Source organism: Alteromonas sp. Cnat3-28, from assembly GCF_022348265.1.
Taxonomy (GTDB): Bacteria; Pseudomonadota; Gammaproteobacteria; order Enterobacterales; family Alteromonadaceae; genus Alteromonas; species Alteromonas macleodii.
In genome coordinates, this window is record NZ_JAKREY010000007.1 from 115,344 (window position 1) to 173,014 (window position 57,671).

The 57,671-nt window shown below is 44.8% G+C and carries 41 protein-coding genes (2 of these 41 cut by a window edge); 12 read left to right on the forward strand and 29 right to left on the reverse strand.

From position 1 onward, the window contains the following. The 3 genes in view from MHM87_RS09340 to MHM87_RS09350 are tightly spaced (at most 22 nt apart) and all read left to right on the forward strand, a layout consistent with a single transcriptional unit that may run on beyond the window. Nucleotides 1-1,180: the 3' portion of a sugar porter family MFS transporter gene (locus MHM87_RS09340; RefSeq protein WP_239258774.1), read on the forward strand. Its footprint begins 131 nt before the window's first position; 1,180 of the gene's 1,311 nt are visible here — the last part of the coding sequence; its start codon lies off the left edge, out of view; its stop codon occupies nucleotides 1,178-1,180. Nucleotides 1,181-1,193: 13 nt separating this feature from the next. Continuing rightward, nucleotides 1,194-3,269, forward strand: coding sequence for a glycoside hydrolase family 32 protein (locus MHM87_RS09345; protein WP_275443413.1), 2,076 nt, complete (start codon nucleotides 1,194-1,196; stop codon nucleotides 3,267-3,269). Between the two features lie 22 nt (nucleotides 3,270-3,291). Next, a complete protein-coding gene (locus MHM87_RS09350; RefSeq protein ID WP_239258777.1) occupies nucleotides 3,292-4,521 on the forward strand; it encodes an oligosaccharide MFS transporter in 1,230 nt (409 codons plus the stop codon). Here the strand turns inward: MHM87_RS09350 and MHM87_RS09355 are convergent. Beyond that, complete coding sequence (locus tag MHM87_RS09355; RefSeq protein WP_239258779.1) at nucleotides 4,502-5,494, reverse strand: LacI family DNA-binding transcriptional regulator; 993 nt, start codon at nucleotides 5,492-5,494, stop codon at nucleotides 4,502-4,504. The two genes, MHM87_RS09350 and MHM87_RS09355, sit on opposite strands and share 20 nt — an antisense overlap. Before the next feature lie 285 nt (nucleotides 5,495-5,779). Between MHM87_RS09355 and MHM87_RS09360 the strand changes: the two genes are divergently transcribed. After that, on the forward strand, nucleotides 5,780-9,220 hold the full coding sequence (locus tag MHM87_RS09360) for a hypothetical protein (protein WP_239258781.1): 3,441 nt from the start codon (nucleotides 5,780-5,782) through the stop codon (nucleotides 9,218-9,220). A gap of 154 nt (nucleotides 9,221-9,374) precedes the next feature. Here the strand turns inward: MHM87_RS09360 and MHM87_RS09365 are convergent, their stop codons facing one another. The 5 genes from MHM87_RS09365 to MHM87_RS09385 all read right to left on the reverse strand — a co-directional run bounded on the left by MHM87_RS09365 (nucleotide 9,375) and on the right by MHM87_RS09385 (nucleotide 14,476). Then, complete coding sequence (locus tag MHM87_RS09365) at nucleotides 9,375-10,280, reverse strand: hypothetical protein (RefSeq protein ID WP_239258783.1); 906 nt, start codon at nucleotides 10,278-10,280, stop codon at nucleotides 9,375-9,377. A 110-nt stretch (nucleotides 10,281-10,390) separates the two neighbouring features. Next, nucleotides 10,391-10,597 carry a hypothetical protein gene (locus MHM87_RS09370; RefSeq protein WP_239258785.1) on the reverse strand — a complete coding sequence of 69 codons (207 nt, stop codon included), beginning with the start codon at nucleotides 10,595-10,597 and terminating at the stop codon, nucleotides 10,391-10,393. Between the two features lie 47 nt (nucleotides 10,598-10,644). Beyond that, the gene (locus MHM87_RS09375; protein WP_014950963.1) at nucleotides 10,645-10,956 is read right to left on the reverse strand and encodes a helix-turn-helix transcriptional regulator; all 312 of its coding nucleotides are present in this window, start codon (nucleotides 10,954-10,956) and stop codon (nucleotides 10,645-10,647) included. Further along, nucleotides 10,953-13,220 carry a peptidase domain-containing ABC transporter gene (locus MHM87_RS09380; RefSeq protein WP_239258787.1) on the reverse strand — a complete coding sequence of 756 codons (2,268 nt, stop codon included), beginning with the start codon at nucleotides 13,218-13,220 and terminating at the stop codon, nucleotides 10,953-10,955. The genes MHM87_RS09375 and MHM87_RS09380 overlap by 4 nt, the downstream gene beginning before the upstream one ends. Nucleotides 13,221-13,222: 2 nt before the next feature. Further along, nucleotides 13,223-14,476 (reverse strand): HlyD family efflux transporter periplasmic adaptor subunit, encoded by a 1,254-nt coding sequence (locus tag MHM87_RS09385; RefSeq protein WP_014977568.1) that lies wholly within the window; start codon nucleotides 14,474-14,476, stop codon nucleotides 13,223-13,225. A gap of 418 nt (nucleotides 14,477-14,894) precedes the next feature. Between MHM87_RS09385 and MHM87_RS09390 the strand changes: the two genes are divergently transcribed. After that, nucleotides 14,895-16,439: a hydroxymethylglutaryl-CoA reductase gene (locus MHM87_RS09390; RefSeq protein ID WP_039226763.1), complete on the forward strand. Its 1,545-nt coding sequence runs from the start codon at nucleotides 14,895-14,897 to the stop codon at nucleotides 16,437-16,439. Nucleotides 16,440-16,477: 38 nt separating this feature from the next. Here the strand turns inward: MHM87_RS09390 and MHM87_RS09395 are convergent, their stop codons facing one another. The 8 genes from MHM87_RS09395 to MHM87_RS09430 all read right to left on the reverse strand — a co-directional run bounded on the left by MHM87_RS09395 (nucleotide 16,478) and on the right by MHM87_RS09430 (nucleotide 28,315). After that, nucleotides 16,478-17,428, reverse strand: a complete 951-nt coding sequence (locus tag MHM87_RS09395) for a VWA domain-containing protein (protein ID WP_239258789.1) — start codon at nucleotides 17,426-17,428, stop codon at nucleotides 16,478-16,480. Next, complete coding sequence (locus MHM87_RS09400) at nucleotides 17,428-18,486, reverse strand: vWA domain-containing protein (protein WP_014977565.1); 1,059 nt, start codon at nucleotides 18,484-18,486, stop codon at nucleotides 17,428-17,430. The genes MHM87_RS09395 and MHM87_RS09400 overlap by 1 nt, the downstream gene beginning before the upstream one ends. A 15-nt stretch (nucleotides 18,487-18,501) precedes the next feature. Continuing rightward, entirely contained in the window at nucleotides 18,502-19,272 is a 771-nt protein-coding gene (locus MHM87_RS09405) for a MotA/TolQ/ExbB proton channel family protein (protein ID WP_014977564.1), read from the reverse strand. A gap of 125 nt (nucleotides 19,273-19,397) precedes the next feature. Continuing rightward, nucleotides 19,398-21,380: an SUMF1/EgtB/PvdO family nonheme iron enzyme gene (locus MHM87_RS09410; RefSeq protein ID WP_239258791.1), complete on the reverse strand. Its 1,983-nt coding sequence runs from the start codon at nucleotides 21,378-21,380 to the stop codon at nucleotides 19,398-19,400. Nucleotides 21,381-21,391: 11 nt separating this feature from the next. Further along, a complete protein-coding gene (locus MHM87_RS09415) occupies nucleotides 21,392-22,840 on the reverse strand; it encodes a hypothetical protein (protein WP_239258794.1) in 1,449 nt (482 codons plus the stop codon). Nucleotides 22,841-22,917: 77 nt separating this feature from the next. Beyond that, nucleotides 22,918-24,174: a hypothetical protein gene (locus MHM87_RS09420; RefSeq protein WP_239258796.1), complete on the reverse strand. Its 1,257-nt coding sequence runs from the start codon at nucleotides 24,172-24,174 to the stop codon at nucleotides 22,918-22,920. A 22-nt stretch (nucleotides 24,175-24,196) separates the two neighbouring features. Next, nucleotides 24,197-24,742, reverse strand: a complete 546-nt coding sequence (locus MHM87_RS09425; RefSeq protein WP_039233996.1) for a hypothetical protein — start codon at nucleotides 24,740-24,742, stop codon at nucleotides 24,197-24,199. Between the two features lie 237 nt (nucleotides 24,743-24,979). Then, entirely contained in the window at nucleotides 24,980-28,315 is a 3,336-nt protein-coding gene (locus tag MHM87_RS09430; protein WP_239258798.1) for an amidohydrolase family protein, read from the reverse strand. A gap of 170 nt (nucleotides 28,316-28,485) precedes the next feature. On the opposite strand from MHM87_RS09430, the gene MHM87_RS09435 reads away from it, so the two are divergent. The 3 genes from MHM87_RS09435 to MHM87_RS09445 all read left to right on the forward strand — a co-directional run bounded on the left by MHM87_RS09435 (nucleotide 28,486) and on the right by MHM87_RS09445 (nucleotide 34,273). Continuing rightward, nucleotides 28,486-29,616, forward strand: a complete 1,131-nt coding sequence (locus tag MHM87_RS09435; RefSeq protein ID WP_239258800.1) for a PepSY-associated TM helix domain-containing protein — start codon at nucleotides 28,486-28,488, stop codon at nucleotides 29,614-29,616. Between the two features lie 177 nt (nucleotides 29,617-29,793). Then, nucleotides 29,794-31,911, forward strand: coding sequence for a TonB-dependent receptor (locus tag MHM87_RS09440; RefSeq protein ID WP_239258802.1), 2,118 nt, complete (start codon nucleotides 29,794-29,796; stop codon nucleotides 31,909-31,911). A 130-nt stretch (nucleotides 31,912-32,041) separates the two neighbouring features. Next, the gene (locus MHM87_RS09445; protein WP_239258804.1) at nucleotides 32,042-34,273 is read left to right on the forward strand and encodes a molybdopterin oxidoreductase family protein; all 2,232 of its coding nucleotides are present in this window, start codon (nucleotides 32,042-32,044) and stop codon (nucleotides 34,271-34,273) included. 310 nt (nucleotides 34,274-34,583) lie between these two features. On the opposite strand, the gene MHM87_RS09450 is transcribed toward MHM87_RS09445, so the two are convergent. The 6 genes from MHM87_RS09450 to MHM87_RS09475 form a co-directional block, all read right to left on the reverse strand. After that, complete coding sequence (locus MHM87_RS09450) at nucleotides 34,584-35,033, reverse strand: hypothetical protein (RefSeq protein WP_239247437.1); 450 nt, start codon at nucleotides 35,031-35,033, stop codon at nucleotides 34,584-34,586. A gap of 128 nt (nucleotides 35,034-35,161) precedes the next feature. Beyond that, nucleotides 35,162-38,269: a CusA/CzcA family heavy metal efflux RND transporter gene (locus MHM87_RS09455; RefSeq protein WP_239247438.1), complete on the reverse strand. Its 3,108-nt coding sequence runs from the start codon at nucleotides 38,267-38,269 to the stop codon at nucleotides 35,162-35,164. A 60-nt stretch (nucleotides 38,270-38,329) separates the two neighbouring features. Further along, nucleotides 38,330-39,265 carry an efflux RND transporter periplasmic adaptor subunit gene (locus tag MHM87_RS09460; RefSeq protein ID WP_061093929.1) on the reverse strand — a complete coding sequence of 312 codons (936 nt, stop codon included), beginning with the start codon at nucleotides 39,263-39,265 and terminating at the stop codon, nucleotides 38,330-38,332. Beyond that, nucleotides 39,265-40,599: a TolC family protein gene (locus MHM87_RS09465; protein ID WP_029937684.1), complete on the reverse strand. Its 1,335-nt coding sequence runs from the start codon at nucleotides 40,597-40,599 to the stop codon at nucleotides 39,265-39,267. Before MHM87_RS09465 ends, MHM87_RS09460 begins: the two co-directional genes overlap by 1 nt. A 72-nt stretch (nucleotides 40,600-40,671) precedes the next feature. Continuing rightward, a complete protein-coding gene (locus MHM87_RS09470) occupies nucleotides 40,672-41,067 on the reverse strand; it encodes a hypothetical protein (RefSeq protein ID WP_004588585.1) in 396 nt (131 codons plus the stop codon). Then, the gene (locus MHM87_RS09475) at nucleotides 41,054-41,671 is read right to left on the reverse strand and encodes a cation transporter (RefSeq protein ID WP_015065928.1); all 618 of its coding nucleotides are present in this window, start codon (nucleotides 41,669-41,671) and stop codon (nucleotides 41,054-41,056) included. Before MHM87_RS09475 ends, MHM87_RS09470 begins: the two co-directional genes overlap by 14 nt. Nucleotides 41,672-41,750: 79 nt before the next feature. On the opposite strand from MHM87_RS09475, the gene cadR reads away from it, so the two are divergent. Both cadR and MHM87_RS09485 read left to right on the forward strand, forming a co-directional pair. Continuing rightward, nucleotides 41,751-42,140 (forward strand): Cd(II)/Pb(II)-responsive transcriptional regulator, encoded by a 390-nt coding sequence (cadR, locus tag MHM87_RS09480; protein ID WP_015065929.1) that lies wholly within the window; start codon nucleotides 41,751-41,753, stop codon nucleotides 42,138-42,140. Nucleotides 42,141-42,268: 128 nt separating this feature from the next. Further along, nucleotides 42,269-43,072 (forward strand): AraC family transcriptional regulator, encoded by an 804-nt coding sequence (locus tag MHM87_RS09485; RefSeq protein ID WP_239247439.1) that lies wholly within the window; start codon nucleotides 42,269-42,271, stop codon nucleotides 43,070-43,072. 343 nt (nucleotides 43,073-43,415) lie between these two features. Here the strand turns inward: MHM87_RS09485 and MHM87_RS09490 are convergent, their stop codons facing one another. The 9 genes from MHM87_RS09490 to MHM87_RS09530 form a co-directional block, all read right to left on the reverse strand. Next, nucleotides 43,416-43,832 carry a hypothetical protein gene (locus MHM87_RS09490; protein ID WP_239258806.1) on the reverse strand — a complete coding sequence of 139 codons (417 nt, stop codon included), beginning with the start codon at nucleotides 43,830-43,832 and terminating at the stop codon, nucleotides 43,416-43,418. Then, entirely contained in the window at nucleotides 43,825-45,906 is a 2,082-nt protein-coding gene (locus MHM87_RS09495) for an integrase (RefSeq protein WP_239258808.1), read from the reverse strand. Before MHM87_RS09495 ends, MHM87_RS09490 begins: the two co-directional genes overlap by 8 nt. Nucleotides 45,907-45,914: 8 nt before the next feature. After that, the gene (locus tag MHM87_RS09500; protein ID WP_239247441.1) at nucleotides 45,915-47,618 is read right to left on the reverse strand and encodes a hypothetical protein; all 1,704 of its coding nucleotides are present in this window, start codon (nucleotides 47,616-47,618) and stop codon (nucleotides 45,915-45,917) included. Beyond that, nucleotides 47,605-48,801, reverse strand: coding sequence for a site-specific integrase (locus MHM87_RS09505; RefSeq protein ID WP_239247443.1), 1,197 nt, complete (start codon nucleotides 48,799-48,801; stop codon nucleotides 47,605-47,607). The genes MHM87_RS09500 and MHM87_RS09505 overlap by 14 nt, the downstream gene beginning before the upstream one ends. Nucleotides 48,802-48,890: 89 nt before the next feature. Further along, on the reverse strand, nucleotides 48,891-50,237 hold the full coding sequence (gene gorA / locus MHM87_RS09510) for a glutathione-disulfide reductase (RefSeq protein WP_239258810.1): 1,347 nt from the start codon (nucleotides 50,235-50,237) through the stop codon (nucleotides 48,891-48,893). A gap of 244 nt (nucleotides 50,238-50,481) precedes the next feature. Continuing rightward, nucleotides 50,482-51,789 (reverse strand): response regulator, encoded by a 1,308-nt coding sequence (locus tag MHM87_RS09515; protein ID WP_014977555.1) that lies wholly within the window; start codon nucleotides 51,787-51,789, stop codon nucleotides 50,482-50,484. 70 nt (nucleotides 51,790-51,859) lie between these two features. Further along, the gene (locus tag MHM87_RS09520) at nucleotides 51,860-53,527 is read right to left on the reverse strand and encodes an ATP-binding protein (protein WP_239258813.1); all 1,668 of its coding nucleotides are present in this window, start codon (nucleotides 53,525-53,527) and stop codon (nucleotides 51,860-51,862) included. 10 nt (nucleotides 53,528-53,537) lie between these two features. Further along, nucleotides 53,538-54,362, reverse strand: coding sequence for a phosphate/phosphite/phosphonate ABC transporter substrate-binding protein (locus MHM87_RS09525; protein ID WP_239258815.1), 825 nt, complete (start codon nucleotides 54,360-54,362; stop codon nucleotides 53,538-53,540). Between the two features lie 23 nt (nucleotides 54,363-54,385). Continuing rightward, nucleotides 54,386-54,946, reverse strand: a complete 561-nt coding sequence (locus MHM87_RS09530; protein WP_239258817.1) for a response regulator — start codon at nucleotides 54,944-54,946, stop codon at nucleotides 54,386-54,388. A 316-nt stretch (nucleotides 54,947-55,262) separates the two neighbouring features. Here MHM87_RS09530 and prlC point away from each other — a divergent pair, with 316 nt between their 5' ends. Both prlC and MHM87_RS09540 read left to right on the forward strand, forming a co-directional pair. Continuing rightward, nucleotides 55,263-57,299 carry an oligopeptidase A gene (gene prlC, locus MHM87_RS09535; RefSeq protein WP_014977551.1) on the forward strand — a complete coding sequence of 679 codons (2,037 nt, stop codon included), beginning with the start codon at nucleotides 55,263-55,265 and terminating at the stop codon, nucleotides 57,297-57,299. 6 nt (nucleotides 57,300-57,305) lie between these two features. Next, on the forward strand, nucleotides 57,306-57,671 hold the 5' portion of the coding sequence (locus MHM87_RS09540) for a DNA-3-methyladenine glycosylase I (RefSeq protein ID WP_239258819.1). It continues 336 nt past the right edge of the window; only the first 366 of its 702 coding nucleotides appear in the window; it begins with the start codon at nucleotides 57,306-57,308; its stop codon lies off the right edge, out of view.

A 57,671-nucleotide genomic window follows, 5' to 3' on the forward strand; every position in this document is an offset into this window, starting at 1 on the left:
GTTGTTCGTCATGTCTTCTGCTCTGTGGGGAACGGTGATTGGCGCGTTGATGGGGAACTGGCCCTGCGATAGGCTTGGGCGCAAAAAGACGTTAGTTCTTATTGGCGTCCTCTATCTACTCTCTGCTATAGGTTCAGCACTCGCTCAGGATCCGTATACCTTTGCTACTCTTCGGTTTATCGGAGGCTTAGGAGTGGGGGTATCTTCAATCGCTGTACCCGCTTACATTTCTGAAATTGCACCAGCCAAAATCAGGGGGCGGCTAGTCGCAACCTATCAGTTTCAAATAGTATTTGGGATCCTCATCGCTTTTCTTTCAAATTATTTGCTCTCGGGCGTTATTGTCGATGACTGGCGAGTAATGCTGGGAGTTGAAGCCGTTCCAGCTTTGATCTACTTCTTGATGGTACTCAAAGCACCAGAAAGTCCTCGCTGGTTGTTGCTGCATCGCGATGACGAAGCCCGTGCTCGGCAAGTATTTTCAGCGCTTCAGAGTGAGGATGTTGAACAAACTATCAGTGCGATAAAAGCTGATAAGGCAGGGCGTAAAAGAGAGTCTTTATTTAAACCTGAATTCCGATTTCCGGTATTACTGGCCTTTTTACTTGCTGCATTTAACCAACTATCAGGCATTAACTTCATTATCTATTATGCACCACGAGTATTTGATATGGCGGGTTTAGACGGCAGCGCTGCTTTGCTTTCTACCGCGGGGGTCGGATTGGTGAACCTGGTATTTACTATGGTGGGTTTAAGCCTGATAGATAGGCTTGGGCGAAAATCATTAATGTACATTGGCTCTATCGGTTACATCCTGTCTTTAGCAACCGTTTCATGGGCTTTCAGTAGCCAGGTTAGCGGCACCATTGTGGTTGGCGCAGTGTTCGTATTCATCGCGTCTCATGCGGTTGGGCAGGGCGCCGTTATCTGGGTTTTTATTGCAGAAATTTTCCCCAATTCCGTGCGCTCTAAAGGACAGTCATTGGGAAGCGGTACACATTGGGTTTTTGCTGCGCTGATCGCGCTTTTAATGCCACAGGTATTAGCCGCCTTTTCTGCCAGCCAGGTCTTCGCGTTCTTCACATTTGCGATGTTCTTACAGCTTATTTTTGTTCGATTCATGATGCCAGAAACGAAAGGGAAAACGCTTGAGGATGTGTCTGCAGCGTTATCAAAATAGAGGCATTTTAACTATGAAAACACTATTAGGTCTTATTATTTCTTCAGCTCTTGTTGGATGTTCCATGAATCAAATTAGTCCACTTCCCGAGGACTCGACTCTTATGGTCGAGGCCGCTCGCAACGAAGCTTTTCGTCCCCAGATCCACTTCTCACCTAAAGAAAAGTGGATGAATGATCCCAACGGTATGTTTTATCTCGATGGCGAGTATCATCTATTCTTTCAGCATAATCCCAATGCCTCCATCTGGGGTCCTATGCATTGGGGGCACGCTGTGAGTAAGGACCTCATGCATTGGGAGGAGTTACCAATAGCCCTTTACCCTGATGAGCTTGGCACCATTTTCTCTGGAAGTGCAGTCGTCGATGTCGAGAACACCAGTGGCTTGGGAAGCAAAGATAATCCCCCTATTGTTGCGTTGTATACCTATCACAATGCGTCAATGGAGAAACAGGGAAGAATTGACTACCAAACCCAAGCACTGGCTTACAGCTTAGATAAAGGCCGGACGTGGGAAAAGTATGTCAATAACCCTGTTATTGACAACCCGGGCATAAAAGATTTTCGCGACCCAAAGGTCATGTGGCATGAACCGTCAGGAAAGTGGGTGATGGTGCTAGCACAAAAAGATCATATTGGTTTTTACAGTTCAGATAACCTGATTGACTGGTCGTTAGAAAGCACATTCGGTGAAGAAATAGGTAGTCATGGCGGTGTGTGGGAGTGTCCGGAACTGCTGCTATTGCCTGTCGAAGGAACTGATGAATCTAGATATGTATTGTTGGTAAGTATATCGCCAGGCGGCCCAAATGGAGGCTCGGCAACCCAATACTTTGTTGGGGATTTCGACGGCAAAGAATTCGTATTAGATGCTAAGTGGCAAAGCGAACTCTCACCTGCAGTGGCTAATTTTCCAAAAGGCACGGTCTTTGATAATTTTGAAGATGGAGCCGACAAGTGGACGCAGCAAGGTAATGCCTTTGTTGATGCTCCCACCGAAGGTGGACATGCCAACCAGCCGCCCCCCACTGGTTACTCTGGTGATTATCTTGTAAACAGTTTTGCAGATGAAGATCGTGCGCAAGGAACGCTGACGTCGGAAACGTTCACCATCTTTGAACCTTATATCAACTTTAAAATTGGTGGCGGCCATCATCCAGACAGGGTTGGCGTTCAACTCGTGGTGGAAGGCAATATAGTAAAATCTGAAACAGGCCTTAATCGAGAAACGCTCCATTATGCGAGCTGGGATGTGAGTCAGTGGCAAGGCAAATCCGCATTTTTGAGGATTATCGATAACGAGTCCGAAAGCTGGGGACACACTTACATTGACGATATTGTGTTTGCGAGCAAGCCTGCAACAAATCGAATTGAGCCCGCTATTTGGCTGGATCACGGTACAGACAATTATGCAGGGGTAACTTTTTTTAAATCGCCAGAAAGTAATGAATCACGTCATATTTTCATGGGATGGATGAGCAATTGGTTATACGCAAATGATGTACCGACAGAAATATGGCGTAGTGCGATGACACTACCTCGCACGCTGCATCTCGTTAAAACTAGCAAAGGACTCCGTGTCCGTAGTCAGTTGGTAGACGAAGTGGATAGATTAGTTGAAGCGTCTACTAAGTCGCCAATCTTGAAGGCAGGACAAGCAATGAGCCTTTCTTCTCTAGATAGCAACGGCAGGGAATCGGCGCTTCGCTACGTTTTCGATGTTCAGGGGAATTCACCTTCACCTATTTCGATTCGACTTGAAAACCAAAGCGGTGAATTTGTTGATATTGAAGTAGATCAACAACGATCCTTGGTATCACTAAACCGAAGTCACTCTGGAGAAACATCATTCAATGAGCATTTTGGAAAAGTCCAGAAGGCAGAGTTAACAAAGACAAGCGACTCATATAACGTCACAATAATTGTCGACCGCTCATCATTGGAATTGTTCATTGACAATGGCACTACCGTTATGACGGCGCTAGTGTTTCCCAAGACTGTTTACGAAACGCTACGCGTAGCGCCTAACAGTCAATCAATACACCAGCTATCAATCGACCGATTGGGCTCTGTGTGGTCTTCTAATTAGGTATTATGCCTAGGGTATTATTATGAAGTGGCAGTCAAACTCAGCATACTGGTCGTCCGCATTAACGTTTTTTGCGTTTTTCCTGACCTGGTCGTTTTGCTATTCGCTCTTTCCGTTATGGCTAAACCAAACCCTAGGGTTAACCGGAAGGGAGACGGGCGTTGTCTTTGCGACCAATGCGATGGCTGCCTTATTCATAATGCCCGTTTATGGTGTTCTTCAGGACAGGTTAGGAACCGGCAAGCAGCTTTTGTTTATGTTAGGTATCCTCATGGCTGGTGTGGGTCCATTCTTTATCTTTGTCTATCAGCCGTTGCTAGAATCTTTCTTCTTTTTCGGCGCAGTAGTGGGCGCGGTGTATAGCGCGTTATCCTTTGGTGCCGCGGTGGGAACGCTTGAAGCGTTTATTGAAAGGCTTGGTCGGCAACATAATGTTGAGTTTGGTAAAGCCCGATTATGGGGGTCGCTAGGCTGGGCAAGCGCGACGTTTATTGCTGGTGGTCTTTTTAATGTTGACCCTAGGCTGAATTTTGCGCTTGCAACCATCAGCGGACTGGCGTTTGTCATCTGTCTATTCTGGTTGCCTAAATCTGCGAGCACGGCGTCGTCTTCAAACAGCAAAGTCAATTTAAGAGATGTTTGGTCGCTCTTTGGGCAGAAGAAGTTTTGGCGTTTAAGTGTGTATGTGATGGGCGTATCGTGCCTATATCAAATATACGATCAGCAATTCCCTATTTACTTTGCATCGTTATTTACCTCGCCAGAGGAAGGAAACAGGTTCTACGGTTATTTGAACTCACTGCAGGTATTCGTTGAAGCAGGGATGATGTTTGTTGCTCCTTATATTGTCAATCGAATAGGTCCAAAACAGGGCTTGCTGTTAAGTGGGGCCATCATGGCCAGTCGAATGTTGGCTTCTGGTCTGGTTGCCGACCCTGTGTCCATTTCATTGGTCAAATTGCTACATGCATTAGAGCTTCCGATCTTATTGGTCGCGATTTTCAAGTACATTGTAGCGAATTTTGACGCAAGGTTATCGGCGACGATTTACCTCGTTAGCTTTCACGTATTTACTCAGGTAGTAACAACACTTCTCTCATCGCCAGTCGGGGAGCTTTACGACACACTGGGATTCGCAGATGCTTACTTACTCCTTGGCTGTGCGGTCACGGTTAACCTTGTTGTTTCTTTTTGGCTTCTGGAAAATGCTAAGCCTGAAACGTTAGTAACAGTTAAAACGACTGACGGCTGACAAGAGAAAAACGCGCGGTTTCGCGCGTCTTGTCTGTTCTTTCTGTAAGTAGATAATTAAACGCCCATTTACCCATTTCGTAATGAGGAAGTGCCATGGTTGTTAGCCCCGGTTGTAAAAGAGAAGGGATGATATCCCAGTCATCGAAGCTGCCTATTCCAATGTCTTTACCCACTTGAAGCCCAAGAGATTGAACAACAAAGTAGACTTCCATGGCCATTGGGTCCTGACCACAGAGAATAGCGTCAGGTTTAAAGTCTTTAATTAATTCTGCTGCGCGTTTGCGGGTAATTGAGCGCTCTTCATTTTCGTCGCCAATAATGACGGACTCGATTACAAGATTGTCAGGGCTTTGTTTGGCGTCAGCAAACGCCTGCTCAACCCCTTTTTTACGAAGCTTGGCGGCAATGATATTTTCATTCAGGTTCAAAAAAGCAATACGTTTATAGCCCTTGCTCAGTATGTTCGCCGTAATCTCCCGTGCGGCTTCTTGTTCGTCGGGGACTATAGAGGGGAATTTACCATCGCTATCGAAGCAATTAGCAAGCACTGTAGGGACTTCTGAAAACTGAGACGGTAGACGAACTTCCCGATGGTACATTGCGGCATAAATGATCCCTTCCACTCGGTGCTCAAAAAGGTGATTTACGGCTCCTTCAACGCTGTACTTATTCACGTTTACGTTGAGTACCATCAACTCTTTATTGTGCTGCCATGCAAGATCTTGCGCCCCCCTAATAAGGTCAAAAGTGTAAGGCACTCTGAGTAGCTCATCTGCAATAAAGCCTACAACGCCAGATTTCTTGCGACGGGTCATTTGTGCTGCGCGATTGGGACGATATCCGAGTTCTTCGATTGCCTTAAGCACCCTCTCCCTATTCTTGGGTTTAACTGTGGGGTCGTTATTTACTACCCTAGAAACAGTTTTGAATGCGACGCCTGCATGTGCAGCTACGTCTTTTATCGTCACCATAGCAGATTATTCCCAAAAATTTTTTCATCAATATCAATGTGCTAACGCTTAACACTTTTATCACACTTTTGAATAAACTGGTAATAGCCGCGACGATTTTTATCAGCCTCATAAAATGTAAAAAAAATGTTGAGTTAATGTACGGCTGACATTAATATCTTAAAGACAACGTTGTTTATTTGTGTGAGAACCCAAAAAAGAATGTCAAAGAACAGCCGTACGATTTTGACATAACCAATTAAAAGTAAACGGACATAGCCTTACAGGGGGCTATGGAGGAAAACCATGAAAATATTAAAACCCACTAACAGAGGGTGGAAATTATCAGGACTCATTTTAGTGGTAAGTGCTTCTCTTTCAGCATGTTCCGATAGTGATACTGATAAAAATGAGGTTGAGGCAGAGTTAATTGTTTTACAAGAAGGGCAGAGCCCCTCTGATGTAATTGGCGGTGGGAATCCTCCCGAAGAGCAACAGCCTGATGAAGATATCGTTATCACAGACAACCCAGAGATTTCTGGTCAACCTCTTTTTAACAACCCCGAAAATAATCAACAGGTGCTCTCGGGCTTTGAATTCTGTTGTGGACAGTATAATACCTACGCTGAACACGGATTTGAAAGCGTGACTGGCGACTTCGACAAATTAGACGGAGGCTGGTGGGGAGCCGATGTTGCCGGCGTTATCGGAGAACGGGTTTTCTCGAGCTTTGGTGATGGATTCGATAGTAGTGACCAAGCACTGGGTTGGATAGGATTTAGTGCAGTTGGCACGATGGAAAGTCCATCATTTGAAATATCCGAACGATTTATAAACTTTCTTGTTGGTGGTGGCGCAAATGGTGTGTCGGAATCCAACACCACGGCGGTAGCGCTGGTTGTTGATGACGAAATAGTGTTGCAGGCTAGCGGTGACGACACAGCTATGAGTATGAGATGGGTCAGCTGGGATTTGGCCGATTATCTTGGTATGACCGCGAAAATTCGTTTTATCGATCACCACCCTGATGACAAATCTGATACTGCTTTACCTTATCTATTGGCTGATGAGTTTCGTATATCAGATGAAGCGGCCGCCCTTCCAGAAGCAAGCAGTCAGTTGTTAACGTCGGTAAATATTTCTGTCGAACCAGAGGTGGAGGGAATCTCTGCATTTAGACGTGTTTCAGATCCTAGCCAGAATATCGCTGGGTTCGAGTTCTGCTGTGGTCAATTTAACACCTACGCAAATCACGATTTCTTGGCTACGGGAGAAATGGTCAAGCTTGATGGTGGCTGGTGGGCTGCTGATATTGTCAACCATCAGGGCGAGCGAATCTTTTCCAGTCGCGGGGATGGTTTTTCAGCAGACGGCACCGGACTTGGCTGGATTGGAGATGAAGCTACTGGCACGTTAAGCACGCCTCCTTTTGAAATTACACACAAATTTTTAAACTTTTTAGTAGGTGGCGGTACCAACGACTTTCGCAGTGACAATGCAACGGCAGTGGTGTTGCGAGTGAATGGCAAAATAGTGCGTCAGGGCGTAGGGAATGGACTAGAGTCGCAGCTTGACTGGTATACGTGGGATGTGAGTGCACTGCAAGGGCAGACCGCTGTACTGGAGATTATTGACCAGCACGAAGGAGGAGATGACGGTAGTCTCGCCTTCATCATGCTAGATGAAGTCAGACTTGCCGATTTTGCGGCAGTAGAGCCAAATAAACTCGATTTGGTGAGCATGCCAGAAGGCCATGACGTGTCTTTACCTTTGGTAATGGCCGACCCAAATCCGTATTTCCGTGATGGTGAATTCTACATTTATTATTTAATAGATACCGCATTTCATGATTGGTATCTCACTAAAACGAGCAACCTTCAGCAGGCTAGCTTTCCCCAGCGGGTGCTTGAAGCTACTGGAGATACCAATACGCAAGACCAGTGGACGGGCTCAGGCAGTGTTGTAGAAGATGCAGAGGGTCAGACGCATATTTTCTTTACGGGCCACAATGCTGACTTCAATCCAGTGGAGGCAACAATGCATGCCGTGGCGACAGACAACACGCTTACAAACTTTACTAAAATCCCAGAGGATGCCTTTACGGGAAGTAATGGATATAGCGATTTTGACTTCCGTGACCCCAAAGTATTCTGGAATGAGGAAACCAATAACTACTGGATGCTTATTACCACACGCTTTGAAGGGCAAGCGGCAATTGGCTTGTATACTTCTGACAATCTTATAACTTGGGCAGCGCAAGACCCCCTGTTTATGATGAATACGCCACTTAACCTTGAAGTGCCGGACTGGATTGATTTTGGTGACAATCAGTTCATGGTGTTTTCAGATCAGAATGACGGCGAAAGGGATATCAAGTATTTGCATCAGACGAGTGCTGGGTGGGAGCTTGGAAACTATGCGTCGCTTGATGGCAAGTTTTATTATGCTGGCCGCACAGCATCTTCAGAAGACGCGACGCTTATGTTCGGCTGGATACCTCATAAAATTACCAGAACTAATGCCGGTGTGGGAACGTTTGGCGGCGACTTGGCGATTCATCAATTGCATCAAACCTCTTCTGGTGAGTTAGCAGTGATGATTCCGCATTCTTACAAAACGGAGTTTGCGGAGCCTATCTCTACCGATATACAGCAACAGGAGGGCTCGGTATCAGGTGTTGCCCCTATCTCATTGATGTCATCCTCTGCTTTTACGTTAGACACAGTGAGCGAAAAAAATCGCCTGTCGATGACGGTAAGAAGTGAAGCATCAGGCGGTAGATTCGGAATTTACTTCCCCACTGAGGGAGAAGGTGAGCAGGTGGCCAGACTTGAATTTGACACCAACAGCAATAAAGCATCATTTTATTTTGGTGACACACCTCCGACGGGTGGTGCGAGCGTAACTCCCACTCCAGCCCTTGAAGGTGAGCCGCTTTTCGTCAGAGCAGAGGCTCCTGAACAAAATATAGCGGGGTTTGAATTTTGCTGCGGACAGCACGGTACGTTGTCAGGGCATGAATTCACAAACGTCACTGGCGATTTCGTAAAGCTTGATGGCGGCTGGTGGGGTGGTGATGTCGCTAACAACGTGGGTGAAAGGGTATTTTCAAGCTTTGGTGACGGTTTTGAGGAAGACGGAACTGCCCTTGGCTGGATTGGCTTCGGGGCAACTGGAAGTGCAGACTCTCCGTCTTTTGAAATTACCAAACCCTACATAAACTTCTTAATTGGCGGTGGTTCCAACCCGTTTGACAGCGCTAATGCAACCGCTGTTGCATTGATGGTAAACGGAGAAGTCGTGCGTAGCCAGTCAGGCGTTAATGCTGAGAAAACGGCGGATGATAAGTTTCGAATGGAATGGGCCACTTGGGATGTCAGTGATCTTATAGGACAAACCGCCGTTATCAGATTGATAGATCAACATTCAGATGACGGTACAGATACAGCGCTACCCTATCTTTTGGCCGACCAGTTTAGAGCCGCTGATTTACCTGCGGTCAGTGACGGTGAAGAAGTGAGTTCCGGAAGTTTAGATGCTCAAGTCGCAGTACCTATGGAACTAACCTCTGACGTTAAACTTGATGTGTGGTTAGACCCAGAAGCAGGGCTAGGAACGGTTTACATCAACGATTTCAGAGCGCTCAGCTTCAGACTATACGACCTTGATCAAAGGCCGATAGGGGTTTATACACGAGAGCACAATATTTCAATAGTGGATCTTCAGAGATTCACAAAGAATCCGTAACTATAAGCCATGAGCAGATCACAGAGATGTGGTCTGCTACTTTGATGAGGAGCTCAGCTAAACGTTGTATCTGACAGAAGTTCTATAAGCCTACTCGTAATATCCAAGCCAGTATCGTTTTCTATTTTCAAAAAATAAGGGCTGGGGTTGGCCTCTAAAAAAAAGTATTTTCCTTCGCACTTTTACGCCAGTCTATCGCACACCAGTGCATACCTAATGCTTTGCATATTTTGACAGCTAGCTGCTGAACATCTCTGGGGACTAGGGTTACTGACACACTGGCGTTGTCGTCATTCCTGTAATCTAATTCACTTGAGTCGATTTGTACGCTGAGTACGTCATTGCCAAGCACATAGCTTCGTACATTCACGCCTGCAATATATTTTTGAAAGGTAACAGGGCGCTCACCTAAAAGCGCATTGAGTAACGGGCGCATGTTTGGTTGTTTATTCACAAACTGCGCAGTTCGACCGCCGCGTACGGGCTTGTAAATAACGTCTCGCATATTGTTACAAAATTGCGAAGCAACCTCGGGTGCATTGCCAACAAAGGTGTAGGGAATATGTGCTCCTAGTTTGCCAGCAATACGCGATTGATAAGGTTTACACTGGTGGCTTCGAACAGCGTCGATAGAGTTCACCCATTTAATGTCGCTATAGCTGAACCAGCAAAGTAGCGTACTTGCTCGCTCTTGCTCAACCCACCCTGCGTTTTCTAGCAAAGTAGATTCACTATCATGAGGTCTATCACCTTGTGTTTGAGCATCTGCACTGGCATCGTTTTTAGCATTATCACTTGGGACTTTTAGCGGTATGCCAGGTAGGTACTCATGCCAATAAGCGGCTTGGGTATTCGAGAACGTAACTCTAGGTTGGTCGCAAAGCGAAGGCGAGTTGAAATGAATTAGCCCGTCATCGAAGTCAGGGTCATAGCTGATCTTCCATGTAGAACCAAAATGTTGTGTATTGGCGAAATAAAAGGGCGTGTTATTTTGGTGAAGTGCTTTGGCTATATGTTGAATTTGTGGGTCTTGCTCACTGCCTAGTAGTGCGACGTGCATTTGCGTTCCTTGCTAGCGTTGTAAGTGTTCAAAGAATCTAGTAGCCCTTAAAGCAACACATGGGATACTGCCTAAACCGTATCCATGTGTTGACTTTGATAGGCGGTAAGTTACGACAAAATATCAGGTAGTTTGCCGCCGCCTTCACCAATTGCCATGGTTATGTAAACGGGCTCTTTAGGTGTTGGATCGACTACCGGCACACTTTCACTTAGGCGAGCTCGTAGTCCGCCGGATACCTCAAATAGCTGAGATTCAGCAACGGTGGTAAGCTTAGAATTTGCTGGTTGGTTCTGAGTTAATGGATGGTTTTTCATAATGTACGCTCCTTGTAGTGGCGTGGTGAGTAATGAAGTGGACACGCTTACAGCGAAGCCACTTCTTGGTAAAGGGTTCTAAAACAGCAGGCAATAAGCACAGAACGGTTGCTAATGTTGAGCTTTTTGTAAATGTTGGCGCAGTGAAATTTGACTGTCCTTTCACTGATGAATAGCTCTGAGGCAATAACCTTATTTGAGCGTCCTTCCATTATTTTGTGTGCAACTTGTAGTTCGCGTTTTGATAAACAGTCAATAGGGATAACGCTGTTCCGAGCGGTAATGCCGTTCGCATCTATTTGCATGCGTTCAGCTGCTGTCATCAATACTGCGGGTTCTCTGATTTCATGTGTTTTCATAGTGTTTCTCCGTGTTTACCTGATGTTGCGCTTCCTGTTACTTCAGTGGGAGGGCATAGATGTAAGTTGCCGTTTTCCAGACGATAAACCTTGTCTGCCATGGCAATTGATTGAGGGCGATGTGCCACAATAATTCGCGTCATATTTAGAGACTTAAGGTGATGATTTATCTGAGCCTCGTTTTCCATATCTAGGTGACTGCTTGCTTCGTCTAAAAATAAAATGTCTGGCTCTTGGTAAAGCGCTCTTGCAAGAAGCAGACGCTGTTTTTGACCACCACTTAAGCTGCTACCCATATCACCGACCAAGGAGTGGTATTGCATAGGCATCTGCATGATGTCTTCATGGATACAGGCAAGCTGAGCGACGTAAACCATTTTCTTGAGGTCGGGAGCTTCTTCAAAACAACAGATATTTTGCGCGATGGTGCCGCTTAAACAGGTATCCTCCTGAAGCACTGACGCGATGACTGGGTTTGTAGAGCTTGGGTGTTCGATATTGCCTTCTGAAACAGGGTACAGTCCCATCAGGCACTTAAGCATTGTGCTTTTTCCACAGCCGCTATCGCCTGTGATTGCGACGATCTCTCCGCTATGTACCGAGAACATTAGATTTTTAAACACCCACGCATTGGTTTCACTGTAGCGATAACTGAGCGCCGTCGCTTTAAGCGCTATAGGGCGAGTTTTGGCATCAAGAAGCGAGGGCGTACTTGCGCCATCAGGCGTTAAAACGTTAGGTGCAAGTGAGTTGGACGTGGATGAGTTGGGAACGTCTGCATTGCTAAAATGAACGCTTTGTTTTTCAAATGTATCGTCCTGAGTTTTTAACGACAGAGGCTTCTGTTGTGATGATGTAAGTAAAATGTCGCTTAAGCGGTTGAAGTGAACACCTAACATACTAAGCTCAATCAGCTTGTTAACTACGCCATCTAATGCGCTGACAAAGCGAGCTTTGTACGCCATAAATGCCAGCAGCATCCCTATCGAAAGGGTTCCTTCCATAACCAGGCTGGCACCAATATACACAACGACCAAATTTTCAGCGCCAAACAATAGCTGATTGGTCAGTGCGCTGCCTATGTTGATCTTTCCAAGAGTGATGTCTTTGTTTAGCGTGGCGACCAGCTTGTTTTGCCACTGCCCGTGGCGCTGTACTTCTTGGCTGTATACGCGAATAGGTAGGATAGCGCGTACGCTTTCCATAAAGTGACTTTGTTCTAATGCTGCAAGCGCAATGCGTTCAGTGGTAAGACGTTTAATAAACGGCAGCAGTCCAAGACGAACGGCGAGGTAGGCAAGCATGATTGCCATTACAACCAGCGTGAGTTTGGGCGAATATAAAATCATTACTGCGAGCGTGATCACTGCCATAAGCCCGTCTAACAGCGCAGTAACCAGGCCAGTGGTTAAGAACTCACGAATACTCGCCAGTGAGCCAAAGCGGGATACCACATCGCCAATATGTCGCTTGTCGAAGTAGTCCAAGGGAAGCGATAATAAGTGCTTAAATACCGACGCCGACATTTGAAGTTGAAGGCGAGACGACACCGACAGAATAACGAACTTTCTTATCCCGCTAGTAAAAGTTTCTATTATTAGTAGTAGGGCAAACCCTAGTGCCAGTGCTTTCAGTAAAGCATCGTTGTTGTAAATCAATACATCATCTACGACTGTTTGCATGTAATAGGGTGAAGCCAGTGCAAATAACTGCAACACAATCGATAACGCAAAGAGGGTTAGAAGATTGCGCTTAAACCCTGTTGTTCTAGTGAAAAATTGACTAAGACCCAAGCGTGGCGCGGACTTCTTTGGACTAAATGTGTCGCTAGGCGTGACTTCAAGTGCAATACCCGTAATGTACTTCGATGCCTCAGAATAAGTGAGCTTTCTTTCTCCAAGGGCAGGATCGTGAATGGTAAGGGTTTTTCCTTTCACTTTAGTTAACACAACAAAGTGATTCATGTTCCAATGTAGAATTGCAGGGCAAGATAATTGCGCCAAGTGCTCCATTTCTATCTTGATGGCGCGGGTTTGGAAACCCAAATCACTGGCAATGTGCATTACGTCTTTTAACGTAGTGCCTCGTAGAGACACAGACATAGTCTGACGTAGAGCATTTAGATCACGTTTATCAGAATAGTACTGCGCAATCATAGTCATACAAGCAAGTCCACACTCAGCTGCTTCGCTTTGTAGTACAACGGGCACACGCTTTTTTGTATAAAGGCTTTGCGTTGAAAGTGGGTGCGTAATGTTCATCATGATTACAGCTTCCCAGTAATGCTATACAGTGGTTCCATTAACCACTCCATCAACGTACGTTGACTTAGATCTACGTCTGCAGAAAATGTCATCCCAGCTTTCAATGAAATATTGTTTCCATAAGCCAATATTTCTTTTGTATTTAGCGTTGCAGTAACAAGATAAGCGGGTTCACTAATAGAAATAGGGATGTCGGTAAGCTCACCAGGTAGCACCAACGAAGGTGAAATGTTCACTATCTCGCCTGACTGCACACCAAATTTTTGATAAGGAAATGCGTCGTATCGAATATGCAGGGCTTGGCCTTTGCGTAAAAATCCAGCAGACCGCACGGGAACTGCAATACGCGCTTGAATGTCAGCATTTTTAGGCAGTAAGGTAAGAAGCGGGCGAGAGCTATCGATGGTATATCCCGCCTTTACTTGAAGGCCGGATATCACGCCATTGTGAGGCGCATAAATCGTTTCTTCTGCGTTACTCTTGTGACTTACTATTTGCTGCGTGAGATCGCTCAAGGTGTTCTCCACGTTTGCCATTTCATTGGCCTGCTGTTGAGGCAAAGTGGCAAGTTCATGGTGGAGAGCAGCGATATTCGCCTTTTCGTCATTTTGGTCTTTTTGGGCCAACGTAAGCTGTTGTTCGGCGGTCAATCTTTGTAGCGTATGGTTTTCATAGTCTGCTTGGCTAATGTGCCCTTGATTAAGTAAGGTTTGCGCTTTCTCCCACTGCTTTAGTGCTAGTGCCCACTGGGTTTGCGACAATTCAACGATGGCGTCTAAAGCCGTTAATGCCCGTTTGGCTTGGCTTAGCTGTTCTTCTAAGCCTTGTCGCTGCGCTCTATGCAACACATCAAGACGTTGAATACTTTGACGTGTTCGATGCTGCTTTGCTTCAAGCTCAGCGAGCAACTGCGTGCTAACTTTATTACCTGATGCATCATCGCTACTGTAGTTGATCTTAATTAGCGGCGCGCCCTTACTCACTAATTGACCTTCACTGACCAATACATCAAGTACTTTGCCGCGCCTTGCATCGGCATAGAGCTTAAAAACGCCATGACTGGGTTCCAGCCATCCACTCACTGATGCCTTTCGTGCGTAGCTTCCCGTATTTAGATAAATAATCACTGCCAAAATCCAGACCACAAGCAGGCCAGCTATTGCAGAATAAACAGGTTTTGGGGTCATTAAAAAACGTCCATCAACAGCATTTGATTGCTCATCAATGACTTCCTTTCTAAACAGTCCTGTTCTCATCTCCATTCCTTTTTTGTTTATGCATTTGCGTTGCAGTGCTTATCTAACTTTGTTTGGGTCACGTTAAAGGTATCTGGCCGCCACTTCCGTTTAGGCTTTTTCTCCTTGGCATCACAGTCCTTGACGCCTCCGTTTTGTTACTACCAGATACCTTGTGGTCAACATTACTGCGGTGACGGTGTTCACTTTAGGTGGGTTGGGAACTTGATGAATTACTGCTAAGGTCTATATTTCAGTAGCACACGGTTTCACTGGTGTTGGCGCATTTTTGAAAGCGGCTGGCTCAAATTTAGAAGTGATTCAGACACAAATAATTGCCAGTAAAATACAAAGAAGTCATAGAGCTGTATAAAGAATGTGCTATAAAAAACAAAGGAATATGAAAATAACACGGTAAAAACACACAGAAGGAAGCCTCATGTTTGTGCCCAGCATACTTTTAAAGCAACTCTATACACGCGCAAGTCTTACGAAGACAGATAAAGGCTTATCTTTTTCTCTGAAAAACAGATTGAAAGACGCAACCATTAAAGAAGTAAAGTGGATATCTCTTGATGGCGAAAAAATTCCAGAGCATAAAATTTCACTCCAGTTAACTCCCGACTCCAGTATTTCCGTAGAAGCATTAAATAAATCAGACGGAGAGCCCTTTGGCTTGCGTCAAACCATTACCGTGCATTTAGATATTGATGAAGCGCCGTGCCCAGAAAAGCGAAAACTGGGTATTTGCTTTTCTGCTTCGCCTTTTGGAAAGCTTAAATTTGAAGTGGAAGACAATATTACTGCGCCAGGACAACGCAGCGCTTTTATTCCTCGTGACGACATGGATGACTACGGCGAAAGTATTATAAAAACACGCCAAGAATATTTCGAAAGCGCCACCGGAAAGAAAATTGATCACGTAGGTAAGTACTCAATCGACCCACAAGCGCTTAAGGGGAATATTGAGCATTTTATTGGCGTGGCGCAGGTTCCTATTGGTATTGCAGGGCCGTTGAAGATAAACGGAGAGCATGCACAAGGGGAGTTTGTCGTGCCGTTAGCGACTACCGAAGGTACGCTGGTGGCATCGTACAACCGAGGCATGAAGCTGCTTAACATGAGCGGTGGCGTAACGGCAACGGTCGTCGACGATGCTATGCAGCGAGCCCCTGTATTTATTTTTGAAAATGCACGAGGTGCCAGAGATTTCGTTAAATGGATTAAAGCAAACTTTGAAAAGATTAAGGAAGAAGCAGAAGCGACCTCAAGTATTGCTAAGCTGACGTATATCGACCATTTCCTATCGAACAAATTTGCGTTTTTGCGTTTTAACTTTAAGACCGGTGACGCAGCGGGTCAAAACATGGTTGGCCGTGCTACCTTCGCAGCATGCGGGTGGATACTTGATCATTATGAGGGGATAGAGAATTTCTACCTTGAGTCTAACTTTGCTACAGACAAAAAGGCCTCTCAAATAAATATTATGCGTACCCGTGGTAAACGGGTGACAGCTGAAGCCACTATTAAACGCGAACATTTATTAGAAGTAATGCGCGTAGACCCCAAACAGATAGATTATCACGGCCGTGTAGCTGGCGTAGGATCTTTCTTGTCTGGTGTGAATAACACGGGTCTGCATTCACCAAACGGTATTACTGCTATGTTTATCGCCACAGGGCAGGATGTTGCAAACGTATCTGAATCGTCGGCGGCAATGATGTATTCAGAATTAACAGACGACGGTGACCTGTACGTGTCTATTACCATTCCATCGCTCATCGTAGCGACGTATGGCGGTGGTACAGGAATAGGTACACAGCGCGAGTGCTTAGAGTTGCTGGATTGCTACGGGCGAGATCGCGTGTATAAATTTGCAGAAATTGTGGCGTCTGTGGTGTTGGCTGGAGAGATATCACTAGCATCAGCCATTAGTTCGTCAGACTGGGTGTCGTCACACGAACAGTATGGCCGAAACAGATAAAACCTTGGCCAACGAGGCGATTCATCGGCCAATAGAGACTAAAAATATTGGCCGATGAAAGCGCCGCGGTTTCGCTTCGCCACCGCCTGCATAAATGCACTGAAGCGCTGTGCGTTTCCATTACTTCGGCTAAAGCCTACGCCGTGTATACGAATAACAGGCTGTCCATTGGCACCCTGGTTAGCTTGGGTAATCTGACTTACAATCTGATCTAAATTCGGCCTTTGATAATCATCACCAAACACGTAAAGACTCACGCGCCCCTTGGTGTTTTTATACAGCTTGATGGCTTTAAGGATCCCCGCTTCAGGCTGACTCGCCCCTCCTTTAAAGCTCTTCATTTGGCTCATTGCGGTATCTCTCATTGTTTGTCTGTCATCTAGCCATTGCCCAGCTCTACTGGAAAACATAAAGCTTCCGTCAGCAGACATAATCTGAAAACCTTTCATTTTAGGATGGTTTTTTAAAATGTCGTTTACGATGGTGATCACGCGATTCCAACCACTGCCAGAGGACATGGAACCCGAGTTATCGATAGCAAAAATAACGTACTCAGCATCGGTGGGAATTCCACCAACATCATCGTCAGGGGTATCTGTCGGATTCGGCGTATTTAACATAGCGGTTGCTTGGCGTATTTCGTTACGCAGCGACGAAGCTTTGTCTTTCAGTTGATTAATGGTTTGTTGTGCGCGTGGTATCGATGAGTCTAAATTGTCTTTCTGTTCCGTGACGGAAGCCGTTTTGCTTTGTGCTGCTTTCAGTTCTTGTTGCTTATCTGACAGTGCGCCTTTGAGCGTTTCCACATCAACTTGAGCCTGTAATACCTGGTCAATAAGAACGCTTACGTTACTAGGGCCGCGCTCGATGTCTTCAGTACCGTTTTTGGCCAGAAGCACCAGCATAACTACGGCGCCGAAAGCACAGGAAATTATGTCGAGAAAGGCAATGTTGAATACCTCAACGGGGGCTCGTTGAATTTTGCGCATTAAGGCCACTCCGGAGCAGGTGATAGGAAAGTGCCGCTTGTTGCGCGGGTCCATTCCCAGTACATAGGTGAAGCAAAAGGATCGCCCTCAATGGGCAGCAAAATCACATTGTAATGCACGCCTTTCTTAGCGCGCTTAACGGTTTCAACAAATAAGGTCTTACGGCAATCTGATGAAATTGACTTTTTACTACTAATGAAGCTTTTGCAGCTCATAGGTAGTCCGTCACCCAAGGTAGGAAGGCCATCGGTGACAATATACACATCGGTGATGTTTGGGTTAGCTTTAAATAAAATGCTTAAACCTTCTTGAAGATTTGTTCCTCCATTGGGGACGACAGCACCGAGGTCTTTAACTATTGCGTTCATCGAACCGCTGACTTTGGCACTATTTACATCACGAAGGCCTAGTGTGGTAGCGGTGTCTGAAAAAGTCACTACGGTGACTCTTGATTCTAAAGGGACTCGCGCGAGCATCCATTGGGCTACCCGTTTGGTGCGTATCCACTTCGGCGTAGAGACCTTCTGGCTATCACTCAACGCTAACTTGCCTAAAATATCCACCAAGTTGTCGCCCATCATTGACGCACTTTTGTCAATTAGCAGACCTATTTCCGGGCCCTCTATTTTCATGCCAGTGATGTAGTTCTGTTCGCCGGTACCTTGCATTTGAATGTTGGCTGACTTTTCTACTTCTTTAGACAATGCGGCTAGCTGGTTTTCAAGATCAGCCACTACTGCCATTTCTGTAGAGATATCTTGCAGTAGTTTTGACTGGTCTTGCGTTGTATCTGCTTGCGCTTGCTGAGCATCGTCTTGCTTCGCTGACTCAAGGGCAATTTTATCGTTTAATTCGTCAATCGACTTTTTGAGTTTTTGTTGTTCTTGCTCTGCGGCGGCGAGTTCCTGCTCTAATTTTTCTTTCTCTTCAGTTGGTGTAGGTGTAAACGCTTTAAAGTCGACCAGAATGAAAATAAGAATAACCGCGCCAAGGCCACAGGCCATAACGTCTAAAAACGCCAGGTTAAATCCGTCTTCGGCTTTACGCACTTTAGGCATTACTGTCTCGCCTAATTAGTTGTGAAGGTGTGACAGAAGGTGGTGTTCACAAGACTCTTGTGTGCGAATTACCATAGTGTCTTGGCGACCATTTAACAGGTGCATTAACAACATTAATATAAGCGATATAAAAAGCGCGACGAGCGTAGAGTTGAACGCAACGCCCAGCGAAGCCGTCATTCCCGCGATATCACCATCTAGGGCTGCGTCTGCTTGCGCAAGGGCTGCGCCAATACCGCGAACAGTGCCAACGAAACCAATCGAAGGAATAGCCCAGATTATGTAGCGAATCACGTTATTACCACTTTCAAGCTGGGCAGCAATATTTTCTACCGAAGCGTGGATTGCATCGGCAGCATGCTGCACGTTCTGTGTGTTTTTAAAGCGTCTAATGCAGTTTATCCACGTGCTGTATGCGGGGGTGTCGCTATAAGATGAAGACGAAAGCTCATCTAACGCTTTATCTACATTTAGTGGCGTATCTTTGTTGTGCTCAGGCAGTAAGTCTCGTGAGTAAATCTCTTCTTCATCCAGCAGCTTCCAAAGTTTGTAAACCATTAGGAAAATGCAAAACAGCATCAGCGAGATACAAACCTGTTGCTCGATATCTTTAAGAATAACCCAGAAAGAGGATAGGGACGCTGTGCCAGCCGTTGCCATGACTTTTTCGGCCGCGGGGCGAATGACACCGGCAAATAGGAAATGTACCAAGGCAAATATAAATAGAAAGACCCCGCCACTTACAAGAAAGCTGGGGTTCATTGACAACGTATTCTCTTTATTCATCATCATTCCTTGATAGTTAAATGTTAGTTGGAAAGTCTTGCGGCGAATCTAACGATACAAAGTACGCACTTGCGGTGCCCGCAATGGCCAACAATACTGCAGCAATGATCAGTTTCTTTTTCATATTAATTCTCGTATCTCGCTATGCGAAAGCCTATATCGTCAGCAGGTTCAGTCTCACCGCTGCGCGCGCTTGCGCGAATATTTTTAAGCCGACCCGTTTGAAACGACGCGCCTTTTACTACGTGTTTACCTTGTCCAACAGGGCCTAGGTAGTCGTCAAAAGTACCAGACTGGTTTGATGGTGAATTCTGGTAAACATCGTGGACCCACTCACGCACATTGCCATCTAAATCGTAGAATCCACCGCGTTCAGCTTTGAACGAACCAACAGGGGCTTTGTCGACAAATCCGTCATCGTAGTCTTTTAAAATGAAGGTCTGTTTCCCACTTAGCGATGCATCAGCGAAGTTACCTTGTTTATCGCGAAGCCTAAACTGATTACCCCAAACAAAGATTGTTGGTGATGCTCGGCGATTCATTTTTGCAACGAATTCCCACTCGGCTTCCGTAGGTAAACGATAGCCTTTCGAGGTTTTATCAATACCCGTTACTCTGCCATTTTGAACAACATAAAACGGTGTTAGTCCTTCCTTCTCGCTTAGCCAATTTGTAAACGCAACCGCATCACTCCACGAAACATTCGTGATCGGTAGCTTGCTGCTAGGCCCTTTCCCTGCGAACGCGGCGAACTGCGCCTGAGTAACCTCGTGATTAGACATCCAGAATTTACGCGAAAAAGATACGTCTCTTTGCGTTTCATTGCGCTGGCGATCCTTTTCGTTTGCAGGAGAGCCCATAGTGAAGGCTTTGGGTGTAACAAGCGAAAGTTGAATACCCAGTGTATTTGCAAAAAGCGGCTTACCTTCACGCCGTCTTGCTTCAAACTCTGTAAGCATATCAGCGTGCACTTTCACCGGCTTGTTTGCGCTAGGTGTAATAGTCTTGGTAACACTGCGATATCCTTCACGTTCGAATGTTACTGTGTGCGGTAAAGCTTGAAGCGTTAAATTAAGCGGCGTTTGACCTTTAGGTGAACCGTCGATGAAAACTTTTGCACTTAACGACGCGCTTATATTCACTTGTCCTCGCTCTTCTTGAAGGTTGAAGGTAAGCGCTTTGTTCTCGCCGGGAGCTAGCGTGATCCGCTGGCTTTGTGAAATGAATCCGGTTTTTTCATACTTGACGATATGTGGCGTATTCGCATCCACACGAGATTTTGTATCAGTCGGTTTATTATTTACTGTAAGTACGCCGCCTTGAGGGTCTGTCGAAACTGTTATCTGTGCTTGAAGGGGTTGAAGGTTATAGTTTCTTGTCGGGTTAGGGCGTTGGCTAGTGACTTCAATGGTGTCTTCCAATGGCTCTAGCCCTGACTTCGTCACGACAATTTCGTACTTACCGCCATTCATATTAATAGAAAGTGGCGTGACACCCATATCTTTACCGTCAAGGGAGACATTGGCACCAGAAGGGCTTGAGTTTATGCTAATTGCGCCCTTAACTGGAGAAAGTGAAATAACTTGTTCAATTTCCTGCGCGATATCTGCATCAAATTGGATCTCACCCGTTTCATAATGCGGATGACTGGCGCTCGCTCTGTAGCTGCCCTTTTTTAATTCCGTTACGTAGGTTCTCGATACCGCTACTTTCTCAGCGTTTAAATGCCAGGTTATTTCACTCAACGAAGGGGAGGTTGATAGGGTGATTTTTGCGGGTAAAGGAACGAGCGTAACATTAATAGTGCTTGGCGAGTTGTTGTTAATAACAACCGTGGCGTCTTGATATTTTGGGGCCGAAACCTGGACTTTGGCATGGCTACCAAATACGTAAAGCTTGTCACTGATGAACATCGCACTACCACTTAAAACAGCAAATTGCGGATTTTGTGCTGCACGTTCTGGGGAAACTGCAAAGGCATAACCTTTGGTTAGAAACAGCCAGCCAAAATAAACAACGAGAACAGCGGCCAGTCCTATTAATGAAGCTATAGCAACGCCCTTTCTTCGCTTCTTTCCTTTGGCAATGGCGTCATCAATACTGCTCACTAGATAGGTCCTTATACTTTTTCAGTACATACAACATGTACTGATAGGTTGGTGTCTGACGGTGAAACAACAATCTCTTGAATGGTTGAGCGATAACCTTCGCGGCTCCCTTCAATGCGATATGTACCAGGTTTCAGCTGAATGGTTTTTGTTTTTACTTCCCCCACGAGGCCTACTCCAAGTACCTTAATATAGGTATCGTTATCCGACGTTATTGTTACGGAACGGGGCTGATTGATATTGTCGATCACTTGCTCAAGTGAAGATATTTGGGCACGAAGTTTTGCGCTTTTTTCTGCATGTGAACCTGCTCGCGCAATGTCTTTAAGGGCTAGATTTCTGACATTGTTATCCGATAAACGCTCTGGCCGCCTTTGGTAAGCGCTCAAGCTTTTTTCTGCATCGAGTATGGCTTCGGCATTTTGCTTTGCCTCAAGTAAAGCAGGGCTGGCTGGAAAGCTAGTGAGGCCTTTATTAGCTAGCAGCTTTACGGTTTGCCATTCATCTGCGCTGACAAACAAGGCGACTTGATTTTCAATTTTCTGCTGCTCTTGTGAAGCAATTAAAGACGCGAGCTTTTTACTAATGGTGGCAAGCTCACTGCTTGAAGCTTTTAGGCTCTTGGCGTCATTTAGGAATTCTGCGGCAGCAGGGAAGTCACCTTGCTCAATAGCTCGATTTGCCTGAGCTAGCAGCGTATCAAATCGGCTGTCTTGCAATTGCCGGTTAATAGCATCAAGTGCTTGCTGTGCGTCCTTACGGGCAGGATCTAACTGTACTATTTTTGCGTACGCTTCGCGCTGTTTGCTGATGTTGTTTTCGACCTTACCAATGCGTGCCTGCTCGTAGGCGTCTTGCACCTCGTCAAATACATCAATGCGTTGCTGCAAAATGTTCGCTTTTTCGAAATCAGGGTTTATCGTTAACGACGTTTTGTTTAGGTTAAACGCGCTTGAAATATTCCCATTATTGAAGGCAAGGAGGGCGTCTTCATAAGGTTGAGTGTAGGCGTTTTCGTAGTCAGTATTTATTGTGTTAACTGAGCTCTTTATATCATCCAGTGCATTCATAACTGCGCCGTAGTTGGATGCGCCATATTCATTAAACGCGGTATTCAACTTGCGCTCAACTTCACTCGCTTTTTCTAGGAACATCTGGGAGTGCGAAACGCGACTAACCAAGTCGTTTACACTTTGTTTTGACTCACTAAGCGCCATTTGAAGGGCTTTTCGTTCTTCTTCATTAACTTCCACAGCGGGTGTAGCTTTTGCGGTTTGGGGGACTGCTGTTGTGTCATCCGTGGCGTCCGTAACGTTCGATGTGACAGTAGGCATATATGAGAAAAGGAGCACGCCTGCAACGCCTATCAACATGACCAGTGAAAAACCGAGCAGTGACTTTTTTATGAGTGCCTTTTTCTTTGCTCTGCTTTGCTCTATTTGTTGCTCAACGCTTGGCATGCATAACCCTTTACTCTCTAACTTAACAATAGAATAGATATCTTATTTAATGGTTTTGATAACACCAACGACTGGGCTTATAGCGCAGTCATTGGTGTGGATTCCATGTCATAGATATCTTTAAGGCGAGCGCGAAGCTGGTAGTATTGTTCGCTTGCTGTGCCTTGAAGCTCAATTCGTTGATTGTCTATTTCAACAATTTGATCGGCTACCTGAATATCAAGGTTTTGCCCCATTTCATCGAATAGATCCCGTTGGGCGTGAAGCTCTTTGTTAGTTTTGATTGCTTCACTCAGTGTGCCAATTGCGGCAATACCAGCACCTGCAGCGGCTACTTGACCAGCCGTTGAGCTAGAGTTAGAGCCTAAAAGCACTGAAGCGACTGCGAATAACCCTGCCGTGACTTGTTGTGTGGTGCGCTCTGATTCGAGTTCTCTGATTTTCTTGGCTTCAGGAAGTGTCTCTTTCTGGTACTTACGGTATGGCTCTTCAGTGGTTACCCAAAAAGAATCATAGGTTTCTTGAAGGCTATCAATAAATTGTTCATCTTTTGCCTGTATGGCGCGCACGCGACGAAGCATTGGATCGCTATCTGAAGGCGCACTTACTAGCTCAATCTCACCTCTTCTGCCTTGAGTAAGGTATTGGCTAAACGACTCAGGGCTATACATTTGTGCGTAGCGCAGGTCTGACACCATTTGCACTTCTTGCTTGTAGGTATCGGATTTCTTTATAAGCAAATCATAAACGAATTTTGCAATTTGCTCGAAAACTGGGCCGTTAGGGTTTTCGCCGCGAGACATGGCATCGCGATACCAGCCTTCACTTACGCGGTATTCAAATTCTTCTTCACCCCATACTGTGTTTTTAGCGTCCATCACTTTCACGCCAATTTCTACAGTTTCAGTATCTGAGTAATTAATTTTGCCCAGCACGTAAACATCGGCAAGTGCAGAAGCATCTGGCGTTACGTTAATGCTGCCGAAAGATTTGGTTTCACCTAGGGCTTCTTTGGTTGCTATTGCAAAGCGGTTAGCTTCTAAGCGACGCACTTGAGGCCAAATCCCTTCCTCTTCTATTTCATCGTAATCGATAGTGCCATCACGTTCTGTTGGAAAACCCGGGTCAAACACAGGTATGGCAACATCCATATAAATTTCGGAGTTGTAGTTGTAGGTATTTTTTTGCGCGCCTAACGCCTGACCGCCCCCTGGGCCTACCATAGATGGTCCTACACTGGTGACATTAGTCTGCGTTGAGCCACATCCGCTCAAGAGTATAAACGATGCTGTTGCGACCACGGTAAACAGGGCCTTGGGTTTAAATGAAGACATATCCTTTCCTTCCTCTGATTTTTTATTTACAACCGTATTGCTCTTTTAATGCTTGGAAATGCGCCTTTTCAGACTCAGTTGTTGCTCCTTGCAATCCGGCAATTACGGCGTCACATACCGCTGAACTTCCACCTTTCGCTTGTCCTCCAACAGACTGTTTTGAAGGATCTGAACTTGAAGTGGTTGTTTGTGTATTCGTCGATGATTCTTGAGACTCAGTGCTGCTTTGTGAGCTAGACTGCCCAGCGCCTGCCCCCGAAGATGATGTGCTCGAGGTATTACCCGCACCAGCGCCTTGCCCTGTACCTTGACCCGCCGCGCTAGCTACGCTTTGTGCGCTCGATTGCGCCGCTGCGTTCATGCATTCTTCGCTTTGGTTTAGCGCGCCAAATAAGGAGTCGTCTAACGCTTGTATTTTCTCCGCTTCTGTCATCGTAGATAGATCTTGTTCGCCAAAATCGAGAACGGCGCAATCTTGATAATAGGTAGGGGCTTCGCTCGTTTGAGCGCCAGCTGAAGCAAAAATGAGTGCGTTAAGCAGTAATGCTAGTGGCAAATAATACTGCATGGCGAATAAGTCCTTTTAATCTGATTTGGGGTGGTTCATATATTACCCTCCATCCTTACTGCAGTTATACCACTCTTTTACTTAAGACTAAACTCAGTTTTAAACATGCACAGGTAAGTTTTCATATTCAGAAAATAAAAAGCCGACGAAACAGGAAGCTTTCGTCGGCTTTAGCGTTGGGTTAATTAAGGCCTACCAGTTTATGTTATTTATTACTACAGGCCTTTGGACGCAGAATTAATGCTCCCAATGATAGTGGTGCGCTTTCGCTTCTACATCATCTGCCGTTTGTTGCGGCATAAAGGTGGCATTGTCTTGCTCAAAGAAAAACGGTTTACGTTTTTTCTTACTGCCCACTTCGTTCATGGTGGCCGACTCATATACGCGTCCATTTAGTACAGTGTATTCTACGAATTCACTCTTTCTAATGTCGCTTAATACGTCGCCATCAATCACCACTAGGTCAGCAAGTTTACCTTTTTCGATACTGCCAAGATCTTTGCCCATACCTAGGTGTTTCGCGCCATCAATAGTACCGCCGCGTAGCGCTTCCCAAGGGGTGAAGCCGCCTTGTTCCATGATCCACAGCTCCCAGTGAGCAGCTAATCCTTCACGCTGTCCGTGAGCGCCAATATGTACACTGACCCCATTATCTCGAAGCTCTTTGGCATAGCTTGCTACGTTTTGGTGGTTGTACTGATTTTCTGGCGCAGTAGGTCTGCGGATCGCACGGCTGTCTAGAATCGTCGACGGGGTATAGCGAAGAAGACGCGGGTTCTTCCACACTTCAGTTTTGTCGTACCAGTACTCTTCACCCATCATGCCGCCGTACGATACAACAAAGGTTGGCGTATAGCCAAACTCTGTGGCTTTCCATAGCTGAGTGACGTCGCTGTAGCCTTTCTCCACAGGAATGCTGTGCTCAAGACCCGTATGGCCATCTACCAACATAGTCAGATTCTGCTGAAGCTTACCGCCTCCTTCAGGCACTACCATCATCTCTTGATTTTTTGCTGCCCACAGCACTTGCTGGCGCTGATCGCGACGGGGCTGGTTGTAGCTTTTCACTGAAATAGCACCGGCTTCTTTCAAGCGCTCTACGTGGAAATAGGCATCTTCATAATTATTGATAATCGCTTTGTAACCTAGTCCTTCTGCACCGTATAAAATCGTGCCGGTGGAGTAGATACGTGGCGCAACAATATCGCCTTTACGCTGTAATTCTGCCGCAGCAAAAATTTCTGTCGTGTCGTTTGAAGGATCATGAATGGTTGTTACGCCGAACGACACATTCGAGTACTGACTCCAGTTTTGCTGAGGGATAATCTCATTGCGGCCCTGCGAGCCGTGAGCGTGCGCATCAACAAGCCCTGGGATAATGGTTTTACCCGTTGTGTCTATTTTCATCGCATCATCAGGAATGGTCACATCGCCACGTTTACCCACTGCTTCAATGCGGTTGTCTTTAATCAGCACAACGCCATCTTCAATCACCTCTTGGGTGTTGTCGGCATCGCGCATGGTTACCACTTTACCGCCAACCAAAGCTTTGTAACCAGATGGCTTGTCAGCTTTAGTGGTAAACGACAAGTCCATACCTTCAGCTACTGGCTCAGGTAAGGTTTCCGCTGCGCCATCAACAAAGGCAAAGGCTTCATCGAGTGAACGGCTAAATAGCGTAGGGCCGTTAAACCAGCTAAGGGTTTTGTTGTCAGGCGACCACGTTAAATACTCACCCGCGCGGCTTGAAAGCTGCGTTACCGGCAGTGAGGTCATGTTCGGGCCTATGGTAATGCGCTTGCCATTTTCAACAAACGGCGCCACGTACGTTTTGAACTGGTAAACAAACGCAACCCATTTCTTATCGTGTGAAAGTTTGTACTCACTTACTTTATCTGCACCGTAAAGGTGAGTTCGCTTGTCGTTACCCTTAAGGTTAACGCTTGAAAGCTGGGTTTCGTAGTAAGCTTCGCCGCCCGCTGATTCGGTGAAATACACTCGGTCGTCGTTACCCGCGAAATGCGCGTTGTAGCCGCCTTCAGAGACTTTTTCTACGGTGTCTTTTTCAAGGTCTGCTACGTAAATTCCTGGCTCAACCGAGTATTTGGGGTCTAGTAAGTAGCCGCCGGTAAACTTGCGGAAAACCACTTTCTCGCCATCGGCAGAGAACGACGGCTCAATGTAGTGACCTGGCTGCTGGGTAATAACCTTTCCTTTACCACCGCGAGCAGAAACCACGCGAACGGTACCTAGGTCTTGGTCATTCCAAGTCGTGTAAACAATCGACTTTCCATCGTTAGAAAAACGCGGATAGTATTCGTCGTGATCGTTTTGTTTAGTTAATCGTTTAATTTTGCCTGACTTCACATCGCGCACATAAAGTTTACCTAGCGCTTGGAAGAGAACGGTTTTACCGTTGGGCGACATTTGAGACCAGCGAATCATACGAACGTCAAATTCATCTGGCGCGACATCAACGTCAAAGCGAAGCGCATCAGCAAATTTCACCGTGCCTTCAACGGTTACGTCCATTGTGCTGGTGGTTTTATCTTTCACGTCGATGGTGTGGAATTTACCACCTGTCCAATATACGATTTTGCTGCTGTCTGGCATCCAGTCGAAGTAGGCAAAGTATCCTTCCGAGCCAAAGCCTTCTTGCATGTCTCGCTCTAGTTCCAACGTCAGTGGTGTTTCTACGCCTGTCTTGATGTCTTTAATGAAAAGCGCGGTTCTATCTTTAACGCGACGCACAAATGCGATGTATTTACCGTCAGGTGAAGGCGTGGGAACCACAGCGCCGCCCGTACCGCTAATATAGCGGCTCTCTTCGCCGGTTTCTCGGTCGTAGCGAGTGATGGCAAAAATGCCCTCTAACGGGTCGCGGTTATATTCAAAGCGGGCGCCCGGAACCGTATTTTCGGTAAAATAGATATACTTGCCATCATGAGAGAATACAGGGTCAGCAATGTTTTGTTGGTCGCGCTTTCCGCTGTTGCGGGCTTTAATTTGTAGGCCGTCACCACCTGATTTGTGGTACATCCAAATCTCGCCAGCCGGAATACTGCGGCTCGACATAATGCCTTTGGTAACCACTAGGTATTCGCCGTCTGGGTTCCATTTAGGAGAGTGGATAAGATTGCTTTTCTCTTTGGTTACCTGACGAAGATTACTGCCGTCAATGTCCATAACCCATACGTTACTTAACCCATCTTTATCCGAGATAAATGCGATGTGTTTACCGTCTGGAGAAATTGAAGGGTGAATATTCCATGCGAAGTCTTGGGTCAGCGGGGTCGCATCGCCACCACTCATGCTCACTTTGTACAAGTCGCCCAGCATGTCAAAAACCATAAACTCGCCGTTTGGTGCAACGTCTAAGCTAGACCACGTGGTTTCGTTTGTTTTGATAGTAACTTCGTTTAATGCATAAGGTGGGTTGCTGACTTCCCACGTTTCAAGCTCGGATTCTGTTTTTTCTTCACTGTCGTTTTGGGCGTATAAAGTAGGTGCGACGCCCAAGCCTAGGGCGCTTACTAGCGTGATGGCCAGTAAACTTTTCTTTGTCGTTATCATAATTGTGTTTCCAACCGCTTGTTATTTATTTTCTGTCTACATCAGAGTACATGACTTAACATGAAGATACGTACTCTTGAATTGTAAAACTAAGGTTAATCTTACTGCAAAGTAGGATAGATTCATTTAGCTTATGCGATTGTAAGCACGATTTTAGCGTTTAACTTTCATTGACCAATTTTCGAGAATCGTTACTATTCGCGTTTATTTCGCAATTTGTGAGCGCTGTTTTGAAACTTTGGGTACGACGACTGCACCTTCTATTAGCGCTGGTATGTGGGTTATTTATTATTTGCCTTAGCATCACCGGTGCATTGCTAATTTATGCAAAGGATATCCAAACCTTTGTCCAACCAGAGAAGTGGACCATAGAATCTCACGAATCGCCCTTACCCCTTTCTTACATAGTGAATGCGCTGGAAGACGAGACGGGTCAGAAAGTCGAGCTTTTAATGCCCGAGTCAGACCCTGAACTCGCTTGGCAAGGGAAGCTCAACAATGGCGAATACGTAAGCGTAAACCCCAACTCTGCCGAAATACTTCATAGATACGATTATTACAGCACGTTTTATGGGTTCACCATGGCTATCCATCGATGGCTGTTGTATCAAGATGGTGACAACGAAAGGCCACTTAGAAATTGGGTGTCTGTTAGTGCCTTAGTTCTACTTCTTGAAGTAATTGTGGGTTTTTACCTTTGGGTAAAGCCAAAAAATAGAATAAAACGCCTTGCGATTAAACGCCGCGCCAAGTTTCGAATTCTCATGTATCAACTTCATACAGTGCTGGGCGTTTATTTGGCTATACCACTAATACTCATCGCTTTTAGTGGCATGGCGTTTAATTGGAAAAGCGCTACGCAGCAGGTGGTGGAAACCGTTACTTTTTCAAAAGTTGAGAAAAGGCCAGTACCTGAACCGTTATCCCACGATGCTAGTAGTGCTTCAGTGGCTATCGATACATCTTATCAAAACGCCATAGCGGTGTTTCCCAATGCGTCACTATTTCGCATTTACTTCCCAAAAAATTCAGGCGAACACTTAGGTTTCAGAATGCAAAACCCCGGCGAGTCTCACGCCTACAGCTGGGTTTGGACAAATCCTCAAAATGGAGAAATAACGGGTTATTACGATGCATCAAAAGCGAACGTAGCGACGCAGGTTTGGAACTTCAAATACAAGTTTCACATTGGTGATTTCGCGGGCCCATTGCTTGAATTTATCTGGTTATTTATCGCATTACTCCCTGCGTTTTTTACAATTACAGGGTTTTATTTTTGGTATAAACGCCATTACAAATGACGCGCTTTTATGGCTGAGCGAAGTGCTTCAAATTCATCTTATCTAGATTTCATTACTTAACACTTATTATTAAAATCACCCAAGATAATGAGAATTGTTTTCATTATCTTTACATTGCTCTTCTACACCTTTAGTATAACGCGCCTTTCGTAACCTTATTTTCTTAAAAGAGTTTTCATGTTTAGACCATCGCTTACGCTCATTGCCTTAGCCGTTAGTGCGCCTTCTTTTGCTAATGATGCCCAAAAGGATATGGAACGTATTATCGTTTCTGGAAGTCGTGTTATTGAAAGTATTGATGAAGTACCAGCGTCAATCACCGTTATTTCAAGAAAGCAGATTGAAGATCACCTAAAGGTAAATCCCGAGTTACAGAGCTTGTTAGCGCAGATGGTGCCGGGCTTAGCTCCAGATACAGGTAGTTCGAGCAATACTGGCCAGTCTTTGCGCGGACGAGCTCCGCTTGTGATGATTGACGGTGTGCCTCAGTCCACGCCGCTTAGAAATGGCTCGTTAGGTGTGAAAACGATTGACCCTAGCGCGCTTGCTAGAATTGAGGTAATTAAGGGCGCTACGTCTGTTTATGGCAATGGAGCGTCAGGCGGTATTATCAACTACATTACCAAACAAGCAACAGCGCAAGACACGCATGAGGGCCAAGTGAGTTTGTCTTCACGTTTTAGCGCAGTGAAGCTTGAAGAGTCAGCCGGTGCGCGTATTTCAGCTGCGATTAACGGCAAGGTGGAGAATTTTGATTACCTTGTTACCGCCAGCTACGAGGAAAACGGCGTTCAGCGCGATGCTGAAGGCGATATTCTAGGTTTGCAGTACGGTTTGTCAGATGCTGAAACACAGAATTACTTTACCAAATTAGGTTACGACTTCGACCAAGAAAAACGTCTTCAGTTCAGCTACAACTACTTCAGCTCTCAACAAAAAACTGACTTGGCGGATGTTCCCGGAGACATCAACGAAGGCGTGAAAACCTACGCTATTCACGTACCTGAAGCGTTGCAAAAACGCGGGAAACCTCAGGGGCCTGACGGAAATGAGAACATCACCCTGAAATACACAGACAGCAATATCTTTGCAAACAGTGAAATGACGCTTGATGTGTACTCGCAAGATATTGAAAACGTATTTTTCTTTTCACCTAATTTAGCTAATCTAGATGAAGGCTACGACGGTGGTCAGTCTATTATTCGTTCTGAAAAGCGCGGCGCTCGCGCGACATTTAATACTGCGGTTGATTTTGATGGTGTTGAAGCTACGTTCATTTATGGTATCGACGCACTGAAAGACACCACCTCACAGCCGCTGGTTGATGGGCGAGTGTGGGTACCTGAGATGGAAATGGACAGCTTAGCTGGCTTTTTACAAACAAAGTGGGTAATTAGCGACGACGTTATCGTAAAGGCTGGTGTGAGAAGGGAAAGCATCGACTTATCGGTTGATGACTACGAAACATTGAAGCTGTGTCGCTCTGAAACTCAATGCTCTGTTCCTCTTCAGGTTACGGGTGACACCATAGATTACGACGCCACTACTTATAATATTGCGATAAAGTACAACTGGAGCGACAGCTTTAGCCCGTTCTTCAATTACTCGCAAGGTTCAGACATCGCTGACATTGGCCGTCTACTGCGCGCTGCAACGGTAGATGATATTGGTCTTATTCAAACGGAGGCTTCTATCATCGATAACTACGAAGTGGGCTTCACCTCTCTTTTCGACCAAGTACGCCTTGAAGTTGCGGCTTACAGAAGTACATCTGAGCTCGGTACGACCAATAGTTTCAACGAGGTGACAGGTGTGTATGAGCCTGTTCGCGCACCGCAGGAAATTTGGGGTTACGAAGGCTTAGTAGACTATCGAATCTCTGAAACGCTCAACGTGGTAGCCACATATAGTTACGTTGAAGGGAAAAATACCGAAGCTGACGTGTACCTTGGCTCTCGCCAAATTAGCCCACCCAAAGCAACAGCAAACGTAAACTGGAAACCATCAGACACTTTATCGTTAACAGTTAGCTATCTGTATGTGGGTGACCGTAAACGCTTCTCGCCAAATGCTGACGGCGACTATGTGGGCGATCAAGGACCTATATCGAGCTACAATATTGTTAACCTAAGTGGACAATACCAGTTCGCTGATAACTGGAATGCGTTTATGGGTGTCGAGAACCTGTTTAACAGCGACTACTATCCTGCGCGCGCTCAGTCGTATACTTACGGTGGCTACAATATTAAAGGGTTAGGCACCACGGCAACCCTTGGTGTGACTTACTCATTCTAACCAATAGCACCTCGTCTAATTGTGGCGAGGTGCCTTCTCTTTATCATCACTTTCAGTGATGCTTGTCTATTACAGCAATAATCGCTAATTTCGTAACAACTCATTAACAATGAATTGTGTAGGAATTACCGTGAGCAACGCTGAACAACAATTGCATTATTCTACTTGTACGCTTTGTGAAGCAATGTGTGGTATTGAGGTAGCGACGAAAGGCCGTCAAATACTGTCAATAAAAGGGGATAAAGAAAACCCATTTAGCCAAGGTCATATCTGCCCGAAAGCGAGTGCGTTAAAAGACTTGTACGACGATCCTGACCGCTTGAAGCGCCCGGTAAAAAGGGTACGAATTGACGGCGAAGACAGCGCCTGGGAAGACAGCGCATGGGAAGAGATAGGGTGGGATGAAGCTTTTGATTTGGTCGCAAGCAAGTTACACAACATCCAGCAGGCCCACGGCAATAATGCGGTAGGTGTGTATTTAGGAAATCCTAATGCGCACAATATGGGCTCAATATTATTCGGGCCGTATTTCTATCGTGCCCTCAAGTCGCACAACCGCTACTCCGCTACCTCCGTTGACCAGTTGCCCCATCATATTGTTAGTCGCCGACTTTTTGGTCATATTTCCCAAATTCCCATTCCTGACATTGATCACACGCAGCACTTTATGATTATCGGCGGGAATCCGCTGGCCTCTAATGGCAGCATTATGACCGTGCCAAACGTGAAAAGGCGTTTAAAGGGCATTCAAAAACGTGGAGGGAAGGTCGTCGTTATCGACCCTAAACGCAGCGAAACTGCCGATATCAGCTGTGAACATCACTTTATTCGTCCAGGCAGTGACGCGCTGTTACTGCTAGCTATGCTGCATGTATTGTTTGAAAAGCAGTTATACAAGGCGGATGAAATTTTATCTTATGCCGAGGGTATAAAAGCGGTCGAAAAATACGTTCGCGATTATTCACCACAAAAGGTGAGCGAGCTTACCGGTATTACAGCTTCACAAATCACTCAGCTTGTTTTGGACTTCTGCAATGCTGAGTCTGCAGTTTGTTATGGAAGGATGGGGGCTAGCGTACAAGCGTTTGGTACGCTCACTCAGTATCTCATCATGCTGTTTAACATGCTTACCGGAAACTTAGATAAGCGAGGTGGCATGATGTTCACGCAGCCAGCCGCTGACGTACTACCTGTATCAGGCAAGGGCAGCATGGGCGGATTTATTTCTCGCGTAAGAGGGCTTCCGGCGTTTGCTGGTGAGTATCCGGTAGCGTGTTTAGCCGAGGAAATCTTAACCCCGGGAGAAGGACAAATTAAGGCCATGGTAATTGGTGCAGGTAATCCCGTGGTCACTACGCCAAATGCAGAACAGCTTGATAAAGCATTTTCTCAACTCGATTTTATGGTTGCGGTGGATTTTTACGTTACCGAAACCTCCCGACATGCAGATGTGATCCTTCCTCCGGTAACCGCGCTAGAACGCGACCACTACGACATTGTTTTTCACAACTTTGCCGTGCGAAATTTCGCGAAGTATTCGGAAGCGGTGGTGGACATTGACGAGTACCAGCTTAGCGACTGGCAAATATACCTTTCGTTAGCAGAAAGGCTCGATGCGCTAAACGGAAAAAACACCGCACACTATGCTGCGCTTTGGGACAAGCAGCCTAAAGGTGTGGTCGATGATTTGTTGCAAGCAGGTCTTTATGGTCGAGCAGCAAGTAAAAGCGAAAAAGTTGAGGCAAAATTAAGCGAAACTGCAACCGCTATTCCGGAAGGCGGGCTGTCGATTGATACGCTTAAAGCATACCCACACGGTATCGACCTGGGGCCGCTACAACCGTCTTTGCCTCATGCCTTGTTCCATGAAGATAAGAAGATTCACTTAGACTTTGATTATTTCATGGCTGACTTAGACAGGGTTAACGCGCATTTCTTTGGAAAAGCGAACCATGGTACGCCGCAAAATCAGCCCGTTGTTTTGATAGGGCGCCGGCATATTAAAACCAATAATTCTTGGCTGCATAACAGCCCTCGTATGGTGAAAGGTAATAACCGCTGTACGCTGCAGCTTCACCCTGATGACGGGGCAAAATACGGCATTGCAGATGGCGATGAGGTAAGTGTGAAATCGCGGGTTGGCCGGCTAACCATAGAGGCTGAAATCACAGATGCAATTATGCCCGGCGTGGTGTCAATTCCCCATGGATGGGGGCACAACAAAAAAGGCATAAAGTTGTCTGTGGCAAGTCAGCACCCTGGGGTAAACACCAATATTCTTACTGACGATTTACAGGTAGACGAATTATCGGGAAATGCGGTGCTAAATGGCGTGCCCGTGGAGCTAGAAAAAGTAAGTTAAGCACATAAAAAAAACGGCATTTGCTAATAAGCTAATGCCGGCTTTTGTGAGAAAGCGCTCAATTGAGCGCGTCACTCTAGGTCATCGTACATCAATTACTATTTAGTTGTTAATATGGAAAATGTCTGGAAATTGTTTATACACTTGCTCTCTAAGCTTTTTCCATACTTTCCAATTTTAAGACACACATGACGTTTCTTATTGAGGAAATCATTATGCATTTTCCAGAGAAAGTATAACAGGGAAGGTATGGATGAATTGACTATTTGTATTCTCTGCTTGGATTAAGGCATTCATAGTGTTTTGGCATTTATGGTGTTTTGCAAAAAAATATTTTCAGTAGTAGCGGTGACAACAAATGGAGAATGTACTTATTGAACGAACGAGACTTTGCGTAAATCCCGTGGGTAATAAGTGCAGTCGTTTCTTGCTGGTCAACGCCAATACGCCATGAATCTCCCATTTGAATTTGAGACAACAAAGTTACAGCAATTCCGCAGGCGCCAATCAAGGAGCCGAGAAGCTGAAATGGAATTGAAGGAACAAATAGTAGGGGCGCACGTCCTAAGTAACCAAAAAGAACTAGACCAAATGCAAAGCAAAACGTAACCACGAATATAGCCCCTGGTACAATTTCTATTAATGGTGCGTTTATAGATGCTGCTCTTATACCAAAATCACCATTTCTCTTATATTGAACAAAGCTTCTACCGAGGACGGCTAGCGCCAAAAAACTACTAATTAAAATAAGCGAAACCATATCTATCCTTATCGTACATGACGTTAAGAATATGATTGTAAAGTCTATACTTAATAAAGAGTCAATAGGTACCTAAAAATCGTTCAGGTAAAACTTGGGCATTTACGAATAAATGCCCAAGAACACTACTAATCCCCTTTACTATGCACGAGTCGATAGAGTACAGGCAGCACTACCAGTGTTAGCAAGGTTGACGATATTATCCCGCCGATGACCACCGTGGCCAAAGGCCGTTGCACCTCTGCACCTATGCCCGTATTGAGCGCCATGGGCACAAATCCAAGGCTTGCCACTAGTGCTGTCATTAATACCGGACGCAAGCGAATAAGTGCCCCTTCAACAATGCTATTCACTAATTCTCCGGTTTCTAGCAAACGTTGCTTGATGAAGGACAGCATTACCAATCCGTTTAATACGGCAATCCCAGACAACGCGATAAATCCTACCGACGCGGATATGGATAAAGGCATATCCCTTAACCAAAGAGACATTACACCGCCTGTTAATGCCAAAGGGATACCTGTGAAGATAATCAACGCATCGCGTATAGAACCAAACGCAATTACCAGCATTGTCAAAATCACAAACAACGTAACCGGTACCACAATAGTCAATCGTTGACTCGCACTCTCGAGCTGCTCAAAGGTTCCACCATAGTCGAGCCAATAACCAGCAGGTAAATCTACTTCATCATTGATTCTCGCCTGAGCTTCTTCAACAAAAGTGCCAATATCTCTGTCACGCACATTTGCTGTGACAACAATACTACGTTTGCCATTTTCCCGGCTTATTTGGCTAGGTACTTCTTTAAATGCCAGTGTGGCTAATTCGCTTATCGGTACATGCTCACCAGAGGGCGTGACGATGGGAACGCTCTCAAGCTGAGTGAGTTCATTTCGAATGTCGTCGCCATATCGCACGACAATCTCAAAGCGTCTGTCGCCTTCAAAAATCATTCCAGCGGTTTCTCCACCTGTCGCAGCATTGAGCCATAACTGCAAGTCGGCTATATCCAAACCAAAGCGTGCCAATTGATCAGGCTTTGGTGTGACGGTGAAGATTGGAATGCCTTCTACCTGCTCAAGCCTCGCGTCATCAGCTCCTTCAATCGTTGAAATAACGGTCAAAATGTCAGAAGCAGATGCAAAGAGCGTATCTAAGTCATCCCCAAATAGCTTTATCCCCAAATCTGCCCTTACGCCACTAATCAATTCGTTAAAACGCATTTGTATAGGTTGCGTAAATTCATAATTATTGCCGGGCAAAGTAAACAAGTCCTCTTCAAACGTTTCCACTAACTCAGCTTTTGTCATTGATGGATCGGGCCATTGCTCCCGAGGCTTTAAAATAACATAAGTATCTGTAATGTTTGGTGGCATAGGGTCGGTGGCGACCTCACCCGTACCCGTGCGACCGAATACCGTCTGTACTTGCTCATACTGCATAAGTTTCGCTTCAAGAGTTTTTTGCATTTCAACTGCTTGTTCTACCCCTGTCCCAGGGATCCGTATTGCCTGTACTAAGATATCACCTTCATTGAGCTGGGGAATAAACTCGGAGCCTAATTTACTGCCCATCCATAAACTGCCGACAACCAAAGCACTCGCTGCTACTACCACTAGCCATCTAAAACGCAGCGCTCCGGTTAAAACAGGACGATAGACTGCCTTTGCACCTTTAATAATTGGGCTTTCTTTTTCGCTAATTTTACCTCTCATGAAAATTGCTATCGCCGCAGGCACTACGGTAAAACAAAATACCATTGCGGCAAGCAAAGCCATTATCACGGTCGCTGCCATGGGGTGGAACATTTTACCTTCGACGCCAGTGAGCGTGAACAAGGGGATATAAACAATGGTAATGATCAATACACCAAACAAACTGGGACGTATGACTTCATTAGTGGCTTCATATACAACATTCAGTCTTTCTTTGAGCGGTAGAGTTGCGCCGTTTTGCTTCTGGGATTCGGATAATCGCCTGATACAGTTTTCAACAATGATAACTGCGCCATCGACAATCAAGCCAAAATCCAGTGCGCCTAAACTCATTAAGTTAGCAGACACATCGGTTTTGACCATACCCGATATCGTGGCAAGCATTGCCAGGGGTATTACAGCGGCTGTAATAAGTGCAGCTCGCACATTCCCAAGCAAAACGAATAGCACAACGATGACAAGTAAAGCGCCCTCGACGAGGTTTTTCTGTACTGTGTCAATGGTTTTGTCAACGAGGCTTGTTCTATCGTAAACCGCTTCAAGGATAACGCCCTCGGGTAAGCTTGTTTTAATGGTTTCGAGCTTACTGTCCACAGCTTTGGCGACCGTACGAGAGTTTTCTCCCACTAACATCATTGTCGTGCCAATCACTGTTTCTTGGCCATTTAACGTGCCGGCTCCAGAGCGCAGCTCTTTACCGAGGTTGATTTGGGCGATGTCTTGAATTTTTACCGGTATGCCATCAATGATCTTAACAACCACTTGGCCGATATCGTCGATGCCCTTCAGTTGGGCTTCCGATCTGATCAGTACTTGTTGCCCATTTTGTTCTACAAAACCAGCGCCTTGATTCGCATTGTTGCGTTCTAGCGCACTGAGAAGGTCACCTGTACTTATCCCAAAGTTTATCATTGCGACTGGATTAGGATTCACATGATATTGCTTTTCAAATCCGCCTACCGCATAAACCTCGGTCACCCCCTCAACAAGCGACAATTGGGGCTTAACTACCCAATCATGGATCTCCCTTAATGCCATAGCATCATAGGGTTGACCGTTGTCCTGTCGCGCCTGAGGCTCAGCACTTAACGAGTACATGTAAATTTCACCCAAGCCTGTGGCGATAGGGCCCATTTCAGGGGTTAACCCTGTTGGCAATTGCGCCGCGATGGCGGTGAGACGCTCGTTGACGAGATTTCGTGCGAAATATAAATCGGTGCCCTCTTTAAACACGACTGTGACTTGCGACAAGCCATAGCGTGATATCGAGCGGGTATACGATAAATTAGGCAAACCGGCCAGCGAGGTTTCAACTATAAACGTTATGCGTTGCTCAGTCTCCAAAGGCGAGTAACCTGGGGTTGCGGTATTTATCTGCACTTGCACGTTGGTGATATCAGGCACAGCATCAATCGGCAGTTGTTTGTAACTGTACATACCAAAAAAGGCGACAAACAAGGCGAACAACATCATGACACCACGGCGCTCAATCGACAGACGGAGTATTCGTGCAATCATGCTCTCACCTCACCGTTTTTATGGACTTGGCTTTGCTTTTGACAATAAATTCGCAGGTAATTAGTCATCATCGCCCGCCTCCATTTTTAATAAATCAGCTTTTAGTAGATAGCTATTTTCTACAACGACTTGCTGGCCTATTTGAACGCCCTTCACAATCTCTACTAAACGGTTGTCCGTGTTCCCAAGTTTTACTTGGCGGGGGTAAAATCGTTCCCCTTCTTTGACAAAAACAATGGTTTGCCCATCTAACTCTTGTATTGAACTTTTGGGGAGTGCCAGATTGACTTCTTGGAAACCAATCTGAATATAACCCTCTACCATAGCGCCTAAAGGCCAATAACCACTGCCATTATCAACGTTCACAAACGCGATAGAATAGGGTTTGTCATCCGGTGAGGACGTAATGTGGCTTATACTTGATTGTTGCTGCAATTCCTCAAGCCTTAAAGTGACTTCCATATCAGCGGCAATATGAGTACGTTGTTTGGGGAAAATAGCCAATTGAGCAATTGCGCGAGAGTAATTAGCAACAGAAAGCAGCACTTGACCGTTGGTGAGCTCACCATCATTGGCGTGTCTAGCTATGATTTTTCCAGACATCGGTGAGGTGATTGAGTATTGATTTAAACTCTCGTTTGACTCAATGATTGCCAGCGTGTCACCTTTTTCTACTTTATCTCCAATATTCACCATGATACGTTTTACAACACCGTCGAAGCGGGCACGAATATGACTCAGTGACGCAGGATCATGAACTATCCGCCCAAACGTTCTGGTTGTGAGCGATAATGATCCTGACGCGGCTGAAGCAGTCACGATATCGTGTTTAAGCATCCGTTCTTGAGATAATACTACGTACTCGGGTCTTTCTTCGGCTTCCTCATCGTCATCATCAGCCAGGGCGACAGTAGCAAACAATAAAGTAAGTAGCATGGCTAACACGCCAAGCAAGTAACGTGCGCTAGTGAGTAATGTAAATTGTGATGTATTCATTATTTTTTCTCTAGTAATTCTGATGATTGAGCAGACGTCGAGGGAGAGTCAGAAAACACGGGAATTCCCGTAAGTGCCTCTAGATCTGCGCTTCGAAGGTGGACTAAGCCTGCGGCTTTTATCAGTGTTCGTTGCATATCTATGAGTTGCTGTTGCGTTGTCACCCACTCTATATAGTTGTAGCGACCACTTTCATAGCCATCCCGCGCCAATTTCAATGCAGATTCCAATGTGGGAACGACATTGTCTTGAAGGGTCGTAACAGTGAGCAAGGCTTGGTCTTTTGCGCTAATGACTTGATTTAATTGGCGAGTGAGTTCACGAATTTTCGCTTGTTTTTGATAGTCGATACTGTCAAGCAATGCGCGCTGTTGTTCGTATTCTCCTAGATTCCGCTGCTTGGTATTTAACGGCACCGAAATACTGGCGACTAACGCTGTGTCATTAATTCCCTGCATTCTTCGGATACCGGCTTCCCACGCAATGTCGAACTGCTGACTGGCCTGAACCACTCTCAATCTGGCCTCTTGTACCCGATAGTTATCAGCATAAAGCAGAACGTGTGGATTGCTTTGAAGCTGTGAAAGCATATGTTCAAGTGATAGTGAATTTGGAAACGATAACAGTGTCCCTTCAACTTCCGCAAACGCAGCGTTAGTGTCACCCCACATGATGGCCAGGTCGCGTTTATACTCATTGAGTTTTTGTTCACTTATCAATAACGACAAACGCGCCTGCGACAACGCTGACTCTGCACGTTTTTTCTCAAGTGGTGAAGAAGCCCCCGCTTCAACCCGTGTAGAGACTGTCTGAAGCATTGTGCGAGCCAGCATTTCAGCTCGTTGCTCAGTCTTGTGCAACGCTTGTTGGACAATGACATTGATATATCGTCGAGTTGTTTCACCCAAGATGTCCAGCGTACGAATGCGCCGTTGTGTAAGCAGTTGTGCTTTTTTTGAACTCACCACATTCATTCGGCCGCTGACTTTATCGCCCAGTTCGATGACCGACGATAAGGTCAGTGTCAATTCGGCATCTTTGATACCAGACACTTCGCCTGTTCCCAACACATTTTCAACTTCAACCCCAACAGACATTTCAGGTCGTAAGCTGGCCATTTTTGATTCACCATCCAAAGCCGAAGATTTAAATTCGAACACAACTAAATCTGGGTTGTTTGATAATGTGCGTTTGAGCGCATTTTCAAGCGTGATTGAAGACTTTTGCGCATTGGCAGATTGAACAGATATGCTCATGGTTACCAGTGCAGCAGATATCAATTTCAGATACGCTGAGCTAGCTTTTTTTATGCCCAATGGGCGTGAAGAACTCATAAAAGAACCTTTTGTTCATAAGATAACGACATACATGGAAAGCACCCATGCAAACATATAGGAGGGAATGGATTAATGTTGAGGTGGGCGCAAAAGGCCTTCGACTAGGCCGTCAGTGACGTTGCGGGAATAACTGTATTGATTGGTATATAACGGTTTAGATACGTCATTTATTGGGTGTTGTGCCAGAAACTTAATCTGTCCACATTGACACAGCACACAATGGAAACACTTAGACTCTTCACTCGACGTATTATCACCAGCATTTACATTTTTTTCGGGAACATCATAAGTGCCTATCGACTTTGATTGTTCAGGGACTGACGATACCTCCGCAGGGTAGTCATCGCATTGAGCGGCGAACGAAAAGCCCGATTGACACATGAGCAAAGTAATAAGTAGCCATGCCAACCTACGCAGTTTTGATGTGCAATTAAAAATTGGCATTTTCTTATCAACTTTGCGCATTAAGCGCTCGCTGTCTTTCATTTCCAGCATCTTCGAGGATCATTTTTGCCCCGCGCAACACAACGCACGAAACTATCACACCGATAACCAGATCAGGCCATCGAGAATCGAGCCAAAACACCAAAACGCCAGCAAAGATAACACCTAAGTTGGCAATCACATCGTTGGCTGAAAATATCCAGCTTGCCCGCATATGCACTTCTTCATTTCTTTGTTTGCGTATGATCACAAGACAAATGACATTAGCAACCAGTGCAACTGCCCCCATAGCCATCATTAGTCCCGATACAGGTTCGCTACCGTAAATTGACCGTCTTACAATATCAATGATAATCAACACACCCAGTGCCATCTGAAAAAAGCCGCTAATTCTAGCCGCATTGGCTTTGTGCAATAGCGATTTACCAATAGCATAAAGGGCAACACCATAGACAACTGCGTCGGCGAGCATATCAAGTGAATCGGCTATTAATGCGGTTGAATCAGCAAGCAACCCGATCCCCATTTCTATAACAAACATTGTCGCGTTTATTCCCAAAAGCCAATACAAAACCTGTCGTTGAGACTGGTCTTTTATTTCAACTTCGCACCCACATCCGCTCATTAGAAACACACTCTTTACTGATGAATAGTATGAGTATAAAGTCTATACTTGGTATAGAGTCAACGGTTAGGAGAAAAAAATGAAAATTGGTGATGTCGCAAAGACGACAGGTTGTAGTATTCAGACCATTCGTTTTTATGAAAAGAAGGGGCTCTTGCCTGAGCTTAAGCGCTCAAGTGGAAATTATCGTGTCTACGACAAGGGGACTATTGAACAACTCCTGTTTATCAAACAGTGTCGTTCATTAGATATGTCTATCATGGAAGTAAAAACGCTAATGGACAGTCGTTCGAGGCCAGATCAGAGCTGTTCAAATATCAATACGTTAATAGCTAAGCATTTATCAGACGTCATTATTCGCATTGAAGAGCTAAACGCATTAAAGTCATCACTCGAAAATATGGCGTCATCGTGTGACCAAGACAAAACCATTAGGGACTGTGGTATTTTAAATTATTTACACACTTAAAATTGTAAGAAGAACACAATTTCACTGTGCGCGCTCACCTTAACTTGTATCTATCGGCTAACATTCTTCATGCGTATAGATTTATAAGGCAAAAATCAATAGCCTGAACTTTTGATACTGAGTCAGCCATGCATATTCATTTGTGGCCCTACAAAGCGATTTACATCGGAATCAGTCCTGATAATGATGTTCATGCACATCATGCTGTCCAAATTTGCATTGGTTTAGACAAAGACATCTCGGTTCAAGATTACAAGGCACAAAGTATTCACACCGGACAATGTATTGTGATTTTCGAAGATGTCCCTCACAAGATTTTGGCACAGGACAATCAGATTGTAGTCATCTATTTAGAGCCTGAAGATAGGCAAAACCAACAATTTCTCAAAGCCTTACGTCAAGCCAAGAGTGATGGAATTAATACTCTGCCGCTTACTAGCAAAGAATTGGGATCCATTTCTCAGCATCTATTTACTGACGTCGATATCGACAAAGTGTGGAAAACAGTAAATAAAGCGGTAGGGCTAGTCTATAGTCCTGCGCTTTCATCGCGCCCTGAGGATAAACGGGTACGAGCGGTCATCGACATTATTGCTTCGCAGAGAGGTTGTGCAATCGATATGGCGTTTTTATCATCGAAGGTTTTCTTGTCCCCAAGTCGTCTAACACATCTTTTTAAGCAAGAAGTGGGTATACCTATTAGTCGTTTTATTGTCTGGTGGCGTGTGCGCGCCGCAATAGAACAACTGAGTAAGTCAGCAACATTGACTGAGGCTGCCCATGCTTCGGGTTTTTCTGACTTACCTCATATGAGTAAAACGTTTAAACAGCTGTTTGGATTTGCACCTTCTCGTTATTCAAACCGCACACCATTAAAATTCACAGTAATTAGCCGTTTGATACAAGCCGAATTAAGTTTGACTAGGGAATAATATACGCATCAATAAAAACGCGAATGTGTAAATACTATGAGAACGTTGGTCCAATGGATGTTCAGCCCATTATTTTTTTAAGCTTTATCTTTGCTGCATCCAGTATCTCCCAAAACACAGGATCTGCAACCAATTAACCTAGTATGCTTTTACAGACAAGTTCTTACGCACTAATGGATGCCAATGAGCTTCAATGAGAGTGCGAGCGCAGTATGTGCAATGAGAAACTGTCAGATTTGCGCAAGCTTTCTAGCAATTTTGTTAAATCAAATGTTGCCTACTCCACACAAGCGTGTGAACACCAAGTGATTTCGATGTGACGATACAAGATAAATTAGACATGCTATTCATTTGTTAACTGGTACTCTAATTCTGCCACTCTCTGTTTGTACTCTTCGATGGTTAATGCAAAAGAATTGTGCTGGCTAGCCATATTGGATAGCCTTTCACGAAGCTCAGCTACTTCGCTCTTGTACTTTCTTTTCAATTTAATTTCTTTTTTGAGTCGTAACCTCAGTTTTGAAAGAGCGTCTGAGGAGTGTTCGGGTATCATACTCACTGAATAGCTTTGTTTTTTTAAAGCCCAAATTTTTTCGGCAATATCTTCGTAATAGTATATTGAACCGCTGCCTAGGCCTGCTTCCTCCTCAACCGCTTTAACCGAGAGCTTTTGGGAGTACGGGACAATTGTTGTGGCTTTATTCAGTATTCTGTCTAGAGCCTCTTCAATCCTCGCTCTCGTAACTTCTGATTTAGTCATCACTTCCCCCGTCTTGTTTGTACTCAGAAAATGGAATGTTAAAGAAGTGCATGACTCGCTCGGCTGCTTTAATTTGTGAAAGGTAATGGCTTTCAATAGAACTAGAAAAAGAATCTATACTCTTAAGGTATTTTATCTGCTGGATACATTGTTGGTGTCTTATTGACCAGCCCTTCGCTTGTTCTTCATCTATTAACTGATTTTCACATTTAAAACAATTTGCTGGTGAGGCGACCTTGCTCATTTGGCATTGATATCCTGCTAAGCAATAGGAGTGTAACGTTCCTACAAAGTCTATTCTGCCAGCTTTAACGTGATTGTGAATTTCTTGCCAACTTTTATGCTCTGTTGGAATTGACCCTCTATCTTTCATTATTTCAAGGCCGCGCTTGCCAAATAATTTATCTTTTCGGTTGTACCACTTAAAAACAGTTTCAGTAATAACTTCATTACGAACATTTTTTATCAATTCTGACAGCTCGCTATCGGTATTAATCCCTCTAAGTACTGCTGCCGCACCGCCTTCTTCGTACCACTCACTGGTTGGTATATCCAAATGTTTAAACTGTTCTTTAACGGCTATCGTGGAACAGAGGTTGTGGCGTCTTACAAATACGGCAAAAGTTCTTCGAAATTGATGAGAAGTAATGGGCCATATATATCCAAGTGCAATTTTTTTATTAGATAAAACAGAGTTTTGGTTTGGGTTGATCAAGTAAAATTCTTCAAGGGCCTCGTCATCTACAATTGCTCCTGCCTCTTTAGCTATCTCATTAAATTTGTTGCGAAAATGCCCTTCATAGATGATCTTTGGAGCTTCACTTTTCTTTGTTTGAGTAAGCCATAAACAACTCGCCTCGTGGTTTTTCATCGGGTCTGGATGATTGAACAGTTGTTCTCGCATATATTGCGTCAATGCCTCAGCGAGTGAGATGGCGTCTCCTACGATAGTTGTTGTTACCCACTCAGATAGTTGTCCTCGTCCTTGTGTCATCTTGTGGTGGTATGATTGTACAGTGTGAATGATTTTACCGTTGTACGTTCTAGTCTTAAAACTATCGGGATGCAAAGAGTACAGTTCGCTGCGTCGCATTCCTGTAAATGCTGCGCAAACGATATAACAAGCGGCCTGGATTTTTGATAACCACGACTCAAATTGTCGCCAGGGTAAAATATGTTTTTCTAATGGCGTCCCTTGAAGATACAACTCAATAATGGATGAGTAGCTCTGAGGCTTAGCTTTATTTACCTCTACCCTATAGTCTGCGGAATTTGGGGTTAACCACTTCCAACTCCCGTCATTTATTTTGCGATCAACAACCTTTTTGCCTACTTCGTAATTTATGCGCAACTCTCGTATCAGTTCACTTAGCAAAACTCTATACGGATAGAGTTTTTCAATATAATCGATTGCTCTCGAATAAATTTTCTCCATGATACTTGTAGGCATAGCGTAAAACTGATTTGGTTTAGTCTTTTCAACCGCGCAGCATTCAATTGCTAAGGCTTTCGTGCTTTGATCGGTAGGGATTACTAGGCCTATGGGAAGAATGTGATCCGCCCTTTGTACTTTATTCAACATGCTGAATATCTGGACGGTGTTGCCATAACTGTATTGCAAAGATGTTAAGTATGTACAAAATTCATAAAACAAAACGGCATGCGACAGTTTGGAAATGCTAGCCCATTTCATTTTTTCCAAAAACTTATAGACTTGTAGCAACTTACTGTGCTGAAAGATAATTGTTGATGGCTTCAGTGGGTAAGAGTTCCCTCTGCCTGCATTAGTGTAAAGCCAAGAAAAACAAATCATTTTCAACTCTGTAGCAAGTTCAAAAGAACTGATCTCTGAAAAAGTGATTTTATCCTTGTTGGTTATCTTTCTATCTATGTAAGCAGATAAAATCCACTCTTCATCGCCAAAGTAGCTAACTGTAGTCCCCGCATGGTCTTTAGTCACTGGCACGTTATCTAGATACTTGAAGTCCAACTTACTATAGGATTCAAGTACTTTTTGAAAACCATCGAGGTTTTCATTCACTACATTTCCAGGAAGACTAAGAAGTATTTGCATCGTGCTCTCTAAAAGTTGTAATTTATACCTTCAGGCCAAATGGGGTGACGACCTTCCTGTTTGAGCTTTTTAGTTGCTTTACGGCGTACCTTCGGGTCAACGCTAAAAATACACAAGTCTATTTTTTCAACCAGTGAAGCAAAGTTTCTAACGAACTGAGAATGACTTTTATGGTCGATAATTGACTCCTCAATTACTTCCCGAAAACTCATTAAGCACCAAATATCCTCAACTTCTTCGATAATTACCTGATTGGGGCAATCGAAGCAATTCAAGATATCGGCACAAGCCAAGTGATCAACATCAAAGTGCATTGGACTTAAATTCATTTTTCGTTTGTAAACACTAGCTTGTTTACCGAAAGGAGAAATACATCCAGAACCAAGAGCTGTCTTTTGAGAGTGCTTATTTAAGTCACCATACTTAGCAAGAAATTGCTCATAGGGAAGTACTTCAACATCCAGTTTCGATTTTGCATAGCTTTTCGCCTGGGCAAGGTCAGAACATCGTGCAACAGCTTCCAATGTATGAGTGGCAGCTTGTAATTGCCTTTTATTTTCTATCGGATTACCCGTAGTATAGTGCTGACGGAGAGTCTTTGGTGTATTGCCTAATAAAATAGAAGCGCCAGCATAGTCGCCTGTTAAATCTAAGTATCGAGCACTGCCAGTCGCCCTGAATCTCTTTGCCATAGGCCTGAGCGGTAGGTTGTCATCCGTAACTAAATTAAAGGTGGATTGGAGCCAAATACTAGTATGTTTTAGATGACTTGGTTCAAGAGGCTTTAACTTGCCCCTACAAGCCATAAAAAACAAATGCTCGTTATTCGGCGCGATAGTGTGACTTAACTTTAAGAGCTTCTTTATGAATCGCAGTGAATGTTTTGGTACATTTTGACGATTGTTTTCTCCAATTGATATTGTTACGTACTTATTCGCTCTGGCTTTTAAAACGCTTTGTGAGTAAATGTGTTCTTCGTTGAAGTTACTTTCCTTAAACTTTTTCATAGATAATAAGGACGTCATGTTTCCCCAGGTAAAATAAGACATGAGGAAATAACCAAGTGAAAAACATTTTGTGATGGCCCCCGCAACTTCTATTCTCCGGGGCCCGAAAGCAATTTCTGCAGTTGCAACTCTTGGCTCTGTGTACAAGTGCAGTTCTGGAGTGCTGAGTATTTGTTCAAAGAGCTTATTAAACGTTGAGTAGATTGGTTTTAAAAGGGACTTGAGTTCAAAGTCTGAATAGCCCTCAGTAGGGTTCAGCTCGCGTCTGAAAAGACCTCTCGGAGAAAACCAATCCTTGCAAGGTAACCCTAGTATAGTAAGCATGCACTTTATAGAACTTGTTCTTTTTCGAGCTGTATTGACGTTCAAGGAGCCAAGCCTCACTTTTTCGACCTGATGCCTTTCCCACGCAACTATGGACTCGCGTGTTTCCAAGTCGAGATTCGATGAATCTACAAATTTTACATATCTTACAAGATCATTGACGTACCCAAATTTCGTCCTGTCTGAGTAGGTTTGATCATCATAAAGAGCTGTAAACCAGCGTCGAACAAGTTCGTCTCTATTTGCATATTTACCACCAGTTAGTTCCTTTTTTTTTGGCACATTGAAGTATCGAAATCTATTGAAGTCGAATTGCTGATACCGAGCTATCCCTACTTTCAAACTAATGATGAGGCTTTTATCTTGCTCAGATTGACTCATATAGCGACTCTTCAAGAATGGTATCTAGAAAGCTTGCTGCTTCTCTAACGTTTTTTTTACGCTCCAAGAAGTCGACGTACTTCCAAGTTGTTGCTTCACTACTGTGTCCCATCCATGCCATCATTTGTGTTACTGCGTCTTTTTGCATCCCTATCTCTAAAAGCGATGCAAGGCGGTACGTACAGTACGTGGCTCTGAGGTCATGAGTGGTATGAGAAAATAGCGAAGACGTTTCACGCTCAACAGCGTTTCTTAATCTTCTAAACGATTGCTGAACGTTGTTAGGACTAAATGGAGCACCTGATTTCGAGACTAGCAAAAATGAACTATTGTTCTTTTTGAGCCTTAGCCTGCGCCTTTTTGATTTTGCATAGCCAACAAGTAGAGCTCTGAGGCTGGGAGAGATTTCGACTTTTCTTTCTTTTCCATACTTTGTAGCTACACCATTCATCGGACCAATTTTCACTTCTGATTTATCGGAAAACTCAAGTTCCCACGCTAAACATAATGGGAAAGTACATGCTTCCTGTAATCTCAAACCTGATTGTACTTGCAAGAGTTGATGGATTATAAACTCTATGTTGAACGTGGAGAGTGCTTTCGCAAAGGGCTCTAGCTCATTTTTTGATAGCGGATTGAGTGATTGCACTCGCTCTTTTAAAGGAACTTTTACGCGAAGGTCCGTGCTACTGACAATGTAATGAGGGTTAAGATGATTCATCATTCTGGTGTTTCTGATTTTCACCATCTCGTAGTCAAATGGTTTACCGGATTCGTTAACGTTAAGAAATTTTTGGTGAATACACCACTCGTAAAACTTTACGACATGCCTCATGTAAAGAGATGCCGTAGAGAACTGGATTTGTCCTAGCCTTGCGTTTGTTAGTAAATTATCGTTTCTAAACCTATAGGTAGGTCTTAAATATTTAGCAGTCGGAAATTTATCCCAAGATAATGAGTTTTCTTCCAAGAAATTAAAGTAGCGCTTTAAAGCACGAACCGTGGAGTTTAAATCTTTCGCCTTCCTGTAGTTGACTAGATGATTTATCCAAAGATTTACAGGTGTAATATATTCGTGGTTTGAATAGTAAAAAGTTGGGATACCTTCCAGCTTAATATGCCCACTATTGGGTACCGAAAGGGGAAGCACAGAGAAGGGATTTGATTGAATCACGTAAGTCATGTACTACCCCGAATGAATCTAAGAATTTCTAAAGGGTAGTACATTTTCCAGAAAGTGCTCAGCTACAGTCTAACATTCCAGAACGCGATCTACATAGTAACAAACTCTTCTGCACTGGTAGGGTGAATAGCTACACACGCATCAAAGTCAGCTTTGGTCGCCCCCATTTTTATGGCAACGGCGAAGCCTTGCAGAATTTCGTCCATGCCGTGCCCAATACCGTGAAGGCCTACCACTTTTTCGTCTTTACCCGTACATACAAGCTTCATCTTTGTCATTTGACGATGGCGGGTTACCGCGGTGTACATAGACGCAAAACTAGAGGTGTACACTTTAACGTTGTCTTCACCGTATTCTTCAATAGCTTCTGGCTCGGTTAGGCCAATAGTGCCAATGGGTGGATGACTAAATACAACGGTTGGAATAAGCGAGTAATCCATGTGAGCGTCTTTTTGGCCGTTGAATAAGCGTTCGCTTAGCAAGCGACCCGCTTTAACTGCCACCGGAGTAAGCTCTGCTTCACCGGTAATATCACCAACCGCGTAGACATTCTTTGCCGTGGTGTTTTGATATTTATCTACCTTAACCGTGCCGTTGTCGTTCAGTTCAACGTCGGTATTTTCAATATCAATTTTGTCGGTAGAGGGTTTGCGGCCAATCGCCCAAATCAAGCAGTCAGCTTTTAACACTTCTCCATTGGTTAAGTGTACTGATAGCTCGCCATCGTCAGCTTTTTCCACTTTCTCTACGCTAGCATGGTCGTGCAATTTGCAACCTTCAGCATGGATCATGTCAACCAAAGTTTCGTGAATAATAGGGTCGAAATTTCTAAGTGGGGCGTGTTTGCGAACTACCAGGTGCGATTCTGTGCCAAGGGCGTGAAGAACGCCTGCCAGTTCAACCCCAATGTAGCCTGCGCCAACCACGACAGCGCGTTTCGGCTGCTCTTTTAAGGCAAAGAAACCATCAGAATCAATACCGTACTCAGCACCTTCAATATCTGGGATGATTGGGCGGCCGCCTACAGCAATCGTAATATGATCAGCCGTGTACTTTTCGCCGTTGACTTCTACCGTGTTGTTATCGATAAACTTCGCGAAACCGCGAATTAAGGTAACGTCATTTGCGGTAAGAGCGCGGTCGTAAGAAGCATGAATACGCTCAATATAAGCCTGGCGGCTGGCAATCAGGCTGTCCCAGCTAAAGTGATTTACCGACAAATCGAACCCGTATTCAGGTGCATAGCGATGTATGGCTTCAGCCACCTGTGCTCCGTACCACATGGCTTTTTTAGGCACGCAGCCAACGTTCACGCAAGTACCGCCAATATCTTTCGCTTCAATAATGGCGGCCTTCTTTCCATGTTTAGCTGCACGGTTTGCAGATGCGATACCACCGCTGCCACCGCCAATACATATATAATCAAAATGTGTCATTCAAAAAGCCTTCTTTGTCGGTTAGGCGAACATAAACGATAAGCACAGATGCCTTCGGTAGGTTCGCACAGCAAATCATTCTCTATCGGTCTTGTCATAAAGAGTGATTAAAAGACCGAGATTTGCTTTAGGGAATTTCATTTAGTTTATCAATGGGGACAGTGCGACCTAATTAAAAGGCTAAGACAAAGCGAAGCATATTCATGCATCGCTCATCCTGTTTTCAGCACGTAATCTTTAAAGCTTATTCACTTATAGTAGCAGAAAGCTCTTCTGGTTCTATTTGAATACTAAACGCTTTTCCACGTTCTTCTTCAAAGTGTACGAGTTTTTGAATGGTGGCATCACTAAACACATGTCCCTCGGGAAGGATAAGGATGTGACTATCGTTATACAAATTTTGGGCTAGTACCATGCCTGCTTTGAGCTGCGAGGCTTTCAATGATGTAGAAAGCAGTTTAGATGTCGTTACATCTTCTGCTTCGAGTAACAGGTCCAAAAATTCACCGTCATAGCGGGTGTTTCTGTGCTTTTTCATTTCTAGTTTGGCATCGCGAGGGCTCATTTCGATACCGCTCATTCTGCCGGTTACTAAGCGCCAGTAATCTCGGGCTATGGCCAAGATACGCGCGCCAGCAGGAATTTCTTTTGCAACTTTGTTATACAAGCCTGAGCCATTATAGTGCTCGAACTGAAATTCAATAATGTCAGAAACTTGATGTAGTTCATGAGCCGGAGCAAGTATTAACGCAGCCTGCTTGGTTTGCGATAGATAGTTTTGCTGCTGTTGATATTTAAGCTTTGAAAATGGCGCCTTAAAATCTTCGCTTTCAAGCCCTAGTAACCCAAGCTCGCAGATAAGGCCAGCATAACGCACCTGTTTGATTTCTTCTTTCTCTAACCGAGCAATACGCGCCAGTTTTGATGCCAACTCGCTAACCTCAATGGCAAACTTACCATTAATGTCAGGGTTAATGCTTATCACGTTGAACAGCACCTGCTCCATTGCAAGGTTGTGTTTTTCGATTTTATTTAGCGCTGCTTTTATCTGGCGCGTGCGCTTTTGAACCACTTGTTCTAGTGAGGCATTTACGTCGCGTAGCTTTTTATTTTGCAGTCGTGTTAGTTTTTGTAGACGAAGGTTTTCCGCCTTTAACTTAACGCGTTCTAAGCCTTCTTCTACAACAGCGATAAGCTCTTGGTTGTCCCATGGCTTTTGCAGGTAACGGTGTATCTTGCCTTGGTTTACAGCTTTAATTGTTGACTCAATGTCGGCATAGCCAGTGAGCACAACTCTAAAAGTCTCGGGATAATTGATAGCGACCTGTTCGAGTAATTCCGCACCTGACATCTGCGGCATTTTCATGTCAGAAATAACTACATGAACATCGTGTTTACTCATTAGATCTAACGCTTTGGCACCACTATCAGCAAGCAGTAAGGTGATGTCCATAGTGAACAGCGCACGCTTAATAGCGCGAAGGATATTCGGCTCGTCGTCGACAAATAGAACCGTGTAGGTCGTGGCTTGTTCTGTAGTAGGCTCTGTCATAAATTATTATCCTTATAAGCGACGTTACAACTATTACACGCAATGCTGCTTGATAACACTATTAGTTGATTCATCCTTCGCTCTCTAATGTTTTATCTGAGTGTAAAACAAGGGGGAGCGCTAATGTAAATATGCTTCCTTCTCCCTCTTTACTGGTGGCTGAGAGCGTGCCGCCATGCTCTTGAGCAATGCCAAACGAAATTGAAAGACCCAGGCCAGTGCCTTGCCCTTCAGGTTTAGTTGTAAAAAATGGGTTGAAGAGTTTGTCTAAATGACTTGATGGAATACCGCAGCCAGTGTCTTCTACACGAAGCTCGACAAACTTGCCCGCAGTACATGTGGTAATAGTTATCTTACCGTTCTTACCCGTGCTCTCTATCGCTTGACCCGCGTTAATGAGTAAGTTGGTAACAACCTGAGAAACCTTGCCTACATTCATGGCAACGTCAGGGACTTTGCCTAAATGCGCTTCGACAGTACAAATATACTTTAATTGGTTGTTCACCATGGCAAGGGTAGTGCGTACACAATCATTAATGTTGTGCTGCTGCATGTGGTCACTGTCTACACGAGAGAATAGCCTTAACCCTTTTACAATTTCAGCAACCCGACTTAAACCGTCTCTCGAATCGCTGAGAAGGTCGGTGATATCTTCATTGATAAACGCCATATTCTGATTAGCTAACATTTTTTCTAGTTCTGCCAAGGCAGAAGCACGCTTACTCTCGTCTTGCTCATTAAGTACCGCGTTAATTTGTGAGAATATCATTTGGTAGGTAGCAACGTACTCGCTTAAGGTGGATATGTTGCTGCTGACAAAACCCACAGGATTGTTAATTTCATGGGCGACCCCCGCTGCTAGCTGGCCAACTGACGCCATTTTCTCAGCTTGAAGTAGTTGTACTTGGGTCTCTTTTAGATCTTTATTGGCCTCTTGGAGTTGATAGTTTTTCTGATGCAGCAATGCGGTTCTATCCTGAACCTTTTCTTCAAGTAGCGTGTTAAGCTCTTTAAGCTCATCTTGCGCGTATTGAAGCTGCGCATGTTCTTCTTTTAAACGCTCAACCAGTTGATTAAATGCCTCTGCCAGTTCGCTTAACTCATCAGTGCCGCGCACGGGAACAAAAACATCTTGATAGCTGTTGTTTTTTACTGCATCACCTAAACGTTTAGCGCCTTCGTGTAATTGATGAAGTTGTGACATCAGGTAAGAACCAAGTAAGTAAGAGCACAATCCGACCAAAATAAATTCTAGAAAAGCCAGTGTAACTGTCCAGTTTCTCACCCTCGATACTGATTCAGTTACTGAAGCAATGTTAAGCCCAATCTCTACATAGCCGTACAAAGTCCTGTTCACCATGATGGGGGCTCGGGTGTCGTAAATACCATCATCAGCGTCTGAAACACTTATGTCGGCAGTAAAAGGGCGGTTTAGTGCGTTGGTGTTACCCTTTTCTACGAAAACTCTGCCTAATTTGTCTTTAACTTTGACGTAAGCAATATTGGGGTTGGTAAGGATTTCTGAGACGTCGGCATCTAGAGCTGCAAGGTCGTAGCTTAAAAAGGCATTTTTTGTCGTCGAAACAAAAAGGGCAACCGTGGTGTCGGCTGACTTCTTTATGTTACTATCGACAAGGTCATTAAGTAGCTGAAACACCGTCACAATGAGCACTAGCAGCAAAAGCGCTGCTATTGATGCGATACCTGTTATTGTTTTTATACGCAACGACAGTTTCATACGAGTCTACTCATAAATGCGGCCTCGATAGCGATGCTATTCCCAATGCTCTCACGTCGTCCCAATCACTGTCGTTTGACGCTATAAAGCCGTTAAACCCAATACCTTTTAAAATCCAAGACTTACTTGTGTCATTCGACAAAGCAAGTAATGCATTAAGAATAGCTTGTCTGTCAGCGAGCGCCATATTTGGATGGGTTGCGATAGCATGAGGCGTATAACCCTTGCTCTTCCATAGGATGCGTAATTCTTGTTTAACGTCATCAGGTGAACTGTTGAGCGTACGGACAATGCCACCCCCAGCATTGAAAAATCCCCGTTGTACTGCGAGGTATACAGAGTCATGAGAATTGACGTAGCGTGGTACAAAAGCAATTTTTTTCATCCGTAAGTGAGCGCTTGTGATAATTGTGGCAGCAAACGCAGCAGGCGCTGGGAAGGCTACTTCAGTACCGCTTAAGTCATCAAGAGAGCGTATGGGGCTGTCTTTATGTACAACAAGTAAGCCGCGAATTTCTTTATCGCGCTGGCGCGCAAGCGCGCGGTAGTCTGCAGATTCATTAAAAACCACAAAGTGGTAGGGGTTCATATAGGCAATATCATATTTGCCGTCGGCGAGATTCGCCTCAAAAGTAGGAATGTCTTTTGCGGTTTTAAAATCAATCTCAAAACCGGTGTAATTGCTCACATAGTCGATTAAGGGTTGCCATGTTTCAGCCATTTTCTTGGCAGACTGTTGAGGTACAACAGCAAAAGTAAGGGGTTTAGCATTTGTCGGTAATGCGCAAACACCTACAAGCAAACTTAAAAGAGCGAATCGCGATAACCAAGCCATAATGTCACTCCCTTTAAATCGATTTACATCGACATAAACTGCTCAAGGACCATTGTTAAGTCATGATTTGAGAACGGCTTTTGTAAGGCGGCATCAGCCCCTATCTCAAGCGCGCGCTCCAGGCTAATTTCATCGAGTGCCGATATGACCACAATTTTGAGATCTTTATATTTACTCTGATCTCGCGTGAATTCGATAACGCTGTAACCGTCCATGCCTGGCATACTTAAATCGAGGGTCATGACTTTGGGCTCGTATTGGCTCAGCATAATCCCCGCTTGGAAGCCGCCTGTAGCGATATACGACTCATAACCCGCCCGCCTGGCCACGCGCTGAATAGACTTGGCAACTGGCATTTCATCGTCAACAATTAATATTGAGGGCGTGGCAATGCCTTTCAATGAATCGGGAATTGGCATGTCGTGTCGTTCAAGAAAGGCGACAAAATCTTCTACTAATACTCTGTTGTTTCCACGCCCAGGAAGTTTGAAGCCTTTCAGCTTGCCGCTTTCGATCCATCGAATTACGGTGCGCAGATTTACATCGCAATACGAGGCTATTTCGCCTGAGGTCAACGTTTTCATATCTATGCCTTGTAGATTTATTAATCGAAATTATAGACGCTGAACAGCGAAGGGACAAAGTAGACAAAAGGATGAAATGTGACATTTGTGACAGCGCTTGGCGGAGCTGACTGTGTTGTTCAGTTTTTATGAGGGGCATTAAGAAAAACGGTGCAGCGGCATTCATTGAATTCGTAAATATAGGCAATAATCATGATCCATGCACGTTGACGGCAAGTAAGTTCAAAATAGGTCAACAGTGGCTAAAACAATAGCTTGCTTTTAATCAGCGAAGCCCCATCATTATTCTATCAAAGTGTTAAGAGTGAAAAAGATTATGACAACCCCTGCAATTGAAATGGTAGATGGTCTACCAATTTTTTCTGCTATTGAACCTGCCTCTATCAAGCCTGCAATTGAAAAAGCCATTGCGGCGTGCAAAAGCGAAATAGATGAGGTCGTGGCGTCGAAAGATTACTCTTACCAGAATTTAGTGCTGCGCCTTGAAGAGGCCGATGATCGTTTAAGTAAAATATTTTCACCCGTTTCTCATATGAATAGCGTGGTGAGCAGCGATGAATTGCGTGAAGCCCACGATGCGTGTTTACCATTATTATCTGAATACGGAACTTGGGTAGGCCAGCACGAAGGCCTTTACAATGCCTACGCTTCCCTCAAAGCGTCTGACGAATTTGCGACCTTAAGCGAAGAGCAGCAGAAAGTGATTGAAAACGCCGTTCGCGATTTCACATTGTCTGGTGTAGCGCTTCCCGCAGAGCAAAAGAAGCGTTTTGCAGAGATTCAGGCAAAGCTTAGCGAGCTATCATCAACCTTTTCCAATAATGTGATGGACGCCACTATGGGCTGGACTAAACACATTACCGATGAAGCTGAACTTGCCGGTATGCCAGAGTCAGCCCTTGAAGCAGCAGCGCAAGCTGCGCACCAAAAAGACTTACAAGGCTGGTTATTTACGTTAGACATTCCGTCTTATTTGCCAGTCATGCTTTACGCCGATAATCGCGAACTTCGCGAAGAAATGTATCGCGCCTATGCAACAAAAGCGTCTGATCAAGGCCCTAATGCGGGTAAGTGGGATAACACCGATATAATCAAAGAAACCTTAACGCTGCGTACTGAACTGGCTGAATTGTTAGGTTTTTCAAGTTATGCAGAGCGTTCACTAGCGACTAAAATGGCGGATTCTACCGATCAGGTCATCGGTTTCTTGCGTGATTTGGCGGCTAAGTCTAAGCCTCAGGCAGAGAAAGAGCTTGAAGAAGTACGAGCGTACGCGAAAGACAAGCATGGTGTCAGCGAGCTAGCGGCATGGGATTTACCGTATTACAGCGAGAAACTGAAACAGGAAAAGTACACGATTTCTGATGAAATGCTTCGGCCTTATTTCCCTGAAGATAAAGTGCTGTCTGGTTTATTCGAAGTTGTACATCGCCTGTACGGCTTAAAAATTATTGAGCAGCCTGGCATTGATACGTGGCACAAAGATGTACGTTACTTCACCATTACTGACGATGCTGATGTGATGCGCGGCAGCTTTTACCTAGACTTATACGCACGAGCTAAAAAGCGTGGCGGCGCGTGGATGGATGAATGTCGCGTACGTCGTGAAAAAATGAATGGCGAATTGCAGCTACCCGTTGCGTACCTTACCTGTAACTTCAACGCACCTGTAGGGGATAAGCCAGCGCTATTCACACACGATGAAGTGGTGACCATGTTCCATGAGTTTGGTCATGGGATCCATCACATGCTTACTAAAATGCGCGTAGCCGGTGTGTCCGGTATTAACGGTGTGCCATGGGATGCGGTTGAACTGCCAAGTCAGTTTTTAGAAAACTGGTGCTGGGAAGAAGACGCGCTTAACTTTATCTCTGGTCACTATGAAACTGGCGAACCGCTTCCTGCTGATTTATTAGAACGTATGCTTGCTGCACGGGATTACCAGTCAGCGATGCAGATGGTACGCCAGCTTGAATTCAGTCTTTTCGACTTCTTACTGCATAGCGAAAAGGGCAGTGAGGTAGACGTACAGGGCACATTGGATAAAGTGCGTGAAGAGGTGGCCGTGGTCATTCCTCCATCGTTTAACCGTTTCCAAAACGGCTTTGGTCACATATTTGCTGGTGGATACGCAGCGGGCTATTACAGCTATAAGTGGGCCGAGGTGCTTTCTGCCGACGCGTACAGCAAGTTTGAAGAGGATGGCATTTTTAACCGCGATACGGGCAAAGCGTTCTTAGAAAACATTTTAGAAATGGGCGGCAGTAAGCCTCCTATGGACTTGTTTGTTGCTTTTAGAGGGCGCGAGCCGCAAGTTGACGCTTTGCTTCGTCACAGCGGTATTAAAGGCTAGGCACACATGAAAGAGTCTAAATTAGAGTCTTTTCAATCTATCTACCGCCGAGCGTGTGAGCGCAAAGGCGGTGAAAGGGTTCTTGAAGCCATGCTCCAAGCACCACTTTCTAAAGCGCAAATTGAAGCAATTCCTGACGACCGCTTTTTAGCGGCGATGACCAAAAAAGTGTTCCAGTCGGGCTTCGTTTGGCGAGTTATCGAGCAAAAATGGCCCGACTTTGAAACCGTATTTTTCGGGTTCGATATTGATAAAGTGTTGTTGATGCCTGATGAAATGCTAGAGCAAAAAGCGTCAGATAAGCGCATTGTTCGCAACTATAAAAATGTGATGACAGTGCGTGACAATGCCATGATGATCAAAGACGTAGCC

Excerpts from the sequence above, each read along its gene's own strand:
- MHM87_RS09345 (WP_275443413.1), top strand. The coding sequence starts at position 1,194 with ATGAAAACACTATTAGGTCTTATTATTTCTTCAGCTCTTGTTGGATGT.
- MHM87_RS09350 (WP_239258777.1), top strand. The coding sequence starts at position 3,292 with ATGAAGTGGCAGTCAAACTCAGCATACTGGTCGTCCGCATTAACGTTT.
- MHM87_RS09355 (WP_239258779.1), bottom strand. The coding sequence starts at position 5,494 with ATGGTGACGATAAAAGACGTAGCTGCACATGCAGGCGTCGCATTCAAA.
- MHM87_RS09360 (WP_239258781.1), top strand. The coding sequence starts at position 5,780 with ATGAAAATATTAAAACCCACTAACAGAGGGTGGAAATTATCAGGACTC.
- MHM87_RS09365 (WP_239258783.1), bottom strand. The coding sequence starts at position 10,280 with ATGCACGTCGCACTACTAGGCAGTGAGCAAGACCCACAAATTCAACAT.
- MHM87_RS09370 (WP_239258785.1), bottom strand. The coding sequence starts at position 10,597 with ATGAAAAACCATCCATTAACTCAGAACCAACCAGCAAATTCTAAGCTT.
- MHM87_RS09375 (WP_014950963.1), bottom strand. The coding sequence starts at position 10,956 with ATGAAAACACATGAAATCAGAGAACCCGCAGTATTGATGACAGCAGCT.
- MHM87_RS09380 (WP_239258787.1), bottom strand. The coding sequence starts at position 13,220 with ATGATGAACATTACGCACCCACTTTCAACGCAAAGCCTTTATACAAAA.
- MHM87_RS09385 (WP_014977568.1), bottom strand. The coding sequence starts at position 14,476 with ATGAGAACAGGACTGTTTAGAAAGGAAGTCATTGATGAGCAATCAAAT.
- MHM87_RS09390 (WP_039226763.1), top strand. The coding sequence starts at position 14,895 with ATGTTTGTGCCCAGCATACTTTTAAAGCAACTCTATACACGCGCAAGT.
- MHM87_RS09395 (WP_239258789.1), bottom strand. The coding sequence starts at position 17,428 with ATGCGCAAAATTCAACGAGCCCCCGTTGAGGTATTCAACATTGCCTTT.
- MHM87_RS09400 (WP_014977565.1), bottom strand. The coding sequence starts at position 18,486 with ATGCCTAAAGTGCGTAAAGCCGAAGACGGATTTAACCTGGCGTTTTTA.
- MHM87_RS09405 (WP_014977564.1), bottom strand. The coding sequence starts at position 19,272 with ATGAATAAAGAGAATACGTTGTCAATGAACCCCAGCTTTCTTGTAAGT.
- MHM87_RS09415 (WP_239258794.1), bottom strand. The coding sequence starts at position 22,840 with ATGCCAAGCGTTGAGCAACAAATAGAGCAAAGCAGAGCAAAGAAAAAG.
- MHM87_RS09420 (WP_239258796.1), bottom strand. The coding sequence starts at position 24,174 with ATGTCTTCATTTAAACCCAAGGCCCTGTTTACCGTGGTCGCAACAGCA.
- MHM87_RS09425 (WP_039233996.1), bottom strand. The coding sequence starts at position 24,742 with ATGCAGTATTATTTGCCACTAGCATTACTGCTTAACGCACTCATTTTT.
- MHM87_RS09430 (WP_239258798.1), bottom strand. The coding sequence starts at position 28,315 with ATGATAACGACAAAGAAAAGTTTACTGGCCATCACGCTAGTAAGCGCC.
- MHM87_RS09440 (WP_239258802.1), top strand. The coding sequence starts at position 29,794 with ATGTTTAGACCATCGCTTACGCTCATTGCCTTAGCCGTTAGTGCGCCT.
- MHM87_RS09450 (WP_239247437.1), bottom strand. The coding sequence starts at position 35,033 with ATGGTTTCGCTTATTTTAATTAGTAGTTTTTTGGCGCTAGCCGTCCTC.
- MHM87_RS09455 (WP_239247438.1), bottom strand. The coding sequence starts at position 38,269 with ATGATTGCACGAATACTCCGTCTGTCGATTGAGCGCCGTGGTGTCATG.
- MHM87_RS09460 (WP_061093929.1), bottom strand. The coding sequence starts at position 39,265 with ATGAATACATCACAATTTACATTACTCACTAGCGCACGTTACTTGCTT.
- MHM87_RS09465 (WP_029937684.1), bottom strand. The coding sequence starts at position 40,599 with ATGAGTTCTTCACGCCCATTGGGCATAAAAAAAGCTAGCTCAGCGTAT.
- MHM87_RS09470 (WP_004588585.1), bottom strand. The coding sequence starts at position 41,067 with ATGCGCAAAGTTGATAAGAAAATGCCAATTTTTAATTGCACATCAAAA.
- MHM87_RS09475 (WP_015065928.1), bottom strand. The coding sequence starts at position 41,671 with ATGAGCGGATGTGGGTGCGAAGTTGAAATAAAAGACCAGTCTCAACGA.
- cadR (WP_015065929.1), top strand. The coding sequence starts at position 41,751 with ATGAAAATTGGTGATGTCGCAAAGACGACAGGTTGTAGTATTCAGACC.
- MHM87_RS09485 (WP_239247439.1), top strand. The coding sequence starts at position 42,269 with ATGCATATTCATTTGTGGCCCTACAAAGCGATTTACATCGGAATCAGT.
- MHM87_RS09490 (WP_239258806.1), bottom strand. The coding sequence starts at position 43,832 with ATGACTAAATCAGAAGTTACGAGAGCGAGGATTGAAGAGGCTCTAGAC.
- MHM87_RS09495 (WP_239258808.1), bottom strand. The coding sequence starts at position 45,906 with ATGCAAATACTTCTTAGTCTTCCTGGAAATGTAGTGAATGAAAACCTC.
- MHM87_RS09500 (WP_239247441.1), bottom strand. The coding sequence starts at position 47,618 with ATGAGTCAATCTGAGCAAGATAAAAGCCTCATCATTAGTTTGAAAGTA.
- MHM87_RS09505 (WP_239247443.1), bottom strand. The coding sequence starts at position 48,801 with ATGACTTACGTGATTCAATCAAATCCCTTCTCTGTGCTTCCCCTTTCG.
- gorA (WP_239258810.1), bottom strand. The coding sequence starts at position 50,237 with ATGACACATTTTGATTATATATGTATTGGCGGTGGCAGCGGTGGTATC.
- MHM87_RS09515 (WP_014977555.1), bottom strand. The coding sequence starts at position 51,789 with ATGACAGAGCCTACTACAGAACAAGCCACGACCTACACGGTTCTATTT.
- MHM87_RS09520 (WP_239258813.1), bottom strand. The coding sequence starts at position 53,527 with ATGAAACTGTCGTTGCGTATAAAAACAATAACAGGTATCGCATCAATA.
- MHM87_RS09525 (WP_239258815.1), bottom strand. The coding sequence starts at position 54,362 with ATGGCTTGGTTATCGCGATTCGCTCTTTTAAGTTTGCTTGTAGGTGTT.
- MHM87_RS09530 (WP_239258817.1), bottom strand. The coding sequence starts at position 54,946 with ATGAAAACGTTGACCTCAGGCGAAATAGCCTCGTATTGCGATGTAAAT.
- prlC (WP_014977551.1), top strand. The coding sequence starts at position 55,263 with ATGACAACCCCTGCAATTGAAATGGTAGATGGTCTACCAATTTTTTCT.